We start from the raw sequence: 56,218 nt of genomic DNA on the forward strand, positions 1-56,218 counted from the left end.
GAGTTATCATTGATGCTAAAGATACTCATATTAATTCCTTGATTTAGATTTTTTTGCCTTCAACCTAAATATATTAAATAATATAAGCAAGATCTGTTCCTGTTTTGGAGTAGAGTTATTCCAAAGTCCTTACAATCAAACTTTTAGGCAAATTAAAATGCTCTATAAGTTCTTTCTCTTTTTCTCTCATTTCTCCATTATCATTTTCATGATCAAAGCCTAGTAAATGAAGCATAGCGTGGATAAAAAGCAAGCTTATTTCTTCTTCATAGCTATGCCCTAACTCTTTAGCCTTTTCTTTTGCCAAATCCACATTGATCACAACAGAACCCAAAGGCAAACTCTCATCGATATTTTCAAGCGGAAAAGAAAGTACATCAGTGGTTTTATCTTGTTTTCTTTGCTCTAAATTAATTTCTTGCATTTCTTTACTATCCACAAAGACAAGCTCCACATCTTTAGGACTTAAAAAACTTGCTATAGATTCCAAAAAATCACATTTTTCATCACTTAATATCATAAACCTTCCTTGATCAAATGGTATAAATTTTCTATTTCTTCATCATCAAAAATCGCACAATTTTTACTGCTATAAAATTGTTTTAGCTTTTTCTCTTCAAACTCAAATCCTAAAGCACATTGAGAATGCGAAGGTAAAAAAGCCCTTAGTAGTGTAATAGAATTTTGGATTTTCTCATCACAGGCAAAACAAAAAAAATCCTTATGCAATCTTCCTTCAAATTCCAAAATTTTTAAATAAGCATCAACAATAACACGCTTTGGATTTTGTTTTTCAAACCTTTTCACACACTCATCAAGTAAATCAAAATAAAAACTATCAAGCTCTTCCACATCTTTTAAGTGTCTATATAAAAGACGGATAAATTCTTGCCAAATAAGCATTTTATCCCTTTGCATAATCCATAAAAATCCCAAATGCAATACATCTTTAAGTCTTGGTAAAAAACTAGGATTTTCTTCTAAAGCAAAATCGATTTTATAACCGCTTAAAATACTAGAATGTCTAAGTCCATAAAAACGATAAACCTTAATAAGCATTTTAGGACTTAAAATATAAACGATCAAATCCTCATCTTTAACTTTTTGAGTATGAAGTATAAAGCCTTGCATTAAACAATTTCAATACCATAAGCCCTAAGTATATCAAAAGCGGATTTTTCTAAATTTTCATCAAAACTTGCACTTAAATTTTGGTGTAAAATTATCCTTGCATTAGGCTTAGCACCAAAAGCTAAAATGATATTACAAAACACACAAATATGAGAAACAAGTCCTGCAAAATGAAGTTCTTCATAATCACTTTTTTGTATGAAATTAGCTAATTCTAAGCTACCAAAAGTATTTTTATAAAAAATTTTATAAGCTTTTTGTAAAAAAGGTTCAAATTCCTTTGGCATTTGCCAACCTAAACTCTCTTTAATACAATGTTTTATAGGTAAATTTAAACCTTCTTTGCTTTGTAGATAATGTTCATCGTGCGTATCATAGGTTAAAAGTAAATGTGTGTTATTAAAATCAATTTGATTTAAGGCTTTAAAAATATTTTCTTTGATTTTTAAAGCCTTATCAAAACCCAAACTTCCATCAATAAAATCATTTTGATAATCCACTAAAACAAAAGCTTTTTTCATGCTTTTATGCCTTTTGAAGCCAAAAACTCTCCGTGTGTAAATTGGCAAAAGCAGTTTTTAAACTTGTAAAAAGCTTAGAATGATCTTTTTCTAAATTTGCTAAAAGCTGTTTAGCTTCTTCTCTAGCGTGTGGAAATTTTACATTTTTTTCGCTAAGTTTCATACCAGGACAAAATTCATTTCCTATCACACTAAGTTCATTTTGCGTAGCATTATCCCTAAGCTGTCTTTCACGCACAAAAATCAAAGGGCGTATTACAGTTACACCACGTTTGCTTTGATAAATAGGCGCTAAGGTTCTTAAAGCTCCATTATGAATAAAATTCATAAAAAAGCTTTCTGCTGCATCATCTAAATGATGAGCTATAGCAAGCTTGTTAAAACCTTTTTCAAGGGCGTAAGTATATAAAGCCCCGCGACGCATTCTCGAAAAATAACTACAAAAACTTGAATTTTCTCTTATGGTATCGCCTGAAACTTCATAAATATTTGAATCAAGTACACTATGTTTAATGCCATGTTCTTCACAATGTGCATGAAGATGAGAATAATCCTCGCCCATGCCATAACTCAAAGTCACCGCTTCAAGTTCAAATTTAAAAGGAGCGTGAGCTTGCATACGTTTTAAAAGATGGGCTAAAGCTAAAGAATCTTTCCCGCCACTAAGCCCTAAAAGAACCCTATCTCCATCTTTAATAAGCCCAAATTTAGCATTAGCTTGTGCAACTTGGCGTATGAGTTTTTTACTAAGATTTATCATAATTTCTCGCACATTTTAAGTACAAAATTAGCTGAAATTTTAGCTGAATTGATCACAAACTCATCAAAATCAAATTCAGCCTTTTCCCCTGCTTTATCACTCATAGCTCTTAAGATAAAACAAGGCACCTTTAAAGCATCACAAACCAAAGCCACACTTGCGCCCTCCATTTCACAAGCATCAGCATTGAAAATTTCTCTAATTTTTGCTTTTTTTGCTTCATCGCAGATAAACTCATCACCCGTTGCAATAATACCTGCACGAAGTTTGATATTTAATTCCTTAGCAACTTCTAAAGCAAGATTGTTTAATTTCTCATCTGTTTTGATAAAAATTTCATTACCTGGAACAAAGCCCAAAAGATGCCCAAAAGCGGTAATATCAAGATCATATTGGACTAATTTTGTTGCATAAAGCAAATCGCCAATTTCAAGCTCAGGATTAAAAGCACCTGCAACTCCTGTAAAAAGTAAAACCTCTGCACCAAATTTTTCTATCATCACACTAGCACTAAGAGTAGAATTTACCTTACCGATTTTAGAATACGCTAAAACAAGTTCATGGTTTTTATACTTTGCGAAATAATAAGTATTGTTAGCGTGTTCTATTTTCGTATAATCTTTAAGTGTTTCAAGTAAAGGAGTGATTTCTTCACTCATGGCTCCTAAAATTGCTATTTTCATCATACAACCTTTAAAAATTCATCAATATCATTCATATTTGTTAAAGCATAAGTTTCTTTTGAAGTGATTTTTTTATTCAAACCCTTAAGTACACTTGCGCCAAATTCTATGAAATAATCTACTTCATTTTCACATGCCTTAATGCTTTGTTTATAAAGCACAGGAGAGATAAGTTGTGCTTTTAAAAGCTCAAGTGCTTCTTCTTTGCTTGTATAAATTTTAGCATTTGCATTAGAAATTACGGCTTTAAAATTTGGTTTTAACACCTTTTCAAGCTCCACACAAAGCTTAGCTGAAGCATTTTCCAAAAGAGGACAATGACTTGCTACACTCATATTTAAAAGCATAGCTCTTTTAGCTCCTGCTTCTTTAAATACACTTTCATAACTTGCTAAATCAGGTTTTAAACCTGCTACAACGATTTGCCCTTCGCAGTTATAGTTTGCAGCAAAAATTTGCTTGTTTTCTTTTTGTGCTTTTTGGCAAAGCTCTTCAACTTTTTCATCATCAAGTCCTAAAACAACCATCATGCCTGCTTCAACTTTTGCACAATCTTCTTGCATAAAAAGCCCTCTTTTATTGACTAAAGAAAGAGCCTCTAAAAAATCAAAAGCACCATTTACAGCTAAAGCTGAAAATTCTCCTAAAGAATGTCCTAGAGCAAATTTCGAACTTAAATCAGGTTTTTTTTCAAGTAAAACACTATAAGCCATTAAGGAATTTAAAACGATGGCGGGTTGGGTAAATTCACTTTGATTAAGTTTTTCGTTTTCTTCAAAAAGCAAATGTTTAAAATCAATCTTACAAAAATCACTTGCGTTTTGAAGGAGTTCTTTGGCTTTTATAGAGTTTTCATAAAAATCTTTTCCCATGCCAAGACTTTGCGAGCCTTGACCTGGAAATATAAACGCAGTATTCATTAATGACAACCGCAACCACCGCCGCCACAGCAACCGCCGCCACCGTGTCCGTGATGATGATCGTGTCCATGTCCGCTTCCACAACCACAACTATGACTTCCTGCGATAATACCTGTAAGAATTTCATCTTCACTCGCAGCTCTAGCATCTACGATATTTAAAGAAAAAAGTAAATCGCGACCCGCATAAGGATGATTATAATCAATTGTCACATCATTTTCACCGATTTCCTTTACAGTTACACGAACGGTTTCGCCATTTTCACCTTCGCCAAAAAGTTCCATGCCTACTTTTAAATCAATACCTGCAAATTGCTCTTTTGGTAAAGTTTGAACTGCATTTTCATCATATTCGCCTAAACCTTTTTCTTTTTTAATTACCACATCGGCATTGCTAGGGCAATCAAGCTTCATCACTTCTTCTTCTAAGCTTTCTAAAATCTGACCTTTGCCTAAAATAAAAGAAATAGGTTGAGAATATAAATTTGATTCTAAAACTTCATTTGTATTTGCATCTTTTAACTCATAAAACATTGAAACTACACTATTTTTTTCTATAGCCATTTCTATCTCCTTAATTTATTTTCTATTAGGTGAAGCTTTTGCTTCGGGTGAATTTGGATAATTAGTTTTTAAAGCTTTGTAAAAACCATTTGCTGTTTTTGTATCACCTGTTTTATCCAATGAAATGGCAGTATGATATAAAAGTTTTGGGAAATAATCTCCTTTTGTGCTCAAAGAAGAACTTTTTTTATAATAAACAATAGCATTGTTATAATTTTTTTGTTTATACTCGATCTCCCCTAACCAAAAATTTGCTCTTGCAGGTTTATACTGCTTTGTTATGAGAAAATTTAATTTTGCTTTGGAATCTTCAAAAGCATTTTTATCAACATCTTTTATCGCTAATTCTAAAATTTCATTATTTTTTTTCTTTTTCCAAGATTCATCAATTTGTTTTGCTTTACCATCTTGAGTGTTTTGAGTATTATTGTTTTCAATGGTACTATTTGAATCTGTAGTTGAAACAACAACACTAGATGTAATAGTTCTAACGCTTAAATTTGCATCATTTAATTCGTTTTTAGAAACATAATTTGCATTAATAGCATCTACTAAAGAACTAAGTTCGGTTAAAACTTTTTTTACTTGCTTATTATTAGCTTCTTGAATTTTTCTACTTTCCTCAACATAAGCTTTTAATTTTTGAATTTCACTAGTAAAATTATTTTCAATATTTTGATTACTCTCTTCAACTTGACTTAATCTAGAATTTGATTTAGCATATTGAGAATTTATACCTTCTAAAGTGCTTTGTAAACCCTCGATTCTTTCATTAATTTCATTAATTCTAGCATTTGTTTGTATATTTTCATTACTTAAACTATCTAGCTTTTCTTTAAATAATTTTTCATTTGAAGTTAAACCATAAGAAGAATTACTTGTTATATCTCCTGCACCAAAAGCTGAGCTTTCTGCATAAAGTAAAGTAGCTCCAAGAAGAGCTACTATAAATATTTTTTTCATTAATTATCTTGATAATTTAAATTCAGCACGTCTATTTTGCGCATCGCAAGCTTTAGTTTTTTCAGTGCACACAGGATTTGTTTCTCCATAGCTTTTAACAGCAATTCTATCAGCATTTACACCTTTAGCGATTAAAGCTTCTTTTACAGCTTTTGCTCTTTTTAAACCTAGAGCTTGGTTATATTCATCGGTTCCCCACTCATCGCAGTTTCCTTCAACAGTAATACTTACACCGCTTACTTCAGTGTTAAAGATATTAGCATTTGTGCTTACAACATTTTGCATATCAGGACGAATGTTGAATTTATCAAAATCAAAATATACTTTATTTAAAGTATCATTAAGTTGAGAAATTTTTGAATCAATATCCCAACCATCACTTCCACCTGAACCACGATTTGAATCAACACTGCTATCACCGCTTACACTAGTGCTTTTTGTACTACAACCACTAATAACAACCGCAAGAGCTGCAATTGAAGTAAAAAGAATTTTTTTCATTTATGACCTTTCAAAGTTAATAAATTCTTATTATTATATCTAATTTTTAATTAATTTTAACCTAAAATTGAAATTTTTACCAATCAATTGATTGAATTTTTCCAACCCTAAGAGGAAAATAAAAAGTCTTATTTGCATTTACACGAATAACACCCAAAGCACTTTGCGCACCTAAATATTTGATAAATACTATACTTCCACCATCACTAGAAAATCTTGGAAATAAATTTTTTCCATTTGCTGTAAGCTGACGAATATAATCACTATTAATTGACATCAAATAAATATTAAAAACACCTACTTGATTTGGTTCACGACTTGAATAAACCAAAAAATCTTTATAAGTCGAAACAGCCGAATTGTTTCTACCATGAAAAACAACTTGTTCAACACTGTTACTATTTAAATCTTGCATAAAAATATTAGGATATCCTAAACGATCGCTTACAAATACCACTTTACTATCATCTGAGCCAATAAAATTTCCATTAACATCAATACCAGAATAATTAGTTAATTGTGTTAGATTTTTGGTATTTAAGTCATATAAATAAATATCAGGCTGATCTTTTGGAGCCATGGTAACAAGTAGTTTACTTCCATCTACACTCACATCACTTGCTACAACCATACCGCCACTTGATAAAATTTTACTAGCTTTATTGGTATTTAAATCATAACGGTATAAAGTTGGCTTATCATGATCATAAGCTGTATAATAAAATAGAGTTTGTTCTTTATTTCCCCATTTTGGAAATAAATTAAGCCCACCATCAACAATAACCTTTTGATAAGTTAAAGTATAATCAGCCATAATAATTTGACTTTTTTTAGAGCTAGAATTTCTTGCAATCAAAATTTTATGATCCATCCAATCAACAGGTGCAAGTCCTAACGCATTTACAGAAGCTTTAACGCTTTTATGTGCCAAAAATGGATATTGTTCCAAACCATTTAAAGTATAAGTTTGCTCTGACTTATCAGAACCACCAGCTTTTATTTTTACATTTAAACTCAATGTGTTACCATTTTTATTTAAAGCGTATTCAAAAGTATAATTACTTGTCTCAGTTGCATTAGCAACAACTTCAAAGTTTGAACTTACTTTCAAATCGTTCACAATAATATTATAAAAGCTTTTCTTTAAATTCTCATCACTTAAATTTGAATTGTCTTTAACGATAATCTTTGGTAAAACTACACCAGAATTAACAACATCAATCACTGGATCTTCTGCCCAAAGACTTCCTAAAAAGACTAAAAAAATTGCTAAAATTTTTTTCATTTTTTTCTCCTAATCATTTTTTACTTTTGCTTCATCTCTTAAATTCATGGTAATGCTTATATTTTTATTTTGCGGAGGATAAGTGATAAATTTACCTTTTTGACTTTCTAAAAATTCAGCCACTTTAGCATCATATAAAGGATTCCCACTTTTTTCAACTGAAGTATAGCCAAATTTTCCATTTTCATCAATAAAAATTTTTACCTTAACAGAAATTTTTTCACTATTTGGATAATACTGAATCCATCTTTGAGTGATAATACGCACAACTTTCCCTAAAAATTCATCATAAATTCCAATCTTTTGTGCCTTTGTGCTTTCGCCTTGCGTTGAATTTTCTTCTTGAAACAAACTATCATTAAGTTGTTTTACAAGTTCGGAAGCTTGAGGTTTTGGGGCACTAGAAATTCCTGATTTAGCACTTGATTGAATTTTTGTAGTCTTTTCTTCTTGTATTTCTTTGATATTTCCAAAAAGCTCATTAAAATTGCTTGCCTTTTGGTCAATATCTTCAGTTTTAACTGTTTTATTTGTAGTCTGAGCAAAAAGCTTTTCTATATCAATTTGCTCTGTTGGTTTTTGTATTTCTTTAGGAGTGTTGCTTTGAGTAATAACTTGTTTTGATGGTTCAGCAAGTTCAATATCCACAAAACTATCTTTTATATCGGTATATTGTATAGCAGGTTCAATCTCGCTTACAAGTCTAAAAAAAACAAGAATTACTATACTAATATATATTACTAAAGCAAGTAAAAACGAATTTAAATTACTCAAACCATAATTTTTCATGATTATTCAGTCTGTAAAGCAACTTTATTAAATCCTAAATTTTTTACACTTCTTAAGACTGAAATAACATCGTCATATTTTAAGCTTTTATCAGCGCGTATAAAAACCGGATCTTCGGTATTAAATTGTGCTTTTCTTTGAGCAAGATTGTCAGCAAAACTTATAAAATCGTATTTTTCTTGATTTAAAAAAATTTCTTTTTTTGCATTAATGCTAATAATTAAACTCTTAACAGTTGGAGCACTAGTATTTTTTTGACTACCTTGTGGAAGATTAATTTTTTCTTCATAAGTAATGCTTGGAGCTGTTACCATTAAAATCGCAAGCAATACAAGCATAATATCTACTAAAGGTGTGATATTAAGCTCAGGTTTTTCATCATCAAATGGCATTTTTAACCTTATTTACTCGAACTTATAACTTTAATCTCGCTATCAATAATGCTTAAAAGTTCGAAAACTTTTCTTTTAATGATGAGATGAAATGTATAAGCAGGAATTGCTACTAAAATACCGCAACCTGTAGCAACTAAAGCCTCGCTGATTTTAGGAGCTATGATACTTAAAGAATTTTGAGTTCCAAGCCCACCAAAAGTTTCAAGTATAGAAATAACTGTTCCAAAAAGTCCTATAAAAGGCGAAGTTGAAGCAATAATACTAAGCCAAGTAAGTCCAGTAGAAGCGCGGCGACTTGCTAAATTTTTATAGATTTCTAAATGATTTGAAGTTGTATCATTGCATTTTCTTAAAATCGAATCAGTACGACTTAAATCTTTTTCACCCAAGAGCAAAGTTTCTAAACTTTCTTTTTCCTTATTTCTCCATGTAGCCAAATAAGTCAATCTAGCAAACAAAATACTAAATGCTAAAATAAAATATAAAGAAAGCCATAATAAAACTATATAAGTAATAATACTTGAACTATTGAAAAAATGAAATATAGCTTCAAAATTCATTAATGCATCCTTGCATCATCAAGTTTTGAAAAAGTTGCTGCTAAAGCTGCATTATCAGAACTCATAGATTTAATCAAATCTTTTGCTTGAGCAAGATTTTTTTCAATCTCACTTTCATCACTTCCACAAATCCAAACCGCACCCTTTGCTAACACGCAAATCTTATCTTCATCTACCTTTGCATGTCCAGCATCAATAGCAATTAATTCATGATTTAAATCAGCCTTTTCAATATCAATTACTCCAGATTTTAAAGAAGAAACCAAAGCAGCATGTCCTTTAAGCACGCCAAATTCTCCTTCACTACCTGGTAAAGTAACAGATTTTACTTCTCCTTGATAAATTACACCCAAAGGTGTAACTATCTCGAAATTAATCAAATCGTTCATAAACTAACCTTTTAATTTATCCGCTTTTGCGATAGCTTCATCGATATTGCCAACCATATAGAAAGCATTTTCTGGTAAATGATCATATTTACCTTCTAAAATTCCTTTAAATCCTGCTATTGTATCTTCAAGGCTTATATATTTTCCTGGGCTACCTGTGAAAACTTCTGCAACGAAAAATGGTTGTGATAAGAATTTTTCAATCTTTCTTGCTCTTTCAACTACAAGTTTATCCTCTTCGCTAAGCTCATCCATACCTAAAATGGCAATGATATCTTGTAAATCTTTGTATTTTTGAAGCACTGATTGAACACCACGAGCAACTTTATAATGTTCTTCTCCAATGATATTTGGATCAAGCATTCTTGAAGTTGAATCAAGTGGGTCAACTGCAGGATAAATACCTTTTTCAGCAATAGCTCTATTTAAAACTGTTGTAGCATCTAAGTGAGCAAAAACAGTTGCTGGAGCTGGATCGGTTAAGTCATCAGCTGGAACATAAACAGCTTGAACTGAAGTGATTGAGCCTTTTTTAGTTGAAGTAATTCTTTCTTGGAATTTACCCATTTCACTTGCTAGGGTTGGCTGATAACCAACAGCTGATGGAATTCTTCCTAAAAGTGCTGACATTTCAGAACCTGATTGTGAAAATCTAAAGATATTATCAATAAACATAAGTACATCAAGACCCATTTCATCTCTAAAATACTCAGCCATTGTTAAACCTGTTAAAGCAATACGATTTCTTGCTCCTGGCGGTTCATTCATTTGTCCATAACATAGAGCAACTTTGTCTAAAACATTACTTTCTTTCATCTCATTATAAAGATCATTCCCTTCACGAGTTCTCTCACCTACACCTGCAAATACAGAATAGCCGCTATGCTTAAATGCAACATTATGAATAAGCTCCATAATAATAACAGTTTTACCTACACCTGCACCACCAAAAAGACCTACCTTACCACCTTTTGCATAAGGAGCAAGTAAATCTACAACTTTAATCCCTGTTTCAAAAATCTCACTTTTTGTGCTTTGATCTTCAAAAGCTGGTGGATCTCTATGAATTGCCCATTTTTTATCAAAAGGAATTTCTTCACCTTCATCAATTAAATCACCTGTAACATTAAAAATTCTTCCTAAAACTTTCTCACCGACAGGAACACTAATAGGAGCACCTAAAGCTTCAGCCTTTAATCCTCTTACTAAACCATCAGTCATATCCATAGCAATAGTTCTAACTCTATTATCTCCTAAATGAGCTGCTACTTCTAAAACAAGTTTATGTTTTTTTCCTTCGCTTTCAAAATTTACAACAATTGCTTCATTAATTTGAGGTAAATAGTCGTTAAAATCTACATCAACAACCGGACCTAATACCTGTGAAATAAATCCTTGCATTATTTATCTTCTCCTTAAAATTTACTATTTCATCGATTCAACACCACTGATAATTTCTATAAGCTCAGTGGTAATGGATTCTTGTCTTGCTTTATTATAAATTAAATTTAGTTGTTTCACTCTTGCCTTTGCGTTATTAGTTGCATTATCCATAGCTTGCATTCTTGCGCTATGCTCTGCCGCCAAAGAATCGATTAACGCATAATACATATTATACTCAAAATATGTTTTCATTAAATCTTCTAGAAGCTCAGTTCCTTCCGGTTCAAGCTCTAAAAGAGAATTATGAGTCTGTTCAATACTCTTTGGCTCAACTGGAATAAGATGATTAATTTTAAGTTCTTGAGTAATCATATTTTTATAACCATTATGAACTAAAATCACTTCATCTGTATTTCCATTTAAAAAATCATCTACAGCAGCATGAATTACTTCACATGCTTTCTCATAATCAGGACTAGAGCTAAGATGGAAATATTTCTCTAACAATTCTATTTTTTGAAAATTAAAATATTCAATCCCAGTTTTACCTATAGCTCTAAGACGAATATTAATATTTTTTACTTCATATTCTTTTAGCATTTCACTTACTGTTTTTAAAGTCTTAATATTAAAACCACCGCATAAGCCTTTATCTGCAGTGATAAATATTAAATCTACGGTTTTAATTTGTTCTTTTTTATGAAACAAAGATAAACGCACATCATCTTCATTGTGAACAATTTTATTGATCTGAAATGAAATTTCACTCAAAATTTCATCGATTTTTTGCGCATAAATTTTTGATCTTTTAGCTGCCTCTTCTGCTTTTTTTAACTTAGCAGTAGAAACTAGCTTCATAGCATTTGTAGTCTTTTGAGTGTTATGAACACTTTTAATTTTTCTTTTAATTTCTTTTAAATTAGACATAAAAGACCTTATAAATGATTTGCTTTAAACTCATTAATGGCTTTAGCTAGTTTTTCTTCCAAGTCAGAATCTAAAGCTTTTTTAGAGCGAATTTGCTCAAAAATATCTGGATGTTTTGCCTCAATAAAAGGATAAATTCCATCTTCAAATTCTTTAATTCTAGAAACAGCAATATCATCTAAGAAACCTTTGGTTCCTGCAAAAATTAAAACTACTTGTTTTTCAACACTAAGCGGAGAATAAGGTGGTTGTTTTAAGAGTTCAACCATTCTTTGTCCACGTTCAAGTTGTTTTCTACTTGCCTCATCTAAATCACTAGCAAATTGTGCAAAAGCTTGAAGCTCTCTATATTGAGCAAGGTCAAGTCTTAATGTGCCTGAAACTTGTTTTGTAGCTTTAATTTGAGCAGCCCCACCCACACGAGATACCGATAAACCAACGTTAATTGCAGGACGAATTCCTGAGTTAAATAAATCAGTTTCTAAGAAAATTTGCCCATCGGTAATTGAAATAACATTAGTTGGAATATAAGCAGAAACATCTCCTGCTTGTGTTTCTATTATCGGTAGTGCTGTCAAAGAACCAGCACCTAATTCATCATTTAGCTTGCTTGCTCTTTCAAGCAATCTTGAATGAAGATAAAAAACATCGCCTGGATAAGCTTCACGACCTGGGGGACGACATAAAATCAAAGACATTTCGCGATAAGCTACAGCATGCTTACTCAAATCATCATAAACAATTAAAGCATGTTTTGCATTGTCTCTAAAAAATTCACCCATGGTTACACCAGTATATGGAGCTAAGTATTGTAAAGCCGCAGGATCTGAAGCACCAGCATTTACAACAATAGTATATTCCATAGCACCATGTTCTTCTAGTCTTTTAACCACTTGTGCCACTGTACTTTGCTTTTGACCAATTGCAACATATATACAGATAACTCCTTGACCTCTTTGAGATATAATAGTATCAACAGCAACAGTAGTTTTACCTGTTTGTCTATCACCTATGATAAGCTCTCTTTGACCACGACCAATTGGCACAAGCGCATCAATAGCTTTAATTCCTGTATGCAAAGGCTCATGAACACTTTTTCTAGCCATAATACCTTTTGCTTTTTCTTCAACAAAACGATATTCATTAGCATTGATTGCACCCTTAGCATCAATTGGTTCACCTAAAGCATTTACAACACGACCGATTAAACCCTCACCTACTGGAACTTTAAGTAATTTCTTAAGTCTTCTTACAGAAGCACCTTCTTTTAAACCTTCTCCTTTTCCAAGTATAACAATACTTACACTTGCTTCTTCAAGGTTTAAGGCCATTCCTTTATCACCATTTTCAAATTCTACCATTTCTCCAGCCATAATATTCTTAAGTCCATATACCTTAGCAACACCATCAGCTACAGAAATAATCTTTCCTGTTTCTTCAATTTCAAGATTTAAATCAAAATTTTCAATTCTTTCTTTGATTATTGAACTGATCTCATCAGCTTTAAATTTCATTTACTTTTTCTCCTTAGATAATTTTCAATATATATTCATTTAGCTTATTTTGAAGAGCTTTCATAGAAAAAGAAAGTTCATAACCTAATTCTTCCAATTCTATTTTAATGCTATCATCTTGGCTGATTTTATTATTTAATTTAATATTTGCATTAAACTTTTTATTAAGTTTTATTTCAAGATTTTTAAGACTTTCTTGACTTAAATTCTCTTTAGAATAAACGATTCCAACAAAAATATTTTCTTTAAAAGCTTTTTGTCTTTCAAGTTCTTTAACTATTTGAGGAATGCATTCTAATCTTGAATTTTCAATCAAAAGTCTTAAAAAATTTTGAAAACTAAAATTTTTAATATCAAAAAAAGAATCAAGAAATTCCATTTTTCTTTCTTTTTTAATCTCATTAGATTCTATGATATTTTTAAATTTTGGCAAAACAAAAGCAGAATTTAAAATACACAAATTCTGATAAAAATCATTTATATCGGATCTTGAAGCTATCGCTTTTGCATATCTTCTTGCAATTATATTTTCCATATTTAAGATACCTTCTTCATCATAAGTTCTATTATTTCACTCTGTTTTAATGTCATATTTGGATCAGAAAAAATTTCATTTAAAGTATTTAATACCAATTCTTTTTCCATTTTTCTAAATTCATAATCTTTCTGCTCCTCAAAATGTTTTTGAAGTAAATCTAACTCATCTTGAGTCTCTTTTTTAATATTTTGAACTAAAATTTCAGCTTCTTTTTTTGCTGTAACTAAAGCGGCAGCAGCATTTGCTTTAGCTTCTTCAAGTTTTTTCATCGTATCTAATTTCTTAGCTTTACTTTCTAAAAGTTTTTTTTGAATTTCATCAAGTTTTGAAGAAATTTTTACAATACGGTTTTTGTAAAAATTCTTAAATGGAGTTGCAACAAAATAATACAATATAGCCACAAAAATTAGAAAATTAATAGTCCTTGGAATAATATCATATTCTCCACTACCATTTGATGCACCAAAAGCATACAAAGGTAGCAAAAATATAATAAAGAATAACTTACTCATTTCTCTCCTCTTAAATTTTCTTTATGTTATTTTGCAAAGCTTGCTTAAGCTCAGGTAAATGTATGTTTAAATGCTCTTGCAACTCTTTTTTTTGAATAGATAAATCTGCATAAAAGCTGGCCATTTTTCTTTCTAATTCTTCTTTCTTGCTCCTAAGAATTTGCTCTGCCTCTTCTTTAGCAGCAACTATAGCACTTTGTTTAATCTTTTGAATTTCTTCTCTAGTGTTAACATGAATAGATTCCAATTCATCATTCACATCTAAAACTTCTTGAGAATTTTCTTTTACTTTATTCTCATCATTTTTTATAGAATCATTTCTTTCATCCATAAATTTTAAAAGCGGCTTATACAGCATACTATTTAAAATAACTATCATAGCTAAAAAAATAGCCATAGTAGCAAGCATTATGGAAGGATGTATATCTTCAAACATAATTCTCCTTAGGCTTAGAATTTTCGAAGGACTATTTTACCATAAAAAAGTTAAGATTTCGGTTAAAGCTTTTCAAGCATTTTGATTAATTTTTTAATTTTATCAATATTTTCTAAATGAATTACAAAATCATTATTTTTACTTTTACAGTCAAATCCAAAGCGATTTAGTATTTGTTTTAATTTTTTTATTTCATCTTCAAATTCTTGATTAAGTAAGCTTTCATTATTTTTTATTTTTTTAACTATTTTTTCAGTATCTCTAACATTAAGTTTTTGACCTATTATGCTATCAACCAACATTTTTTCATCTTTTTGATCTAAACCAACCAAAACTTTAGCATGACCCTGAGAAATTTTTCCAGAAGCAATCAACTCTTGAGTTCTAATATCTAAATTCAGAAGTCTTAAAGTATTTGTTATTTGAGTACGAGACTTATGAATAAGTTCTGCTAAATTCTCTTGAGTAATTTTATGAACTTGCATCAAATCCTTATAAGAATTAGCAAGCTCAATAGGGTTTAAATTCTCTCTTTGTATATTTTCAATAAGAGCCAATTCTCTAAGCTTATTCTCATCAATATCAGCAATAAAAGCTAGAATTTCTTTTTTTCCTAATGCTTTCACTGCTCTTAAGCGACGTTCTCCAGCAATTAAAATAAATTTATTATTTTTTTTAAATACAATAATAGGCTGAATAAGTCCAAATTCTTTGATAGAATTAGCAAGCTCATCTAAAGCTTCTTGATCAAAATTCTTTCTTGGCTGAAATGGATTGGGTGAAATTTGATCAATTTCTATCATAGTGCTTTGATTTTTATCAAAACCCAATTCTTTACTGTAAACAGTATCCATATCACTGATTAAACTGCTTAAACCCCTATCCTTATTTAACCCCATTATAATTATCCTAATATAGAATACGCCAAATTTTGATAAGCAACAGAACCTGGCGATTTAATATCATAAAGAATTATAGGCTTTCCAAAACTTGGACTTTCTGCAAGTTTTACATTGCGAGGGATCACAATAAAATCATCTTCATTTCCATTAATAGTAAAAAGTTGTTTTTTAAAATTTTGTTTCAAATCATCTACAACATCTTTAGAAAGATTATTTTGGGAGCTATACATTGTCGGTAAAAATCCACGAACCCTGAGTTTAGAATTAATAGTTTTTTTAATAATTTTAATTGTATTTAAAACCATAGCTACACCCTCAAGTGCATAAAATTCACACTGTATAGGGATAATTACACTATCGCTTGCTGCAAAAGCATTTATAGTAATACTTCCAAGAGCGGGTGGAGAATCAATAATAATAAAATCATACTCATTAATCACTTCTTGAATTTGATTTTTAAGCAGCATTTTCTTCTCGTTATTTTCACCTTTGGCAAGCTCTTGTTCTATACCTACAAGACCTATATTTGAAGGAGCTAAATGAAGTTGTGGTAATTCTGTTTTTAAAATAATATCTGAAAGCTTTTTTCTTCCTATAAAAACATGGTAAATATTATACTCATAATTATTACGATTAAAACCAAGTCCTGTAGTCGCATTAGCTTGCGGATCAACATCAATCAAAAGTACTTTTTTTTCAGCCACAGCCAAAGAAGCGGCTAAATTTACTGCTGTTGTAGTCTTTCCTACTCCACCTTTTTGATTTGCTATTGTAATAATTTCGCTCATCTTAAACTATACACCCTTTTATCACCTAGTAAAATTGAACCATCTTCATACAAAAAAGAATTTTCAAGTGAAAAAACTTTGCCTTCGTGATGGACGCTAAATTTTCTTGATTTTTCAAATTCTAACATATACTTGCTAAAAATATTCTTCCATAAAATTTTTTTTTCTACTTTTTGTAAAAACTCATTCACCAAATCTTTAAGCGAAATTTCTATATCACATAAAGCTGTATTTTGAGGTGCAAATTTGAGATTTAAGCCTATACCTCCTATAATAAAATTTGAGATTTTAGCACTTATAACCCCTCCAGCTTTTTTATCATCTATATATAAATCGTTAGGCCATTTAAGCCAAATTTTAGAACCTTTTTCTTGTAAAACTTCTTTAAGTAAATAAGCAAAATAAATACTCACAGAAGCTAAAGGTAAATCTTTTGGCAAGTCTTCTTCTTTAATACAAAAAGAAAGATGCAAATTTCCTTTAGAGCTCTGCCAAGAATTTTCCCTACTTCCAACCCCATTTGTTTGTTCTAAAGCATAAATAGCAAAATTTCCATCAATCTTTCCATTGCGTATTTGCTTGCATAAAAAAAGATGAGTCGAGTCTATACTTTCAACACAAACTATCTTCACTTTTAAGCCTTTTTCCATTTAAATAAGTCCTACCATCAAGAGCTTTTTTTCCACTTTCTTGAAGTTTTTTAATACGCAAAACTCCTTGTTTGCAAGCAAGTAAAAAACTTTCTTTTTCTAATTCTAAAATTTCACCCATCTTAGCATTTTGTTTTAATTCGTCCACGAGTTCAAGTTCTAAGAATTTAAGTCCATTTTCCAAGAAAACTCCAGGCCAAGGGGTAAAAGCTAGATATTTTTGATAAAGTTCTCTTGCATTTTGAAAATTTACAAGCCCGTCTTCTTTTTTAATTTTTCTACAAAGTGTTGCTAAACTTTCCTCTTGTTTTTTAGGGATGATTTTATCGAAATTTAAAAGAGTAGAGAGGATGAGCTTAGCGGCCAAATTTGCTAAAAGTTCAAAAACTTCACTTGAATTTTTATCTTTTATATCACATTCTAAGCTTTCAAGCACAGCACCTGTGTCAAGCCCTTCTTCCATGAGCATGGTGCAAACTCCACTTTTTTCATCTTTATTTAAAATCGCACTTTGAATAGGGCTAGCACCACGATATTTTGGAAGTAAAGAAGCATGCAAATTCACACAAGGTGCTAAATCCAAAATGGCTTTAGGTAAAATTTTTCCATAGGCAGCAACTACAATAAAATCAGGCTTTAATTCTCGAATTTGTCCTATAATATTTTCATCTTTTAAAGAACTTGGAGTAAAAATAGGAATACTAGGATAATTTTGACTTAAAAAAGTTTTTGTATGGCTTGGAGTTAAAATTTGCTTTCTACCTACAGCTTTATCAGGCTGGGTAAAAAGTGCTACGAGTTTAAAATTTTCATTTTCTACTAGTGCTTTTAAAATACAAGTTGCGTAAGATGGAGTACCCATAAAAATAATTTTTTTCATTTTTTCGCTTTGTGTAAAATTAAAAGTTTTAATTATAACTTATTTGATTTTAAAAGAGAATTTAATAAATTATATCACTCAAACAAAGTTCCACCTATTTGTTTATTTTTAAGTAAAAAGGTTTCAACTACATTTAGATCAAACCCACTTGCTAAAAACATTTTTTTATTGTATTCAAGTAAAAATTTAGCTGCCTTAAGTTTGGTTACTATACCACCCGTTCCATGCTCGCTACCTGTTTTTATGGTTGCTTGCAGCCATTCTTCTTTAATATGAGTGATTTTTTCTAAACGCTTTGCATCACTAAATTCGCTAGGATTTTTATCGTAAAATCCATCAATATCACTTAAAATCACAAGCAAATCCGCATCAAAAAAATGCGTAACATAAGCACTTAAGCTATCATTATCACCAAAGACAATTTCTTCTATAGCTGTAGCGTCATTTTCATTGATGATAGGCAAAATTCCTAAATTTATCATCATATCGATAGCATTTTTTGCGTGTTTAGTAGCTTTTCTAGAGTCAAAATCTTTGCCTGTAAGTAAAATTTGTCCGCCTAGTTTACCAAATTTGGCTAAAAGCTCGTTATAAACACTAATTAAAAAAGGTTGTCCAATAGCAGCTAAAACTTGTTTATTAATGAGGTTTTTTCTATCAATATCTAGTTTGGTGTGTCCTACTGAAATCGCCGCTGAAGTTACTAAAATCACTTCATATTTTTCCATGAGTTTGGCTAAAAATATAACTAAATTTTTAAGACGCTCAAAACTTAAAGTGTTTTCTTCGCTAATCACATGAGATCCCACTTTGACAACTATTCTTTTCATGCTTATTCCTTGAAAAATTTTTATAATTTTAGCCAAAATTTCATATAAACAAGCTATTTAATTTTTGCTTTTTGAAAAAATAGGGAGTGTTTGAAATTTTTAATATAAAACACTTCCTAGATTGTTAAAATGTTTATTTATTATTTCTTAAAGTTTTAATTTCTTCTAAAAGCATGAATTTAAGTTCTTTAAGTCCTGTTTTTTCAAGGCTTGAGACTTTGATTAAAAAGCTTTGCGGGTTGTTTATTTCTTTGAGATAATTTTCTAACTCATTAATGTTTAAAGTAATTTGCTCAGCAAATTCTTCGCCTAAATTAACACTATCACTTTTTGAAATCATGATGCCAAATTTACGTCCAAAAAGTTCATTGGAAAATTTTTCAAGTTCTTTTCTTAGTACTATAAATTGTTCTTTTAAAGGCATTTCTCTCATAGGATCTAACACGAAAAGTAAAAAGCTCGTTCTTTCTATGTGCTTTAAAAAGGCAAGTCCTAAGCCCTTACCTCCACTTGCTCCTTCGATAATCCCTGGAATATCAGCCATAACAAAACAATTATACTCATCTACATCTACAAGTCCAAGTTTTGGAGTAAGAGTAGTAAATTCATAATTTGCAATTTCAGGTTTTGCATTTGAAACAACACTTATAAGAGTAGATTTTCCCACATTTGGAAAGCCTACAAGTCCTACATCGGCGATAAGTTTAAGTTCAAGTCTAACTAGACGACTTTCTCCTTTTATGCCAGATTGTGCGTAATCAGGACGTTGATTGGTGGCGTGTTTAAAATGAGTGTTTCCAAGTCCACCTTTTCCACCTTTTAAAAAAAGCTCTCTTTGTCCTTCTTTGGTAAGATCGAGTAAAATTTCATTAGTTTGTGCATCGATAACTTGCGTTCCTTCAGGCACTATAAGCTCTAAATTTTCGCCCTTTTTGCCATTTTTATTACGTCCCATACCACCAGCACCATTTTGTGCGCGTAATTCTCTTTTGCCTTTAAAATTTACAAGAGTGTGGGTATTATTATCGCAAATAAAGATAACATCACCTCCATTTCCACCATCTCCTCCATCAGGGCCACCAAGTGGAACATGTTTTTCACGGCGAAAACTTACAGCACCTTTGCCACCATCGCCTGAAGCTAAAGTAATTTTAACACTATCAATAAACATTTACAATTACCTTTGACTTTAAATTCATAAAGCTAAATTTGAGTAAATAAAAGAAGTTAAATTTATAAATTTAAAGTTTTCAAGACGCCAAAAAAAGCGTCTTAAAAACTTATGCAGGATATACAGAAACTTTTTTTCTATCTTTGTCTTTTCTTTCGAATTTTACAAAACCATCAATTAGAGCAAAGATAGTATGATCTTTTCCCATACCCACATTGTTACCTGCATGAGTTGCAGTTCCTCTTTGGCGGATGATGATATTTCCAGCTCTAACAAACTCGCCACCAAATTTTTTAACACCTAAACGACGACCTATAGAATCGCGGTTATTTTGAGTTGAACCTTGACCTTTCTTGTGTGCCATTCTTTACTCCTTAAGCTTTGATATCTTTTACTACAACGCGAGTAAATTGTCTTCTAAAACCGCGTTTGAGTTTAGAATCTTTTCTACGTCTTTTTTTGTAAATCACAACTTTTTTATCTTTTCCGTGATTGATCACTTCCAAAACAACCTTTGCACCTGCTACGAAAGGCGCACCTACCTTTAATTCTTTATCATTGATAGCAAGAACTTCACTTACTTCAATACTTGCTTTGCTTTCAGCTTCAAAGTGATCTAGTTTTAGCTCATCGCCAACACTTACTTTGTATTGCTTTCCGCTGTGTTTGATAATAGCATACATTGCTTTTCCTTATAAATTGGTAGTACCATAAAGCACCGCAATAACGGATTTAAAAGCTTTAGTGGTTTAATAAAATTTCGATTTTACAGAATTTTTCTTTAATTTTTGATGAATTTTAAGAAAGAGTTTAGAGTTTGGGAAAAATCAAACTCTAAAAATTTAAAAGCCTAGATTTACTCCACCACCTTCTTCGGTTTGGTAATTCGCATCACGACCTATAGTGTAACCATTTCCACTACCAGTATCGCTTAAATGTCTGCAAATATCGCCTACTTTTACACTACCTTCTGTGATTTTTGCATAAGAAAGTTTAGGGCTTGTGCGAGTGATTTCAATACTTCCTGTTTTGCTTTCTACTCTTCCTGTATTTTCTTTTGTATAAGTATCTTTTATAACCTTCCCAAGAGCAAAACATTCATAAACATCACCTTGATTTAGGGTTTGTGAAAATACTACCTCATTGTTTTCAACGCTCGCAACTTTCAAAGGATAAATTGCATTTAAAATATCTCCTGCAATACGATTTGCAATTTGTTTGAGTGCGGTTTCATTGGCACTAAGACTATTATCTTTAAGGTTTACTTTCATGCTTAAAGTATTAGAAAATTTAATTTGTCTTGTAGCAAATAAAAGCACACGATAATCTACGATAACTTCCACTTCTGTTTTAGTTTTTCCTGTTAAATTGCTTGTTTTTTGTTTGCCTTCAAGTCCTGAAATAGAAAACAATAAAATATAATCTGTTGCTAACACATTTTTAAGTTTATAAACTTCATTACTAGCTGCATCACCACTTTTGATTAAGGCTTTTTCCATTTCATAATAGCCACTAGAATCACGATCTAAAACATTAAATTTACGGCTTTGCAATAAATCAGAAATGATTTTTTGTTGCAAAGCTGAGCCTATGCCTCGTTTTGCAGGATCTGGAGTAGAATCAAAAACAGTGATACTTCTTCTATTATCTGCACTTAAACCTGGAGTTTTATACTTTTTTGTTGTTGTGGTTTTAAAAATCGTTACATTGGCTGTATATTTACCATTTGCATCTTGTTCAACGCTATTAATTTCATAAGTATCGGCTCTACCTTTGGTAGCTTTTGAAATTTGTTCGCTGTAATTATCTTGTATGTTTGAACCTGAATTATCAGTTGAAACACTAGTATTAGATTTCTTAAGAGAATTAATACTTACGCCGCTCATTTTTCCTATAGCTTCTATAATAGCATTGTTTATCGCATCTTCTCTAGTTAAGCCTGTGCCTTCGCCTGTACTTGATTTTGTTGAAGTTGTGGTTATAACTTTAGCATTAAGACTTAGGCTTAAAAATAAACCTAAAAAAAGAATTTTAATTATTTTCATCTTTTACCTTTAAAAATCATCCATGCTATTTACAACATTAGAGCTTCTTTGTATGTTAGAAGATTTTTTAGCTTTATTTTTTGTTGTATTTGACTTTGAATTTAAAGTCTCATTTGTGTTAGCTAAATTTTCATAAGAATAAAATCTTACAACCCCTACATGTTCAATACCATTTTCACTTGTATAGCTCCATTTTTTAAGAGTGCGAATACCACGAATTTTACCACTTGAACTTGCTTTTACTTTACTATTTACTTTGTCAATAATATTTGTTATGTTTTGAGTTTGCTCTTGAGTAGAATTATCATTAACATTGATACTTTGTTTGATGATTTCCTCATAAGTATCACCAGTTGTTCTTTCATCTTTAAGGCTTAAATTTGTGTTAATAAACTCTATAATAGCAGCATCAGCCATAGTAAGTGCTGTTTCTTTGGCCTTATCTTCTAAAATATTTGTTTTTTTAGCATTGCTAGGATCTGCTACATAACCCCAGTTTCCATAACTTAAAATAATAGGTGCGCCATTTTCATCATAAACTAAACGAATTCCATATTCATTTAAAAAACCTTTTGCATCTTTTGGCAGATACTCACTTATTGCCTTGCCTTTACCCTTAATAGCACTCTGTCTTGCTAGTGCCATATCTTTTGCTAATTGGCGAGTTTTATTGGAAATAACAGCAATAACACCTACATCATACTCACCTCTTCTTTGTGTAACTATAGTTTGCATAGGAACAAGTCCACTCATAGAACCTATGGCATTTGTCATAGTTTTATTAAGAAATTCTTGCTTTAATAAAGTCTTTTTTCTGTCTTCACTTAAAGAATTTGTGTCTACACCTAAATCTTTTAATGCCTTATCAAGCTGAGCACCAGCTAATTGTGTAAGTTTATTTAAAATTTGATCAACCTTATCACCTTTTGGCAATTCATCAAATTCCTTAGCATTGGTAGAATTATCTGCTTCATAATTTTGAATCCTGCTTGTAGCAATTCTTCCAAAAGCATCTCTTATAAATTCGCTTTGCAAATTTAACATTGCTTTTTGATAAGCATTTTATAAAGCTTGTGCAAATTGTGGATCAGTATCATTTACAGCAACAGTACTTTTTCCTGTATAAAAAGTTTTTCCATCCTTGGTTATACCATATTCTATACCGAAATTATCCGCAAATTCTTCAAAAAAATCTTCGATTGATTTTGGGGTAATATCCTTAGTACTTGCGTCAGACATTTCATTTTGAGTATTTATATCTTGTTGTGTAATTTCTACAGGCTGAGAACCCTGTCCATAAAGTAAACTCGCCATAACTAAAGAGCTGATAAATAATATTTTTTTCATTTCATATCCTTTTAAAAACCATAAAAAAACCCAAGCTAAACACTTGAGCTGAAATTTTATTTTTATTTTACCAAGTAACTGATTTACTAGAACCGGTTTTATCAATAGTTTGCTCATCTTCCCAATAAACTAAACCTGATGTTAAATCAGTAAGTCTTAGTAAGAAAAAGTATTCTACTTGAGTTTTACCATTGCTAAGTTTTACATTATCTTGTCTTATTTTACCCGCAAGAGAAAAATCAGGCGATACCAATGTACCCTTTTTTGCTATGGTTTTTTGATTAAATTCATCATTATCTCTTAATTCTCTTACATCTTCACTCATGCTATCAAGTGCTCCGCCTGCAGCAACTGCTGAAGTTAGAACAAATTTACCTGATTTTCTTAATGCAGAAGTGATTTTTGCGGTGAGTTTTTCAGTATCGATTCTTTGTGGGGTGTCATTTACAACTCTACCAATAGCAATAACCTTTCTTGTACCTGGTTTAATATTTGCAAAAGCAGGATCGCTTAACATACTATTTATCATAGTTTCAGCTGCACTTTCAAAATCTTGCCTATCAAGACCCAAGGTTAAAGCATCGCCTTTTTTTACCTGACTTGCCTTTCCATCTGTATAAGCTGTTTGCACACAACCACTAAAAAGCAAAGCTCCAATAAGAGCTGTTCCTAAAATTTTTGTTTTTTTCATGATTTACCTTTCCTAAAATGAGATTAATTTTTTGCTTTAATTTCTAATCTAAAATCCTTCGCTCTTATATCAGATGCAAGTTTACGAAGAATCACCTCTTGTCCTGCTGGAATTCTAAGGACTTGATAGTCCTCATTTAAAACATCTCTTAGCACAAAACCATCTTTATCTAACCAATCCACTTTATAAATTACATCTTTAGCAAAAGTACTGCGTAAAATCACTTCAAATTCTAAATAACCATTGCTATTTATACGCTTTTGAAATTGTTTTACTAAACTTTTTGGTAAATTTGAACCTAAAATTACAGTATTTTGATTTGAATTTATTTGATAACTTGGTGCACAAGCACTAAGTAAAAACATTAAAATAAATAAAATAATTTTTTTCATCTTTTAGCTTTATTTTTCCATGATAGCAACGCTTGTAGGTAAATACGGAGCAAAAGAACGCACTATTACAAGAGCATTTTTATTTTTATCTAATGATTTTTGAAACAAAATATTGCCTTGCGGATCTTTAATTTCTAAATTTCCGTCGTTTTCTATTGTTGCTATAGCAATACTTTTTGGTAAACCTCTCCAAGAACGCACATCAGCTTTGTTGGTTGCAGCAGTTGCTACTGCCGTTGCAAGACTTAGCCATCCACCTGTAGAGTCATTATTTGCAACAGCTACATTTAAACTGGTTTTAACTATAGTTTGAGCTAAGGCTTTAGCAATCATTGCAGGCATATTTATTTTAAATTCAGTAGCGACAATATTGTCTAAATCTACAAAATCATTTGTATTTTGACCATTTATATTTAAATTTGCAAAAGAAGCTTCCTTTTTTTTCAAGGTTTGTAAAGCAATATTTGTGCTAATAATTTTTTTATCGACTATAAAAGGTAAGGTTAAAGCAAATTCATCCTTAACTACGCCAAATCCATTTTCATAAACTACAAAAACATATTTTTTAGTTTTTTTGACTTTTATTTTTGTGGCATATTCTTTAAAAATTTTAGCCTCTTTTTTGATAGTTTTATTTTTTGGATAAATAATAGCTACTTCTCTAAATAAATCTGCAGCTTTTCTATAGTCTTTATCCATAAAGAAAAATATCGAAGCAAGATAAGTCGCATAAGGATTTATAAAATTTTTTGTTGTATCAAATTCTTTAAATAAGTTATCATATTGCGCTTCTATAAATTTTGAATTTTCATTCATATTTTTATCATAATTTTTATCTTCTTTTGCTTTATCTAAATCAGCACGATTTTTTTCAATTTCTTTAACAAAATATTCTTTTGCCTTATCTTGACGCATCAAAGCACGATTAAACTCAACTCTTGCATTTTCATAATCATCTTCTTCCATATAGTTTAGAGCTTTATATATATTAACCATAATTCTTTCATATAAAGAACCATCATAATCTACTATATTATCATTAAGCAAGGTTGTACCAACAAATTTAGCTGCTTTAGAGCCTACATTTTCTAAATCCACATCATATTTATAAGATTCTTCTGCAGCATCAAAAAATACATTACTTTTATTAAAATCACCACAATTTCTAGCAATCAAACCTGCATTCAATCCTGTATAAATGACATCATCATTTTTTTTAATTTTTTCTAAATTTTGATTGAAAAAATCATCACCACAATATTTTTGCGTTAAAGCATTTTCAAATGTTGTATTTTGTTTAACCTGATTAACACAAGCTGTTAAAAAAAAGCAAACAATACCTGAAAAAATCAACCCAACTTTTATCTTCATTAAATTCCTTTCTTAAAAAAAATTAAAAAATAGATATTATAGCGTAGTATATACTTAAAAACTAATGAAAAAACCCTAGGAGGGAAAACCTAGGGTTTGATTTAAATAAGCATAGGAGCTAATACAAAGCCTAATGCTACAGCAATTGCAATAGCTAAAACTCCTGGTATAAAGAAAGAGTGGTTAAATATAAATTTACCAATTCTAGTCGTTCCTGTATCATCCATTTGCACAGCACCAAGTAAGGTCGGGTAAGTTGGAAGCACAAAAAGTGCTGAAACTGCTGCAAAACAAGCCACAAGCATATAAGAATCATGCGGATTTGCTGCTGAAATTCCTAAAGCGGTGATAATTACAGGTACAATAGCCTTTGCGGTTGCTGCTTGAGAATACAAAAGCATACTTGCAAAGAAAAATGCAACTGCCAACATAGCAGGGGTTTGTTTAACCCAGTCACCTGCTACTTCTTTAATAGAAGCTTCGTGTCCTGCAACAAAAGTATTTCCAAGCCATGCTACACCAAAAACACAAACACAAGCAGTCATACCGCTTTTAAATACACTAGTATCAAGAATTTTACCTGGTTCAACTTTACAAAGCCAAGTGATCAAAGTTGCTGCAGTAAGTAAAAAGCTCATTATAGCTGCATCTCTTGGAACCACAACAGGATCAATCCATTTAATATTGCTTGAAATTGCGGTTGCATAAAGCACAACTGCCAAAACAGTGATCAAGAAAATTCCTACAGAAAGTTTAGCACCTGGTTTATCTTCTCCATTTAAAATAGCTCCTGCATCTTTTACAAGTCCTGCTTTTAAGCGTTCTTGATAAACGCTATCTTTGCTTAAATCCATAGGAGTGATTAAACTCACTATAAAAGCTGCAAGCATACAAGCTATAAAAGTTGTACTGATCCAAATTCCAATTAAAGTTGGATAATTCCATCCAAGTGGCTCTAAAATTCCACTCATATAAACCACAGCTGCACTCACAGGAGAAGCAGTGATTCCAATTTGCGAAGAAACAACCATTAACGAAAGTGGAACACTAGGTTTTATGTTTTGAGATTTTGCAACATCGACTACAACAGGCATTAAAGAAAATACTGCATTTCCTGTTCCTGCTAAGATTGTAAGCAACCACCCACAAGCTGGAGCTAAATAATTTATAAATTTTGGACTTGATCTTAAAATTTTTTCTGTTACTCTAACCATATAATCAAGCCCACCAGCTTGTTGCATAGCAGAAATTGCTGCAATAGCCGCAGCAATGATTAAAATGACATCCCAAGGAATATTACCAGGTTTCATACCTAAAACAAGTCCTAGTATAACTACACCTAATCCTCCAGTATAACCTATAGCAATACCGCCTAGGCGAATACCGATAAAAATCGCCCCAAGAAGGACGATTACTTGCAAAATTATCATTACATCCATATTAAATCCTAAAATGCTATTTTTTAGCTTCCATATGAGGATTTAGCATATTTGATGGAGTTAAAATTTCATCAATCTGTTCCTTGCTTAAAAGTCCTCTTTCAAGTACAATATCAGCTACTCTTTTTCCAGTGTTCATTGCCTCTTTAGCTATAGAAGCTGAATTTTCATAGCCAATATAAGGATTTAAAGCTGTTACTATACCTACTGAATTATAGACAAAGTCTGAACAAATTTTTTCATTTGCAGTAATACCATCTATACATTTATCAGCTAAAGTATACATTGCTTTTTCTAGCATTACAATAGAATTAAATAAACTATACGCTGCAACTGGTTCAAAAACATTAAGTTGCAATTGTCCACCCTCACAAGCAAAAGTTACAGTTACATCTGCTCCAATAACAAAATAACAAACTTGATTAACTACTTCAGGAATAACAGGGTTTACCTTACCCGGCATGATAGAACTACCTGGTTGCATTTTTGGAAGATTAATCTCATTAAGACCACATTTTGGACCACTGCTTAAAAGTCTTAAGTCATTACATACTTTAGAAAGTTTTGTTGCAACACGTTTTAAAACACCTGAAATTTGCACATAAGATCCTGTGTCTTGAGTCGCCTCGATCAAATCCTCAGCCACAGTGTATTCAAAACCTGTCACTTCTCTTATTTTTCTTTCTACAACCTTCGGATAATCAGGATGAGAATTAATTCCCGTTCCAATAGCAGTTCCGCCCAAATTGATCTCTAAAATCAATTTTCTAGCTTCTAATACTCGTTGTATATCTTCACCTATCATTACGGCAAAAGTTTTAAATTCACGACCTAAAGTCATAGGTACAGCATCTTGCAGTTGGGTTCTACCCATTTTGAGAACATCTTTAAATTCTTCAGCTTTTCTCTCATAAGCTTTTTTTAGATGTTCCATAGCTTTTGCTAAATCACTTAAATAATCATGCAAAGCAAGGTGTAAAGCTGTAGGATAAGCATCATTAGTACTTTGACTTAAATTAACATGATCATTTGGATGAAGATATTGGTATTCACCTTTTTTATGACCCATAAGTTCAAGTCCTATGTTTGCTATAACTTCATTGGCATTCATATTTGTACTTGTTCCAGCACCTCCTTGGATCATATCTACTACAAATTGATCATAATACCCGCCTTCTAAAATTTTATCACAAGCTTTAATGATTGCATCTTGGATATTTTTATCCAAAAGACCTAATTCATGATTTGCCATAGCTGCAGCTTTTTTTACTCTAACCAAAGCTCTAACAAAGCGAGGAAAATCTTTTAATCTATCATGAGAAATATCAAAATTTTCAACAGCTCTAAAAGTTTGCACTCCATAATAAACCTCATCAGAGATTTCTAATTCCCCAATAAAATCATGTTCTTTTCTTGTTCCCATTTTGAACCTTTCATAAAAGTATTTTAATTTAAAATCAAAAATTTTTGATTTAAATCATAAAATAATAATATTGCATTTTTAGTTAATAATTGGTTAATAAGCAAACTACTTTCAAATACAATAAATTAAGTATTTTTATATCCTATTATATTTTTATATTTAATTTTTATTAATATAAAAAAATTTTATTTACTTCAAAAAAATTAATATATTTTTGCAAGCTTTTTTGTTAGAATAAAATTTTTAATAACTTAAATAATTAGGGATAATATGGAAGAAATTACAATAAACATAGATAAGATTAAAATAAACAATGATTGGAAAGAATTTTTAAGAGATGAATTTCAAAAAGAATATTTTTTAGAACTTAAAAAACGATATATAAATGCAATCAATCAACATATTACCATTTATCCACCTGCAAATTTAACCTTTAATGCTTTTAACTTGTGTCCTTTAAAAGAAATTAAAATTATTATCCTAGGACAGGATCCTTACCATCAACCAAACCAAGCAATGGGACTTAGTTTCTCAGTTCCTAAAGGCATTAAAATCCCACCAAGTCTCAATAATATTTTTAAAGAACTGCAAGATGATTTAAATATTACACCATCAACAAGCGGGGATTTAAGCTCTTGGGCAAGACAAGGTATTTTACTTTTAAACTCTATTCTTAGCGTTGAAGCAAATAAAGCAGCTAGTCATAGTTCGTGGGGTTGGCAAGAATTTAGCGATGCTGTGATACATAAATTAAGCAATGAAAAGTCAGGGCTTGTCTTTATGCTTTGGGGAAATTACGCAAAAAGTAAGGAGATTTTGATTGATAATACCAAGCATTTGATTTTAAAAGCAGCCCACCCAAGCCCTTTAGCTAGAACAGGATTTTTAGGTTGTAAGCATTTTTCAAAGGCTAATGAATTTTTAAAAAAAGTTGGTAAAATTTCTATAGATTGGAAAATAGTTTAAAAAATTATTTTAAATTTTAAAAAATATTAAAATATATTTATTTAAAAATAAATCGTATTTCTATGAAATTAAAACAACTCAAAAATTAATTTTTAAGAAAAAAATGAAAACCATTGGTTATTGAGTTTTGAAAGCACTATTACTTATTTATAAAACAATAAATCAAGTTATAAATGATAAATTAAAATCTTTAAATTCTGCAAAAATTTTACTTTACAGTGTTAATTTTGAAGAAATAGAAAATTTACAAAGACAAGATAAATGGCGAGAAGCTATACAAATTTTAAGTTAGTATGCTAAAAAATTAGAACTTGTAGGGGCTAGTTTTATAATAATTGCAACTAATACTATGCATAAGGTTTTTGATGAAATTCAACAAAACATAAATATCCCTATTTGCATATTGCAAAAAGTTCTGCTAAGGCTTTAAAACAAGAAAACATTGGTTTATTGGGCACTAAATACACAATGACTCAGGATTTTTATAAAAAAATGCTGATTGAAGAAAATATTAGCGTTATTATTCCTAGGCGATGAAGATATAAAAATCGTTAATGATATTATTTTTAATGAGCTTTGCAAGGGTGAAATCAAGCAAAATTCTAAAGAAAAATATTTAAATATTATAAAAAACTACAAGAAAAAGGGGTAAAGGGAGTGCTTTTAGCTTGCACTGAAATTGGTTTATTAATATCCAAAAATTACAAATATCAAAATTTTTGACACAAGCCTTATTCACGCCCTTGATACTGCTAATGAAGCTAAAAGATTTATGATTAAAAGATGCCCAAAAATGGGCAAATTGCAATATTTTGAAAAGATTTATACTTATATCGGTTTAAATCTTATCTTGCTTTATAGTTTGCTATCTTTTTCTAATTGATTGATATTTAGCATGATAAATTTATAACTTAGATAAATTACTAAAGGCCAAGCCAATAAAAACAAAGCATGCAACATTTTTTCTCCTTAATATGCGTGATCATCGTTTGCGATTTCTTCGCGTGTGATTTTTACTTTATCCATTGCATTCCAAACATAGATAATATAAGCTAAAACAAAAGGTACAAGTAAAGATACATAAGCCATAACACTTAGAGTATAATAGCTTGAACTTGCATTTTTTAAAGTTAAAGAACTTTGTAAATCACTTAAAGATGGGTAAAAAGCACTTTGACCTAAACCAATACTTGATAATAAAGCAAAAACTGTTAAAACCGTTCCAAGTCCTAGAGTGAAAATAGCCTTAGAACAACCTTTTGATCCTTGAACCATACCTAAAAGCACTAAAATTACACCGATAACAAGCGAGATAGCAAAAATCGTTTGATTTAAAAAATTATATAAATACAAATTCGCACTCATGCTTACAACTCCATTGGCATCTACACTAAAACCATCTTTTAAGAAAATCCATGCTAAAAAACCTAAGAAAAAAGGTAAAAATAAAATACTATTAATCATAAGCTTTTTCATAGCTTTTATTTTGATATTCTCATCATTGATATTGTTCATAAAATACGCTGCACCTAAAAGTCTTGCTAAAAATACCAAAGAAAAAGCTAAAAGATAATTAAAAGGATTAAGTAAAAGTTCTAAGCCATGCAAAGGATTTTGCCAAGAAACAAAATTATGCTCATTCAAAACAAATTCTGAACCACTAAAAAAACTGCTTAGTGCAATACCGATTAAAAATACACCCAAATAACCATTAATTTTAAGAAAAATTTCATAAGTTTTAGAGCCATAAACATTATTTTCTTTTTTACGATATTCATAAGACACAGCTTGCAAAATAAAACAAAATAAAATACAAAGCCAAGCCCAATAAGCTCCACCAAAACTTGTACTATAAAAAAGCGGAAAAGCTGCAAAAGCTGCTCCGCCAAAAAGTACGAGAGTTGTGAAACCAAGCTCCCATTTACGCCCTAAAGAATTGACTAGCATGGTTTTTTCAAGCTTATCCTTGCTAAGCTCATCGATTAAAGTTTGTCCACCTTGTACAAAAAACATAAAAACCAAAAGTCCACCAAGCAAACTTAATACTAACCACCAATAAATTTGCAAACCTTCAAGCTCTAAACCAAAAAACATTATTTTTCTCCTTTACCCATAAGTGGGGCATGTCCTGCATGTGCGTCAAAGCCTTTTTTAATCTGTGTGAGTATGATTTTAATTTCTGCAATCAATAAAGCTGTAAAAAGTGCTGCAAAAATCCAGAACGAAATTTGAACATTGATTTTTCCAAGTTGTGTTGCGGCTATATGCACAGGAAGTAGATCTTGGATTACCCAAGGCTGTCTACCCACTTCAGCAACTATCCAACCTGCTTCAGCGGCGATATAACCCAATGGAATGGATAATAAACACACCCAAAGCACTTTTCTAAATTTCTCAATATCATTTGCCATAGTAAGATAAAGTGTAACGATAAAAAGTAAAAAGAAAAAACTTCCTAAAGCAACCATGATATGAAAGCTATAAAAAGTTAAGGCCACAGGCGGAATAGTATCGCTTGGTTTTTCTAGATATCCATAACCAAAATCTTTAAAATAAGTTTTTAAAATGGATTTGTGATTTGCCATAGCTATTCTATCATTGTTTTCTTTAGCAAGTTTATAGTCCTTTAGAGCTTGTATAGCGATTTTTCCTCTATCGATACGATTTTGCATAGGTTCTATACCTTTGCCTTCATTTCCATAGATTAAATCTTCAATTCCCGGAACAAAAGAATTTGGATCACGGTTTCCTAATATAGAAAGAGCGTAAGGTATAGTAATGTCAAATAAAAACACACTTTCGTTATTGTCTATGGTTTTTTTAGGGTTTAAAATTCCAAAAGGTACAAGTCCTGCACGATGTTCGCCTTGATAAACCCCTTCCATAGCTGCAAGTTTCATAGGTTGAGTTTGAGTTACACGGTAAGCACTTTCATCTCCGCTGAAAAACAAAAAGATTGAACAAACCAAACCAAAACTAGCTCCTACAACTAAGCTTTTTTTAGCCTCGATAATATGGCGTCTCTTTAACATAAACCAAGCTGAAATTCCCATTACAAATAAAGCTGAAATCACATAACCGCTACCTATGGTATGTAAAAATTTTGAAATAGCCACAGGAGAAAGCGCTACTTCAAAAAAGCCTTGCATTTCATTTCTTGCTGTATCAGGGTTAAAGCTCATTCCTACAGGATATTGCATCCAACTATTTGCCACTAAAATCCAAAAAGCAGAAAGATTGCTTCCTATAGCCACACACCAAGTTGAAAGTAAGTGAAAACCCTTGCTTACTTTATCCCAGCCAAAAAACATAACTGCAAAAAAAGTAGCCTCTAAGAAAAATGCCATAATACCTTCAACCGCCAAAGGTGCGCCAAAAATATCACCCACAAACCAGCTATAATTTGCCCAGTTTGTTCCAAATTCAAATTCCATTATAATACCTGTAGCTACACCGATAGCAAAATTTATAGCAAATAATGAAAGCCAAAATTTGGTGATTTTTTTCCATCTTTCATTTTTAGTTTTTACATAGATGGTTTCCATGATAGCAATCATAAAAGACAAGCCCAAGGTTAAAGGCACAAACAAAAAATGATAAAGTGCAGTTAAGGCAAACTGCGCTCTTGACCAATCAACGCTACTAAGTTCGTTCATTTATTTTCCTTCGAGTGTAAGATTTTTGAGTACAAAAGTGCTTTTTTCTTTGTCGCTTTTAAAAATAGAATTAAAATTTACATCAAAAACAAAAAGTTTTAAAATCACAAACATAACAAAAAGTTTGATAAAGATAATTTTCCAAAGGATCTTTCCAAGAGTTAAATTTTTAAAACCCTCTTTGTAAAAATTAAAAATTTGAGAGATGCTAAAATATAAGTGTTTAAGATACATGTAAATTCTACCTTTAAAAACAACAAAATAAAACATTTTTAAAAAGCGGAGAATTATAATGAAATTTTATGTTATTATTTTCTTAAAAATTTAACATACACAATCAAGGTTTTTAATGCAAAAATTATAGTTTTTATTTTATCATGATATTACTAAAAATATACAAAATAATTAATAATAATATAATTTAATTTACTCTATAATTTTTTTATTTTTGAATTTAATTTTTTGTTACAATAAATTTATACATAAATTATTAAGGAGAAAAAATTGGAGCAAATTTTAACATGGCAACAAGCATATGACCCATTTTCAAATATTTGGCTTAGTGCTTTAGTGGCATTTTTACCTATACTGTGTTTTTTAGTTTGTTTAGTTGTTTTAAAACTTAAAGGTTATCAAGCAGGATTTTTAACCGTCATACTTGCTACTTTAGTAGCTTTATTCGCTTATAAAATGCCTTGGAATTTGGTTGGCGCAAGTTTTATTCAAGGTTTTACAAATGGTATGTGGCCTATAGCTTGGATCATTATAGCAGCAATCTTTCTTTATAAACTTTCTATTAAATCAGGCTCTTTTGAAATCATTAAACAAAGTATGATAAGTATCACTCCTGATCATAGAATTCAAGTTATTTTAATAGGCTTTTGTTTTGGTTCTTTTTTAGAAGGAGCAATTGGCTTTGGTGGTCCTATTGCCATTACAGCTGCACTTTTGGTAGGTCTTGGTTTTAAACCTTTGCAAGCAGCTGGACTTTGTTTGATAGCAAATACTGCTCCGGTTGCTTTTGGAGCAGTAGGGATACCAGTAACTGCTATGTGTGATCTTTTAGGAATTCAAGGTGGGGCTGTTTCTGCTATGATAGGGCGTATGCTTGTGCCACTTTCTTTTATAGTTCCATTTTTTGTGGTTTTTTTAATGGATGGATTTAAAGGCATCAAGGAAACTTTTGCGCCAGTTTTTGTAGCATCAATTAGTTTTACTTTAACTCAATTTTTAAGTTCTAATTATTTAGGTGCTGAACTTCCAAGTATTATTTCAGCTGTTGTTTCTCTTGCCTTTACTATAGTTTTTCTAAAATTTTATAAGGTTAAAAATATTTATCGTGTAGATGGAAAAACAGAATTTAAAAATGAATTAAATTTAAATACTAGTTTAATACTTAAGGCTTGGACTCCTTTTATTCTTCTTATTGTGTGTATAATTTTTTGGACTCAGCCATTTTTTAAAGAACTTTTTGCAAAAGATGGAATTTTAGCTTTTACAAGTATTAGTTTAACTTTTAACAATATAAGCGAAAGTATTTTAAGTCCATCAATAGTAGATAACACAGTATTAAAACCTATAAGTCTAGGACTTAGAATAGACTTAATTAATGGAAAAAGTGTTGCTCAAGCTGGAACAGCTATACTTTTTGCAGCTTTTTTAACTATAGCTATACTAAAAATTAAAGCAAATGATGCTATTGAATGTTTTAGTGCAACTTTAAAAGAAATGGCTATACCTTGTCTTACTATAGGTCTTGTCGTGGCTTTTGCTTTTATTTCTAAAAATAGTGGTATGAGCTCAACCTTAGGGCTTGCTTTTGCACACACAGGCGATGCTTTTTCTTTCTTTTCTCCTATTATCGGATGGATAGGAGTTTTTCTAACAGGATCAGATACTAGTGCAAATTTGCTTTTTGGAGCTTTGCAGCAAATTAGCGCTCAAAAGCTAGGCATTAATGAAGCTTTATTTTTAGCAGCTAACTCAGTAGGCGGAGTTGTAGGAAAAATGATCAGTCCGCAAAGTATAGCTGTTGCTTGTGCTGCTGTAGGACTTGTGGGAAGAGAATCTGAACTTTTCAAATTTACTCTTAAGTATTCTATAGTTTTTGTTGTTTTGGTAGGAATTTGGACTTGCATTATAGCTTTTTATTTGCAAGGAATCATTCCTGAGGTTATAATGAAATAATTATTTTTAAGTTTTATATCAGCAAATATTCATTTTTAGAATATTTGCTGAAAATTTTACTTTGCTTTTATTTTTACAGGATTAGGATATTTATCCTAAATTATCCCAAAAGGAGAAATGATGAAAAAAGTGTATTTTTACGCCACATGTTTAGGAACTGCTGCTATACAACAAAGCGTTTTAAATGCAATAAAGCTTTTAAGACGTGAAGGTATTGAAGTGATTTTTAAAAAAAATCAAACTTGTTGTGCTCAACCTTCTTTTAACTCAGGTTATTTTGATGAAAGTCGTGAGATTGCTTTATATAATGTAGATTTATTTGATAAAGATTATCCTATCGTTGTGCCAAGCGGTTCTTGTGCGGGTATGATGAGTCATGACTATAAAGAACTTTTTAAAAACAGACCTGAATTTTCCAAAATAAAAGACTTTAGCTCTAGGGTAATAGAACTTTCACAATATCTTGATGAAGTTTTAAAAGTAGATTATAAAGATAAAGGCACACCTATAAAAGTAACTTGGCATTCTAATTGTCATGCTTTAAGGGTGCAAAAAAGCATACAAGCGAGTAAAAATCTTATCAAAAAACTAAAAAATGTAGAATTAGTAGAACTTCAATATGAAGAAGAATGCTGTGGTTTTGGAGGAACCTTTTCAGTAAAAGAGCCTGAAATTTCAAATGCTATGGTAAGAAGCAAAATCAAAGATATACAAAATAGCGGTGTAAAATACCTTATCAGTGGCGATGGAGGTTGTCTTTTAAATATAGATGGCACAATGAAAAGAATGGGTTTAGATATAAAAGGTATACATTTATATGACTTTTTACTTAAACGCTTAGAAGGAGAAAGACTATGAGTCAAAAAATTCCTCACGAACAAATCGTTCAAATTAAACTCAACGACAAACAAATGCAAGAAAACTTAATAAATGCTATGCATACTTTGCAAAAAAATAGACTCAATGTTATTGACGCAAAATTTAAAGACTGGCAAGGTTTAAGAGCTAAAGCAAAACAAGCTAAAAATAACGCCTTAATGAGTTTAGAAGAAAGACTTTTAGAATTTGAAAAAAATGCTACAAACAATGGAATTATAGTGCATTGGGCAAGTAGTGATGAAGATGCCTGTGAAATCGTCTATGAAATCATGAAAGAAAAAAATATTACCAAGCTTTTAAAAGGTAAATCTATGGCAAGCGAAGAAATAGGCCTAAATCACTACCTAGAAAAAAAAGGTTTAAAAGCTATAGAAACCGATCTTGGAGAGCTTATTTTACAACTTAACGAAGAGCCTCCTTTACATATAGTTGTACCTGCTATACATAGAAACCGTCATGAAATAGGACAAATTTTCAAAGAAAAATTAGGAGCAAATTTAGAAAACGATGAACCTGAAAGTTTAAATGCGGTAGCTAGAGAACATTTAAGAAAAGATTTTGAAGGGTTAAAACTTGGACTTAGTGGAGTAAATTTTGCTATGTCAAAAGAAGGAGCCTTTTGGCTCATAGAAAATGAAGGAAATGGTAGAATGTGTACTACAGCACCTGATATTCATATCGCACTTTGTGGTATAGAAAAAGTTATGGAAAGTTTTGAAGATGCAGCTACTATGGTTTCTTTACTCACTCCTTCAGCTACAGGACAATTTATCCCAACTTATAACAATATTATTACAGGTCCTAGAAAAAATGGGGATTTAGACGGCCCTAAAGAAGTACATGTGATTTTATTTGACCATAATCGCTCTAAAATATTGGCTCATGAGGATTACCATGAAGCTTTGCGTTGTATTCGATGTGGGGCTTGTATGAATTTTTGCCCTGTTTATGATCAAATCGGCGGGCATGCTTATCAGACCACTTATCCAGGACCTATAGGAGAAGTAATCAGTCCTAATATCTTTGGCATAGATCACACAGGAGATATTTTAAATTTCTGTTCACTTTGTGGACGTTGTTCTGAAGTTTGTCCAGTGCAAATTCCTTTGGCTGATCTGATTAGAAAATTAAGGTGCGATAAAATAGGACAAGGTACAAATCCGCCTTTAGGTATAAACAATGTTCATCACAATGCCTTGGAAGCCTTTACCTTTAAACAATTTAAAAATATCGCAACCAATGGTGATAAATGGCGTTTTTCACTTTCAAAAGTACATTATTTCAATTGGGTAGTACAAAATTTTGCGGGGGTTTTACCTGTAATTAAAAAATGGTACGCTTTTAAAGAATTACCTCAAATTAAAATGGATCTTTATAAAGAAATCCAAGATTTAGAAGGAGTAAGCTATGAGTAAAATCGATGAAATTTCAAGCAAAAGCAAAGCAAGTATTTTAGAATATCTCAAAAAAGCTTATAAAAAAACAGATTTTACACGCATTGAAAGTATAGATCCTGTAGAACATATTCAAACTACTGAAGATATGCTTACAGAAATGAAACAAAAAATGAGCGATAATAAATACATCGTTGAAAACGCTACTAAAGATACCTTGGAAGAAAAAATCAATGAAATTGTCGCAAAATATGGCTTTAAAAGTATGATTTATGGGGCGGATTTAAATTTAAATTTAGAACAAATCAAGGCAGAAAAGAAGATTTGCTTTGATAAAGAAATCGAAAATCTAAGATCTGAAGTTTTTCATAGTGATTTTTCCATCATTCACGCAAGAGCAGGGGTAAGTTCTCACGGAGTTGCACTTATACCTTCAAGTAAAGCCCAACCTAGAATGCTAAGCCTTGCACCTAAACTTTGTATAGTACTGCTTAAAAAAGAAAATATAGTCAAAAGTCTTAGCGAAGCTTTAAATTTAGTAAAAAAAGAAAATGAGATCTTACCAACCAATATCTTATTTATTGCAGGACCTTCAAGAACAGCAGATATAGAGCTTATAACTGTTTTTGGCGTTCATGGACCGCAAATTGCACATATTATCATATATTGATTCTCACTTTAATAGAATCAATATATTCTTAATCTTTTATGTATTCATAAAATAATAAAATAATTTCTAATTAATTCTTAATTAAAGTAATATTAGTTACAATAACATTATAATTTTAAATTATAATAATTGAGGATATATTTTGGATAAACTTATTCCACTTTGGAGTGAAAAATATAGCATCAATAACGAAATAGATATTCAGCATCAAAAACTTTTTGAACTTGGAATAAAAGTTGAAAATGCTGTTTTTAAATTTGTAAAACGAGAAGAACTAAAAGAAATCTTAATAGAACTCTTTTATTACATGAAAGAACATTTTCATGATGAAGAAAATTATATGAATGAGATAAAATATCCCTATTTAAATGAACATAAAACAATGCATAAAGTCATTATTCGCAATATGTCCCACTTAATAAAAAATATCAAAACAACCAATGACTTGAAAGAAAAACTCTATATTATAATATCAGAATGGCTTTTAGAACATATTTTACATCATGATATAATGATAAAACATTGGAAAGAAAATAATGATAATGCAGTTCAAAACTTAGAAAATAATGATAATGCAGTTCAAAACTTAGAAAATAATGATAATGCAGTTCAAAACTTAGAAAATAAAATAGAATTTATTTATTCTTGTCCATGCAAGACAACCCATATTTTATCCTATAATGAACATCTAAGTATTTTATATCGTAACAAAATTTTAAAATGTAAAAACTGCAAAAAAAATTTATTTTATTTAAAAAATCTAGTATAAAAGAGAGAGAAATGGTGCCAAAATGGAACAAAAGTTTTAGTGTTCATAATGCCAAAATAGATGCACAGCATAAAAAACTTTTTGATCTTGCAGGTAAAGTTGAATTTATGCTTGAAAAACCTATATATAAAGAAAATTTAAAACTTTTATTAAATGAGTTTTTTGATTATATGAAAGAACATTTTTACGATGAAGAAAAATATATGGAACTTATTGGATATCCAGAGCTAGAACAACATAAAAAAATTCATAAAGAAATCATAAAAGCTATGATAAAAATTATTAAAAATGCTAAAACAACTAACGACTTAAAAGAAAAACTTTATATAGTTTCAAGAAAATGGCTTTTAGAGCATATCTTATATGAAGATATGAAAGTAGAACGGTATAGAATGACTTCTTTAATAACTGAAGATAATAAAGAAGTAAGTTTTAAAACGATAGAGGAAGAAGAAATAAAAGAAATAAAAGAAGAAATAAAAGAAATAAAAGAAGAAATAAAAGAAATAAAAGAAGAAATAAAAGAAATAAAAGAAGAAAAAAAAGAAGAAAAAAAAGAAATGCATCTTTATAGTTGCGAATGCATAGGTCAAATACATGATGTGCCTTTTAACATACATACAAAAATCCAGCTTAAAGGAGTTAATTTTAAATGTAGAAAATGTAAAAAGAATTTAAAATTTTATAAAAATATTTTTTAATTCATAATTATTTATAAAATTAAAATAAAAATTAAAAACTCTAAGAAATTTCTTGTAATTTTAACCACAATAAAATAAAAATAATTCAAGCAAATATTTTCAAATAGCTATAATTTATTTTTTATTTTTCAAAATTTATAAAAACAAAATTTTAAAAGTATTATTTTCGCATTTAAATCATAGTTAAATACTTTGCCAAATATAATTGTTCAAGTCTTATATTAAAGTATAAATTTTAATTATTTTAAATCATAATCCATTATTTAACAATATAAAAAATATTGGCTAAATTTTTATTTATCATACTTGATATTTGCTCTCCTAAATGATTAAAAAATTTATCAATCTTATCTTCTTTTTTCCAAGAAGGATTTGAAACATTAGCAAGTTTTTCAAGTTCTTTTTTAGCATTTTCATAATTACTAAGCTCATCTATAAGACCAAGCTCCTTAGCCTTAGCAGATAAAAACACTCTTGCGTTTGCCCACTGATCTTTTTTATTAAGATCTAATGCTCTTTCCTTGGCAACAAAACCTGTAAAAAGATCATAGCTTTGATCAATTAAGCCCTGTAAAAAATTTCTCTCATCCTCACTCCAAGCTCTCGCAAAAGTCCCAGCACTTTTAAATTCACCCGCTTGTATAGTTTGTTCTTTAATGCCGAGTTTATTAGCCAATCCACTTAAATCAGCTCCTTGCATAATCACACCGATAGAGCCTATAAAACTTGCCGGATTAGCTAAAATTTTACTTGCTCCAACTCCTGCTAAATAACTTCCGCTTGCCATAGTTCCGCTTGCATAAACAAGCACAGGCTTTTTAATTTTTAAATCCTTTATAGCTAGAGCTAGTTCCATACTAGGAGCAAAAGCTCCACCAGGAGAGTCTATAACAAAAAGCACTCCTTTGATATTACTATCATTTTTAGCATTGATAATTTTTTCAAGTACTTGAGAACTATCAAAAATTTCACCTTTTAAATCAATGCGTTCTAGATTTGCAAGATTAGAACTTGAATTTGCGTTTGGAATGAAAATCCACATAATAATTAACAACAAAACAAAAGTTTTAAAATAAGTATTGATAAATTTTATACCATACCCTAAAATCTTAAAAAATAATTTTAAATTTTGCATTCTTTTCCTTTTATAAATAATTTATCTACCTCTTTGGCATTTAAAATAAATTGCAAAGGAGCTTGCTTTTTATCACATTCTCCCAATTCAAACACACTAAAATCAGCTATTTTTCCTTTTTTAAGCTCTCCTAATTCTAAATTTAAAGCCTTTGCAGGATAAAGTGTTGCCATTTGCAAAAGCTTAGGTGCTAATTTTAACAAATCAAAATCTGTATGCACAAGCAAATTTGCACGCATTTCATCAAGTAAAGATAAAGAAATATTAGAACTAAGTCCATCAGTTCCTAAATGGATATTCAAACCACTTTTTAAAGCTTCTTTTAAACCAAAACTTTTTTGACTTAATAGACGATTTGAAAAGGCACAATGTGTTATAGAATGTAAATTTTTATCCAAGCATTCATATTCTTTTAAATACACACAATGTGTAAAAAGAGTTCTTACCTCTTTAAAAAGCCTAATAAAATCCTTTGGAGTATAAAAAGGCTGATTTAACATAAAATTTCCAAGCCATTTTTTAAACCCCCCTTTGGCCTTTCTAAGCCAAACATTTTCAACTCTACTTTCTAAAAAATGAGTGCTTACTAATAAATTTTGCTTTTTAGCCAAATCAAGCACAAAAGAAGCCAAACTAGGATGGGTAGAATAAGGAGAATGAACAGAAATAGCTGGGATAAAAAAATCATTTTTAAATTTTAAAGAATTTTCAAATCTTTTTAAAAATTCTTGCTTTTTATCTTCGATTTGATTTTCATTTGTGCCTAAAATTTCATTAAAAAATACTACACGCATTCCATTTTGACTTGCTTTTAAACAAGGATTTAAATCACTCCCAAAACTTGAAATTTCACCTATAGTCCCTATACCACTTTTTTGCATTTTTTTAATATTTTGAAGTATTAGTTCTTCTTTAGCCTGCAAATTTAATATAGAACGAGAATTTATAACACTCTTAAGCCAAATTAAAAATTCTCCAAAATGCAAAGTTGTAGAATTCGCACTAAATTCCAAATGCGTATGAGGGTTTATAAAAGCAGGCAAAATGACTGAATTTTTAGGTATTTTTATGAGCTTAGCTTTGGGATATTTTTTTTTTAAAAAATCAAAATCACCTAGTTCTAAAATTTTATCTTCAAAAACAAGAGCTTGATTTTCTAATATTGTAAAATCTTTATCACATAAAAAAAGATATCTTGCAAAAACTATAAACACAATTTTCCTTTCAAAAATTACATTGTAGCAAAAATTTATTTTTAAAATGTTATAATAAAAGGTTAAAAATAAATTTTTAAGGCTAAATCCATGAAAATAATGATTATTCAAGGCCCAAATGTCAATATGCTTGGCGTAAGAGAAGTGGGAATTTATGGTGCAATGAAAATGGAAGAAATTCATGAACAAATGAAACTTGCAGCATCACAGAATAATGTAGAACTTGACTTTTTTCAAAGTAATTTTGAAGGCGAAATTGTAGATAAAATTCAAGAATGTCTTGGAACAGTCGATGGAATCATTATCAATGCAGCAGGTTATACTCATACTTCAATAGCTATTCGAGATGCTATTGCAGCAGTAGCTTTGCCTACAATTGAAGTACACATTAGCAATATTTATCGCAGAGAAGAATTTCGCCAAAAAAGTCTTATAGCTCCTGTATGCTCTGGGTCTATTGTAGGTTTTGGTCCTTTTGGCTATCACTTGGCTTTAATGGGTGTAATTCAAATTTGCGAGCAAATAAAAAATTTGCGCGCAATGCAACAAGCACAACAAGCAAGCAAATAATGCTAAAAATAAAAGGAACAAAACGCTTTGAAAAAAGTCGTTTTTTTCCTTTTTTTAGTCAAAATATACGTTCTTTTAAATATTTAGCCCTTATAGGCTTAGGAAGCAATATAGAGTCTGAAAAAAAAAGATTTGATATGCTTTTTAGGGTCATGATGGATGATAAAAGATTTAAAATTTTATCAACATCTCCTATGTTGATCAATGAAGCCTTTGGTTTTAAAGAACAAAAAGATTTTACTAATGCAGTTATGCTTATACAAACTAATTTGCATGCACGAGCACTTTTGAAAGTTTTACTTTATTATGAAGTAAAATTTAAACGCAAGAGAATTTTCAAAAACGCTCCTAGAACGCTTGATTTAGATCTTTTATACTTTTCACAAAAAGTCAAGCGTGATAAGTGGTGTGAGGTGCCTCATAAAGGGGCTAAAGAAAGAGTGAGTGTAATTTTGCCTTTAGGCATGATATAAGGAATATAAATGGGACAACTTATACATACTTTTACTGTTGAAGATACGGAACAAATTATACCCAAAGTAAAAGAAGATTACGGAGATAAAGCTTTAATTATAACAAATAAACAAATTCGTCCTAAAACCTTAAATCGCAGTGCACTTTATGAGGTTATGGTAGCCATAGAAGAAAGCGACTATGAAGAGCACTTAAAAAAACAAGGAAAATCTTTACCTGCAAAAAAAAGCTCGCCAAAACCATCTTCTACCTCTCTTGCAGAAGAAAAAATCAGATCTCAAATCCCTCAAGAAGATGACGATGTAGTCTTGGATTTCTCAAACACTCGCTTAAATACAAATTTAAACACTGTAAAAAACAATGACTTAACTAAAAGAACCTATCAAGATTTTCCACAAAACAAAATCAACCCTCATCAAAATAAGACTCTAGGCTTTGATGATTTTAAAGAAAAACTAAGTGAAGTTAGTAATGAAATTTCTAAAGTTACAAACACACCTTTAGAAAATTACACCCCTAATCCAAATTATAATAAAAAAATAGAAAATTTTGAAAAGCAATTTGAAAAACAAATCAACAAGCTTAACGATAAAATAGATCTTCTTGCAGATATGATGTGGGATGATAAAGCTGAAGCTAGAAAAAATCTTATGATACCTCCTGAATTTGCAAGCATTTATAAACAAGCCAAAGAAAGTGGAATGCTTGAAAATCATTTAGAAGCGATTATGAAAGCAACTATAGAAAATATGCCAGCTGCTATGAAAACCAATAAAGATGCAGTTCAAAGATATTTTCACTCACTTTTAAGAAATATCTTGCCTTGTCGTGTTGAAAATGAAATTAAAAAGCAAAAAATTATGATGCTAGTGGGCCCAACTGGAGTTGGAAAAACAACAACCTTAGCCAAGTTAGCTTTTCGCTATGCTTATGGAGATAAGCGTTATAAAACAGGTATTATTACGCTTGATACTTATAGAATCGGTGCGGTTGAGCAGCTTTTTCAGTATGCAAAAATGATGAAACTTCCTATTATTGATAGCATAGAACCAAAGGATTTAGATGAAGCGATAAAAAGCTTAAATAATTGCGAAGTAATTTTAGTTGATACTATAGGAAATTCACAATACGATCAAAGTAAACTTGCTAAAACTAAAGAATTTTTAATGCACTCAAATGCAGAAATTGATGTAAATTTAGTGGTTTCTGCAAACACCAAGCATGAAGATTTAATGGAAATTTATAAAAATTTTTCATTCTTAAATATTGATACTTTGATTATTACTAAATTTGATGAAACAAAGGTTTTTGGAAATATCTTCTCTCTTATTTATGAAACAAATATTCCTCTAAGCTTTTTCTCTACAGGACAAGAAGTGCCAGATGATTTAGAAGTAGCCAATAGTGATTTTCTAGTTCATTGTATTTTAGAAGGGTTTAACAAAGGAAAAAATAATGAATAATCAAGCAAATAAACTTCGCAATCTCATGAGTCAAAATGGAACCAAAAAATCCCAAAACACTCATTTTATAGCTATTACAAGTGGAAAAGGTGGCGTTGGAAAAAGTACTATTAGCGCAAATCTAGCCAATGTTTTAGCAAATAATGGCTATAAAGTTGGGCTTTTTGATGCTGATATTGGCTTGGCAAATTTGGATGTCATTTTAAATGTACGCATACAAAAAAACCTCTTGCATGTTTTACGCGGAGAATGCTCCTTGGAAGATATTTTAATAGAAGTTAAGCCAAATTTATGGCTTATTCCAGGCGAAAGCGGAGACGAGATTTTAAAATATAATGATAAAAATATTTATGAAAGATTTTTAAACCAAGCAAGTATTTTAGATGAACTTGATTTTCTTATTATTGATACAGGTGCAGGTATTGGTGGAAATATTTTAAATTTTTTAGAAATAGCTGATGAAGTTATAGTTGTAACCGTTCCAGATCCTGCAGCAATCACTGATGCATATGCAACTATAAAAACAACTTCTAAGACAAAAGAAAATTTACTAATGCTCTTTAATGTTGTAAAAAATGAAAATGAAGCTTTAAAAGTGTTTGAAAATATTAAAAAAGTTGCAGATGCAAACATTAAAAATCCTTTAAATTTGGAATTTTTAGGACATTTAAGTGCTTCTAAAGATGTAAGTAGTAGTATTAAAAAAAGAACTTTATTTAGCGATGAAAACACAACCTCAAGCGATGAGATTAAAGCTCTAGCTTCCAAACTTTTATATAGATTGGAACGGAAAGTGCTTGATAATGTTTCAAATCGTAGTTTTTCAAGTTTTTTTAGAAAAATTATTGAAAGATTTTAGCAATAAAGAGAAGAGATTATGAGGCCAGAAAATTACGTAGCATTTTTTACTGTTTGTGGATTTTTTATAGGACTTGCATTTAGCATTATTAGTATAGATGAAGCCTTTGATATACTGATTTTTACTTGTTTTATTACTTTTATGTTTTATGTTTTTGTTCATATTGCTATTATGAATTTTATAGATGTAAAGAAAATTAGTGGTAGAATCTTTAATAAACATGATTATGAAAAAACTAGCAATAATATTATCAATGATTTAGTTATTCGTGAAAAGAAAATGGATATAATTTTAGAAAAGCTCAATGAAGAAAGAGAAGAGCTAAAGAAAAATGAATCCAAAGAAAGACGAAGAAATGCTAAAAGAGCCGCCTAAAGCTTATGCGCAAATGCTAAAGAAAGAGCAAGATGAGCTTGTGCTTTCTTATATGCCAGCTCTGCGTGCTATGGCTTTTAGACTAAAAGAACGCTTGCCTTCAAGCATAGATGTTAATGATCTTATTAGCATAGGCGTTGAAGAAATGATAAAGCTTTCACGCCGTTATGACAAAGAGCAAAATGATAATTTTTGGGGTTTTGCAAGAAAAAGAGTTAATGGTTCTATGCTTGATTATCTTAGAAGTCTTGATGTAATGAGTCGCAATAATCGCAAAATTATTAAAGATATTGATGCAATCATGGATGAATATTTCCTTGAACATGAATGCGAACCTGATGATGAATACCTAGCCAAAAAACTTGATTTAGACATAGAAAAAATCAAAGAAGTAAGAACAGCTCATGCTATTAGCTATACCCTGCCCATCGATGAGCAAATCGAACTTTATAATGAAGACAATACTTTAGAAAAAATTGAAAAAGAAGAACTTTTAGAAAAAATTCACGAAGTGCTAGATGATCTTAAAGAGCGCGATCAGTTAATCATTCAGCTTTATTATTATGAAGAATTAAGCCTAAAAGAAATCAGTGAAATTTTACAAATCAGTGAAAGCAGAATTTCACAAATTCACAAAAAACTTCTTAAAAAACTTAGAGAAAGGCTAGTGTAATGGCTGAGATACTTTCCCAAGAAGAAATTGATGCTTTACTTGAAGTTGTTGATGATAATACCGACACGCCTATAACCTCAAATTCAAAAGATGAAAAAGATGAAAGAAATATCGTTGTATACGATTTTAAGCGTCCAAACAGAGTTTCAAAAGAACAACTTAGGACGATTAAAGGCATACATGATAAATTGGCAAGAAATTTAGCCTCTCAAATTTCATCGATGATGAGAAGTATTGTTGAAACTAAACTTCATTCAGTCGATCAGATGACTTATGGAGAGTTTTTAATGTCTTTACCAAGCCCAACAAGTTTTAACGTTTTTTCTATCAAACCTTTAGATGGAAACTGTGTTTTAGAAATCAATCCAAGCATAGCTTTTCCTATGATAGACAGGCTTTTAGGTGGTCAAGGCGATAGCTATGAAGCTTCACGTGAGCTTACGGATATTGAGCTTAATTTACTTGATTCTATCTTGCGTATTATTATGCAAAGACTTAAAGAAAGCTGGGCTACTGTAACTGAAATTTATCCTAGTATAGAAGCTAAAGAATCAAGTCCAAATGTTGTACAAATTGTATCTCAAAACGAAATTGTTATCATGGTGGTAATGGAAATCATCATAGGAAATTCAAGCGGCATGGTAAATATCTGCTATCCTGTAGTGCATTTAGAAAGTATATTAAGCCGTTTGGCAAACCGCGACATTATGATGGGTGAAACCTCAGCCAAAAAATCACGTAACAAAGAACTTAAAACTTTAATCGGTCGTGCTGAAGTAGTATATGAGGCAATTTTAGGAAAAACATTAATTAATGTTCATGAATTTTTAGAACTTAAACAAGGCGATATCTTAAGACTTGATAGAGAAGCAGATGATAAAGCCATAGTAAGTATTGATAAAAAAGATGTTTTCTTAGCACAAATTGGATTGCATCGTTTTAGAAAATCTATTAAAATTTTAGAACTCATACGCACAGATAAAGATGAAATCAAAGAAATTTTGGAAAAATACGAAGAAGAACGTAAAGCTAAAGCTAGCGTTTATGATGAGCCTGAAGAGGAGGATGAAGAAATATGATCAATGATTTTTTAAAAATGTTTACAAATGAATGCATCAGCACCATTGAAGGTTTAACAGGAAAAAGTGCTGAATTTAGCGAATATAAAGAATTTGATGTCAATGCAAGCGATACTTTAAAAGCACCTTTAGTGTATGCTATATTTGATATAGCAAATAGTGGAAAAATAGGAATTTTAGCCGGTGCTGTTTTAATGAGCGCTATTGGCGAATGGATGATGGGTGAAGAAGAAATATCTAAAAACGATAACCTAGGTCCTGATGAAATGGATGCAGCCAAAGAAGCCATCCAAAACATCATTTCAGCATTTTCTACAACCTTAGGAGCTCAAAAAGACATTCCAAAAATGGATTTTAGTATAGAATCTTGTGAATTTGTGTCTGAAAGTGTAGATTTTAAAGATTTTAAAAAATTATTTTTATATGATGTTAAAATAAGCGATCTAGAAGAACAAGTTTCTTTAGCTATGGATCAAACACTCCATAACATCCTAAGCGGGAAACCTGCTGAAACAGGAAATGTAAGCACTGATTCTAATCACAATACCGAAGAAAAAGCAATCGTACTTAACGAAGAACTTAAAAACATTAATCTTATCATGGATGTACGTTTACCTGTACGTGTACGTATAGGAAATAAAAAAATGCTTTTAAAAGATGTTTTAACCATGGATATAGGTTCGGTTGTCGAACTTAATCAACTGGCAAACGATCCACTTGAAATTTTAATTGGAGATAAAAGAATTGCTTATGGTGAAGTGGTAATTGTCGATGGAAATTTTGGCGTCCAAATCACAGAAATCGGTTCTAAAAAAGAGAGATTGGAACAATTAAGATAAAATTATAAAAAATTAGCTATAATGAAAATTTATAGTTTTGCTAAAAAAGGTATTTAATGAATACAAAAATCATAAAAGATGTTGAAAAATTTGAAAATATACCCGAGCTAGAAAAAGCTATTACTTTTTTTGGTTCAGCAAGACTTAAAGAAGATAACTTTTATTATCAGCAAGCTAAAATTTTAGCACAAAAATGTGTTAAAAATGGTTTTTGTGTTATAAGCGGTGGAGGTGGTGGCATTATGCGTGCAGCCAACGAAGGTGCTTTTTCACAAAAAAACAATACAAATTCAATGAGTTCTATAGGGTTTAATATATTTTTACCTCACGAGCAAAAACTTAATGATTTTGTAGAATACAACATTACTTTTGAGAGCTTAGCCATACGCAAAATGGCTCTTATTGAAAAGAGCCTAGCTTTTGTGATCTTCCCAGGCGGCTTTGGAACACTTGATGAATTATGTGAAATTCTAACACTAAAACAACTAGAATTTAAAAAAGATGTTCCTATTATATTGTTTGGGAATGAATTTTGGCGAGGTTTTGATGAGTTCGTCAGAAATTCTTTACTCAAACTTGAAGTGATTTCTAAAGGAGATGAGTTAAAGTATAAAATCACTGACGACTTGGATTTTATAATTAATACTTTAAAGGAAATTTAATGAAAATTCTAGTCGCTATGAGCGGTGGAGTTGATAGTACAGTCACTGCTTATAAACTTAAAAATTTAGGTCATGAAGTTATAGGTTGTTATATGAAGCTTCATGGCAAACCAAATTACCACGAAGAAAATATCAAAAAAGTAGAAAAAGTTGCAAATTTTTTACAAATTCCTTATCATATTTTAGACTTACAAGAAGATTTTAAAAACAAAGTTTATATGCCTTTTGTGGATACTTATAAAGAGGGTAAAACACCAAATCCTTGTGCTTTATGCAACCGTTTTATCAAACTTGGAAAACTTTTAGAATTTGCTAAAAGTTTAGGTTGTGAAAAACTTGCCACAGGGCATTATGCAAGACTTGAAAACAACTTAATAAAAATCGCAGTAGATGAAAACAAGGATCAAAGCTATTTTTTAGCTAGTGCAGATAAAGAAGCTTTAAAATATCTTATTTTTCCGCTAGGTGAAATGAAAAAAGAAGATGTGAAAAAATTTGCTTCAACTATAGAGGTTTTAAAATCTTTTGCCACTCAAAAGGAAAGTTCTGAAATTTGCTTTGTTGAAGATACTTATGTGCAAGTTTTAGATCAGTTTATGGATACAAAAATTCCTGGAGAAGTATTAGATAGTAGCGGAAAAGTAGTAGGCAAACATGAGGGCTATATGCACTATACCATAGGCAAAAGAAGAGGCTTTGAAGTGCGTGGGGCACATGAGCCACATTTTGTTTTAAAAATCAATCCTAAGCAAAATCAAATCATCGTAGGAACCAAAGAAGAACTTAAAATCAGTGAATTTAATCTAAAAAATATCAATCTTTTTATAGACGCTAAAGAATTTGATTGCGAAGTAAAAATCCGCTATCGTTCAAAATCCACACCTTGCAAGGTAGAAATTTATGAAGATAAAAGCGCAAAAATCACTCTAAAAGATCCTGTTTATGGACTTGCTAGCGGACAAATGGCAGTCTTTTATGATCATGATAAAGTCATAGCAAGCGGTTTTATAGAATAATTTCTAGGAATTAATTCCTAGAAATTATTAATAAAATCCTAAAATTTTCCACCAAATAAGTCCAACAGCTATCATCACTACTATATCAACTATGAAAATCACAAAACCTATACTCCACCATTTTTTAAGAGTTACATAGTGAGTTAATGCCATCATTACAAGAGCTGAAAACCATACTAAAGTATTCCAAGCAGCTTTTTCAGCCAAAACTTCTCCAAAAGTTAAAACTCCGCTAATCGATACTAAAGACAATCCAAGCAAAGCTACGCTAGTTGCATCAAGAGAAATTCCAAAAAAACAAGCCCAAAGCTCCAGCCCATAAACGTAAAAGCGAGACAAAAACACTGAGCATGACTTGTTCACTATTTTTCATTTTTCCAAGTTCTTTTAATTTATCTTTAGCAAAAATGGAAGCATTAGGCGTGGATTTAATTTCTGGCGGTGAGAGAAAATAAAGCACCAAAGGCATCAAAAGCATAGCAGCTATACCAGGTAAAAACATCCCTAAAGCCCATTGCCCCCAAGTTAAATGCACTTCTAAATTGTAGCTTGTGCTAAAGATCAACCACTAAAGGATTTGGAGCTGTAGCTGTAATGAACATAGCTGATGAAATAGGATTGGCTTGATAATTTACCAAAGAAAGATAAGTGCCTATTTTATTTTGCGTTCCATCTTCAGGAGTGGATTTAAAACTTCTTGCAATAGCTTGAACTATAGGATTTATGATAGCCCCTGCTCTTGCAGTATTTGAAGGAGTAACTGGAGCTAAAATGGTTTCACAAAAAGCTATAGAATAAGCAATACCTAAGGTTTTTTACCAAAAATACTGATAAAATGATAAGCCAAACGCTCTCCAAGTCCTGTTTTAATAACTCCACGAGCCACAATAATAGAAATCACTATAAGCCAAATAGGAGAATTTGAAAAACCACTTAAAGCGTCTTTTATACCCGTTTTAGATTTTCAATTTGATAATTTACATCTGTGCTTGATTTTAAAATTTCATCAACTTTTGCTTTTAAATTTCTACTTATATTAGCATTGATTAAAGCTTGTAAGATAGCGTCTTCAACTGCCTCATCCATAGTTGTTTTTATAAATATTAGAATTATCTCTTAAAAAATTCCCTCAAGAGTTTTTATATGTGTAGCGCGCACAGAACTTTGAGTAGTGGTAATGCCGCTAAGAGCTACTATGGCAATAGTTATCATACAAACAGCCCCCAAAGGCATTACTTGTAAAATCACCGCCATAATCACAGCAATAAAAAGCCCAAGAAAATGCCAAGAATTATCTTCCAAACCTACAGGAGTAGGCATAATCCAAAACACAGCTGCAATTAAAACACACAGCACCAACAAGGGAATTTTCTTTCTATCCATTGTTTATCCTTTGATATTGGTAATGTAATTTACAATGCTTAAATTCTAAATTAACTAATATTTTAATAAATATTAAAATTATAATTTTTAAATAAATTTTTAATTTATAAAAAAGCTAGCCTAAATTTGAAAAATAAATAGGGAATTTTAAAATGAAGAAAACCCTTTCCCAGATAACTGCGGCACACACTAAAATCAAGTGCTCTGCTGTGTTCCCACCCTGAAGCGGTGCTTAAAAATAGCATTGCACAGGTCTAAGAAAAGGCTCAGTAATTATATCACAATATACTTAAAAAGCCTTGATCTATAAAAACTAAATATAAAAATGCATAAATATGCAACAAATTAGTTATATTTTATATAAATTTTTAAAATTCATTTGTAAAATTATTACTTTATTTTCCAAAAAAACGATTATAAAGGGTAACTATTACAGTAAAGGAAAAAAATATGGAAGTTAAATGGAGTAAAGATTTTAGCATCAAAAACATACAATTGGATAAACAACACGAACTTATTTTTGAAATTGCTGAAATTGCAAACAATTTAGCTTTAAAAACTCAAGATAATGATGTGCAACACAAAAATGATTTAAAACAAGTTCTTACAAAATTATTCCAATATGTTAAAATTCATTTCAAAGATGAAGAAAAATTTATGGAAAGCATTGATTTTCCTTTGATTGAAGAACATAGAAAATCTCATCAAATATTATTAAAAAAGACTAAAGAACTTTTAGAACATTCAAATGATATTGTTAAAATGTCACAAGAACTTTCTATATTAACCAAAGATTGGATTTTAGATCATTTTGCTATCGAAGATTTATGGATAGCCAACTTCACAAAAAAAGCTCTACATCTTCAAGAGATTCACTATAATCTAGAGCAATACATAAAATTAAAATCGATTAGGCAAGATTTAAAGACTGAAAAAACCTATGATTATATTTGCAACTGTTATTTACGTACTCATGCAGTTCCACAAACCATACACGAAGAACTTGTTAGCAAAGAAAATACTTTAAAATGTGAAAAATGTGGGCAAATTTTAGTGCATTTAGATCATATTGATTTAAATCAAAATTATGAGATGTTAAATCATATCCTCGAAAACATAGGAGTGTAATGATGAGCTATGAAATAAAAACTTTAGAAACTTTCAATCCTTTTGAAAGTTTAAATCATGAACAAGCAAGCACAGAACAAATTCTTGATTTTAGGGTTATAGATTTTAAACTTCTATGCTCTAGCGTAAAACCAGCGAAAACAAAAACTTACGAAAGAAAGGATTTTGACTTATTTTATGCAGATGATTTTTTTGTAAAAAACTACAATACCATAATACAAAAATTTCTTATAGAAATTTATCCAAAAACCCAAAGTTTTCCTTTTACAATCAAACTTAGATCCAACTCCAACCTAACCTATCTAAAAGCCAGTATCAACCTTACAGAAAATTTTAAATATTACCCTAATTTAAAATTTGATATTTTGCAAAATATCTACAAAATAATGATCAAGCAAAAATTTTTAATCTTAAGACTTGATAAAAATTTATTTGACAAGATTGATGATTTTATCTTATCAATACAAAAAAATCCGTCTATTAAAGAAATAGAGCTTGAAATTGCCAAAGGTGTAGATAAGATTGAACATAAAAGTGATGAAATTATTTATCATAGAGATGTTAACGAAAAATGTTTTGATGAAAATATTAACTATGATGAAGGAAATTACTGCAAACCTATTGAAAAAAATGAGCTACTTTTTGAATACATTTATAGAATTCTTGGAAAAGAAGGACGAAATTTAAGAGGAGAAATCCTTCATTTAAATCCAATAGCTTTTTTTGATAATCCTTTTATCATAAAAGATGAAAGCATTTACACAGAAAAATTAGAAGATAGAATTAAATATTTTAGCGCCAATTATGGATTTTTAAATAAAGGCCGATCAGGATATAGCGTTACAAACAATTTAAAATTATCACAAGTAGGGCTTAAAACAACCGGTTCAATCAAAACAAATACTGATGAAAATATAAACTTAGAAATCACTAATTTTGATATAAGCGATGATGCTATTAAATCAGGTATTGTAAATGTCCAAGCCTCAGATATAAAAGTAAATGGAAGCATTGGAGCGACAAAACTTTATGGAAGAAATATCAGCATCAAAGGTTTAACTCATGCAAAAAGCGAAATTTTTGCACAAGATATTTTTATTACGACACACAAAGGAACTTTGCAAGCTGATACTGTGTATATAAAAAATTTAGAAAACGGGATAGTTATAGCTAAAAATGTATTTGTTGAAAACTGCATGGGTGGAAAAATAGAAGCAGAAAATATTTATATTTGCAATTTACTAACAGATAATACTTTATATCCAAGAAAAAATCTAATCATAACAAACAATATAAAATTTAAAAACAATATCGTAGTTTCGTCACTAGTTTCTATTGAAAACAACTCAGATACAGAATGTGAAAATCTTAAAAATCTAAGCCTTAAAATAAAAAGTAAGCTTGATGACACCATAAGCAAAATGCAAAATTATTATGATTATCTAATCAAAAATCAAATCAAAATCATCAAACTTCAAAAGACTAAAAATCCTAGCGCCATAGAAATGAAATTTTCAAATCTTTATCACGATATCATAAAAAAATACAATCATCTTAGCGTCTTGTACAAAAAACTTATAAAATTAAAATATCAAATTGATGCGAAATTAAATTTCTTAAATGAAATGGTTTATAATGTAAAAATATACATAAAAGCCGAAAATATCGGAGAGGATAATTTTTTAAAATTTTATCCTAAAACAAACACCGACCTTGAACTAAAACATCAAATAAATATAAAAGATTATGAAAAAGTTTTATATCTTGAAAAAGGACAACAAGCAAGCTATATTAAATCAAGTCATGATTACAGTGAAAGCGATATAGAAGAAATTAAAATTATTTTTGAAAAATTAAAAAAAGATAATTTCTAAAAATTATCTTTTCATATTAATAGCTTTTTGTATCATCTGATCGCTTGTGGTAATGCTTTTTGAGCTTGCATCAAAGGCTTTTTGAGTTACTATAAGATTTGAAAGCTCTACGCTTAAATCAACATTAGATTGTTCTAAAAAACCACCTTTAAATTTAGCTGTATTGACAACTTGACCATCTTTCATAATAAAACTTGGATCACCACTATTTGCCGTTGCTGCAAAGATATTATCACCCATAGCAGCCAATCCCTGCTCATTGATAAAATTATATAAAGCAAGCTTTCCAACTATAGCATTTTTACCATTGCTAAATTGTGCTACAATGCTTCCATCATCAGATATATCATATTGTTTAAAAAATCCTTCGGCTACACCATCTTGCTGTGTAACTACATTTTTTTCAACACCTTCTTTAATATAAATCCCACTATAACCCGAACCAGGTTTATTAGCATCATAAGGAGAACCTAAATCAATATTAATTGTTCCGCCATTTGGATTTGCAACGCTTGTAATATTGTTTTGAAGCAAAGCACCATTTTTATCAAAAACCATATTTCCTTCAGTCGGATTGCCTACGGCATTGCCATTAGAATCATAAATTTGTGCAATGGCTTTATATTGTATATTATCGCCTTCTTGCGGCAAAACTCTTTCAAGTGTAACCCTTAAAGTGCTTTTACTTCCATCTGCATTATAAATAGGGGATTCTAAAATATCTTTATTAGCTTTTTGTTGCTCTGTTGAAATTTGAGCTGTATCAAGCTTGATACTATTTTCATCCAAACCCTTTAAATCAAGCTCATTACTTTTAAAATTCAGATTTTCATCTAAAGTTGCTTCAAAGCTTTTTTTTACGCCATTATCGTCAGTGAAATTTAAAATGATTCTATCACCCGCTTTAGCACTAAACACATCTTCTTTGCTAACACTACCGCTAACTACATATTTTCCATCTTCGGTTTTTGTAATATTAAATTTACTAGGATCAAGATCCACTTTAACCACTTCTGTTGTTGTGTTAGTATTTAAACTTCCGCTCCATTTTACATTTTGAGTTACTTGAGGAGGTAAATACATATTCACAGGTACCTTAATAGCTCCTTGTGAAGCGGTTGTGCCTATACTGAAAGAATTATTTGAATTTACGGTAAAACCATTATTTACTGGAGTTCCTGTGTTAAGATAATCCCCCATAAGCCCAGCAACCCTATCGCTATAATTGATACCAGTAAAAGCAGGATTCATTGTTCCTAAAACAAAATTTCCATAAGAATCTACCAAATATCCATTTGCATCTCTTCTAAATGATCCATTTCTAGTATAGTAAGCATTGCCATCAGCCCCAAAAACCCCAAAAAATCCTTTTCCTTGCAAAGCCACATCAAATTCACTATCACTTGCCACAAGAGAACCTTGTTCAAAAACCACATTAGAAGAAGCTGATCCTGAGCCATATCCACCTTGAGCAGGATTAGTTGATTGAGTGGTTATGGTGCTATAAAAAACATCTTTAAATTGAGCATCAGAATACTTAAAACCTGTAGTAT

Annotated in this window: 65 protein-coding genes, 1 other RNA gene and 3 pseudogenes (1 of these 69 cut by a window edge); 20 read left to right on the top strand and 49 right to left on the bottom strand. The window is 30.5% G+C overall.

The genetic code is table 11. The features are described from left to right. Positions 1-115: 115 nt before the first annotated feature. The 35 genes and pseudogenes from ybeY to aspA form a co-directional block, all read right to left on the bottom strand. Positions 116-520, bottom strand: a complete 405-nt coding sequence (gene ybeY / locus ACOTU8_RS06845; protein ID WP_422342287.1) for an rRNA maturation RNase YbeY — start codon at positions 518-520, stop codon at positions 116-118. After that, the gene (gene recO / locus ACOTU8_RS06850; RefSeq protein ID WP_002868757.1) at positions 517-1,131 is read right to left on the bottom strand and encodes a recombination protein RecO; all 615 of its coding nucleotides are present in this window, start codon (positions 1,129-1,131) and stop codon (positions 517-519) included. The genes ybeY and recO overlap by 4 nt, the downstream gene beginning before the upstream one ends. Continuing rightward, the gene (locus ACOTU8_RS06855) at positions 1,131-1,652 is read right to left on the bottom strand and encodes a cysteine hydrolase family protein (RefSeq protein ID WP_422342288.1); all 522 of its coding nucleotides are present in this window, start codon (positions 1,650-1,652) and stop codon (positions 1,131-1,133) included. The genes recO and ACOTU8_RS06855 overlap by 1 nt, the downstream gene beginning before the upstream one ends. A 4-nt stretch (positions 1,653-1,656) precedes the next feature. Continuing rightward, entirely contained in the window at positions 1,657-2,412 is a 756-nt protein-coding gene (locus ACOTU8_RS06860; RefSeq protein ID WP_422342289.1) for a tRNA 2-thiocytidine biosynthesis TtcA family protein, read from the bottom strand. Continuing rightward, the gene (pfs, locus tag ACOTU8_RS06865; protein ID WP_422342290.1) at positions 2,409-3,098 is read right to left on the bottom strand and encodes an aminodeoxyfutalosine nucleosidase; all 690 of its coding nucleotides are present in this window, start codon (positions 3,096-3,098) and stop codon (positions 2,409-2,411) included. Before pfs ends, ACOTU8_RS06860 begins: the two co-directional genes overlap by 4 nt. Then, positions 3,095-3,967, bottom strand: coding sequence for an ACP S-malonyltransferase (gene fabD / locus ACOTU8_RS06870; protein WP_422342291.1), 873 nt, complete (start codon positions 3,965-3,967; stop codon positions 3,095-3,097). The genes pfs and fabD overlap by 4 nt, the downstream gene beginning before the upstream one ends. Before the next feature lie 47 nt (positions 3,968-4,014). Then, positions 4,015-4,578: an FKBP-type peptidyl-prolyl cis-trans isomerase gene (slyD, locus tag ACOTU8_RS06875; protein ID WP_070240486.1), complete on the bottom strand. Its 564-nt coding sequence runs from the start codon at positions 4,576-4,578 to the stop codon at positions 4,015-4,017. Between the two features lie 15 nt (positions 4,579-4,593). Continuing rightward, complete coding sequence (locus ACOTU8_RS06880) at positions 4,594-5,541, bottom strand: tetratricopeptide repeat protein (RefSeq protein ID WP_422342292.1); 948 nt, start codon at positions 5,539-5,541, stop codon at positions 4,594-4,596. Positions 5,542-5,544: 3 nt separating this feature from the next. Next, complete coding sequence (pal, locus tag ACOTU8_RS06885; RefSeq protein WP_002851617.1) at positions 5,545-6,042, bottom strand: peptidoglycan-associated lipoprotein Pal; 498 nt, start codon at positions 6,040-6,042, stop codon at positions 5,545-5,547. A gap of 76 nt (positions 6,043-6,118) precedes the next feature. Further along, on the bottom strand, positions 6,119-7,327 hold the full coding sequence (gene tolB, locus ACOTU8_RS06890; RefSeq protein WP_422342293.1) for a Tol-Pal system protein TolB: 1,209 nt from the start codon (positions 7,325-7,327) through the stop codon (positions 6,119-6,121). Positions 7,328-7,336: 9 nt separating this feature from the next. After that, positions 7,337-8,116 (bottom strand): TonB C-terminal domain-containing protein, encoded by a 780-nt coding sequence (locus tag ACOTU8_RS06895; protein ID WP_422342294.1) that lies wholly within the window; start codon positions 8,114-8,116, stop codon positions 7,337-7,339. Positions 8,117-8,118: 2 nt separating this feature from the next. After that, positions 8,119-8,508 (bottom strand): ExbD/TolR family protein, encoded by a 390-nt coding sequence (locus ACOTU8_RS06900; protein ID WP_002866730.1) that lies wholly within the window; start codon positions 8,506-8,508, stop codon positions 8,119-8,121. Positions 8,509-8,516: 8 nt separating this feature from the next. After that, positions 8,517-9,071: a MotA/TolQ/ExbB proton channel family protein gene (locus tag ACOTU8_RS06905; protein ID WP_422342295.1), complete on the bottom strand. Its 555-nt coding sequence runs from the start codon at positions 9,069-9,071 to the stop codon at positions 8,517-8,519. After that, positions 9,071-9,460 (bottom strand): ATP synthase F1 subunit epsilon, encoded by a 390-nt coding sequence (gene atpC, locus ACOTU8_RS06910; RefSeq protein ID WP_422342296.1) that lies wholly within the window; start codon positions 9,458-9,460, stop codon positions 9,071-9,073. The genes ACOTU8_RS06905 and atpC overlap by 1 nt, the downstream gene beginning before the upstream one ends. Before the next feature lie 3 nt (positions 9,461-9,463). Further along, complete coding sequence (gene atpD / locus ACOTU8_RS06915; protein WP_002860940.1) at positions 9,464-10,861, bottom strand: F0F1 ATP synthase subunit beta; 1,398 nt, start codon at positions 10,859-10,861, stop codon at positions 9,464-9,466. A gap of 24 nt (positions 10,862-10,885) precedes the next feature. Next, complete coding sequence (gene atpG / locus ACOTU8_RS06920; RefSeq protein WP_422342297.1) at positions 10,886-11,770, bottom strand: ATP synthase F1 subunit gamma; 885 nt, start codon at positions 11,768-11,770, stop codon at positions 10,886-10,888. A gap of 8 nt (positions 11,771-11,778) precedes the next feature. Next, on the bottom strand, positions 11,779-13,284 hold the full coding sequence (atpA, locus tag ACOTU8_RS06925; protein WP_422342298.1) for a F0F1 ATP synthase subunit alpha: 1,506 nt from the start codon (positions 13,282-13,284) through the stop codon (positions 11,779-11,781). A 13-nt stretch (positions 13,285-13,297) separates the two neighbouring features. Continuing rightward, complete coding sequence (atpH, locus tag ACOTU8_RS06930) at positions 13,298-13,819, bottom strand: F0F1 ATP synthase subunit delta (RefSeq protein WP_422342299.1); 522 nt, start codon at positions 13,817-13,819, stop codon at positions 13,298-13,300. A gap of 2 nt (positions 13,820-13,821) precedes the next feature. After that, positions 13,822-14,334, bottom strand: a complete 513-nt coding sequence (atpF, locus tag ACOTU8_RS06935; protein WP_422342300.1) for a F0F1 ATP synthase subunit B — start codon at positions 14,332-14,334, stop codon at positions 13,822-13,824. 10 nt (positions 14,335-14,344) lie between these two features. Further along, positions 14,345-14,770 (bottom strand): FoF1 ATP synthase subunit B', encoded by a 426-nt coding sequence (locus ACOTU8_RS06940; RefSeq protein WP_422342301.1) that lies wholly within the window; start codon positions 14,768-14,770, stop codon positions 14,345-14,347. A gap of 62 nt (positions 14,771-14,832) precedes the next feature. Then, on the bottom strand, positions 14,833-15,669 hold the full coding sequence (locus tag ACOTU8_RS06945) for a ParB/RepB/Spo0J family partition protein (protein ID WP_422342302.1): 837 nt from the start codon (positions 15,667-15,669) through the stop codon (positions 14,833-14,835). A gap of 5 nt (positions 15,670-15,674) precedes the next feature. After that, positions 15,675-16,460 carry a ParA family protein gene (locus tag ACOTU8_RS06950; RefSeq protein WP_422342303.1) on the bottom strand — a complete coding sequence of 262 codons (786 nt, stop codon included), beginning with the start codon at positions 16,458-16,460 and terminating at the stop codon, positions 15,675-15,677. Further along, positions 16,457-17,110, bottom strand: a complete 654-nt coding sequence (gene birA, locus ACOTU8_RS06955) for a biotin--[acetyl-CoA-carboxylase] ligase (protein ID WP_422342304.1) — start codon at positions 17,108-17,110, stop codon at positions 16,457-16,459. Before birA ends, ACOTU8_RS06950 begins: the two co-directional genes overlap by 4 nt. Continuing rightward, positions 17,073-17,990, bottom strand: a complete 918-nt coding sequence (fmt, locus tag ACOTU8_RS06960; protein ID WP_422342305.1) for a methionyl-tRNA formyltransferase — start codon at positions 17,988-17,990, stop codon at positions 17,073-17,075. Before fmt ends, birA begins: the two co-directional genes overlap by 38 nt. Positions 17,991-18,064: 74 nt before the next feature. Beyond that, positions 18,065-18,820 (bottom strand): glutamate 5-kinase, encoded by a 756-nt coding sequence (proB, locus tag ACOTU8_RS06965; RefSeq protein WP_422342306.1) that lies wholly within the window; start codon positions 18,818-18,820, stop codon positions 18,065-18,067. A 133-nt stretch (positions 18,821-18,953) separates the two neighbouring features. Continuing rightward, on the bottom strand, positions 18,954-19,991 hold the full coding sequence (gene obgE, locus ACOTU8_RS06970; protein WP_422342307.1) for a GTPase ObgE: 1,038 nt from the start codon (positions 19,989-19,991) through the stop codon (positions 18,954-18,956). A 109-nt stretch (positions 19,992-20,100) separates the two neighbouring features. Further along, positions 20,101-20,355 carry a 50S ribosomal protein L27 gene (rpmA, locus tag ACOTU8_RS06975; RefSeq protein WP_002800974.1) on the bottom strand — a complete coding sequence of 85 codons (255 nt, stop codon included), beginning with the start codon at positions 20,353-20,355 and terminating at the stop codon, positions 20,101-20,103. Between the two features lie 10 nt (positions 20,356-20,365). Further along, positions 20,366-20,674 carry a 50S ribosomal protein L21 gene (rplU, locus tag ACOTU8_RS06980; protein WP_002778820.1) on the bottom strand — a complete coding sequence of 103 codons (309 nt, stop codon included), beginning with the start codon at positions 20,672-20,674 and terminating at the stop codon, positions 20,366-20,368. 159 nt (positions 20,675-20,833) lie between these two features. Further along, positions 20,834-22,036, bottom strand: a complete 1,203-nt coding sequence (locus ACOTU8_RS06985; RefSeq protein WP_422342308.1) for a hypothetical protein — start codon at positions 22,034-22,036, stop codon at positions 20,834-20,836. A gap of 9 nt (positions 22,037-22,045) precedes the next feature. Beyond that, positions 22,046-23,383 (bottom strand): annotated as a pseudogene (locus ACOTU8_RS06990) (DUF6844 domain-containing protein). A gap of 67 nt (positions 23,384-23,450) precedes the next feature. Beyond that, complete coding sequence (gene lpoB, locus ACOTU8_RS06995; protein ID WP_100611832.1) at positions 23,451-24,074, bottom strand: penicillin-binding protein activator LpoB; 624 nt, start codon at positions 24,072-24,074, stop codon at positions 23,451-23,453. Positions 24,075-24,097: 23 nt separating this feature from the next. After that, on the bottom strand, positions 24,098-24,466 hold the full coding sequence (locus ACOTU8_RS07000) for a YcfL family protein (protein ID WP_422342309.1): 369 nt from the start codon (positions 24,464-24,466) through the stop codon (positions 24,098-24,100). A 9-nt stretch (positions 24,467-24,475) separates the two neighbouring features. Next, a complete protein-coding gene (locus ACOTU8_RS07005) occupies positions 24,476-25,837 on the bottom strand; it encodes a hypothetical protein (RefSeq protein WP_422342310.1) in 1,362 nt (453 codons plus the stop codon). Positions 25,838-25,938: 101 nt separating this feature from the next. After that, positions 25,939-27,276, bottom strand: coding sequence for an anaerobic C4-dicarboxylate transporter (dcuA, locus tag ACOTU8_RS07010; RefSeq protein ID WP_422342311.1), 1,338 nt, complete (start codon positions 27,274-27,276; stop codon positions 25,939-25,941). A gap of 16 nt (positions 27,277-27,292) precedes the next feature. After that, positions 27,293-28,699, bottom strand: coding sequence for an aspartate ammonia-lyase (gene aspA / locus ACOTU8_RS07015; protein WP_422342312.1), 1,407 nt, complete (start codon positions 28,697-28,699; stop codon positions 27,293-27,295). Positions 28,700-28,969: 270 nt separating this feature from the next. Here aspA and ung point away from each other — a divergent pair, with 270 nt between their 5' ends. Both ung and ACOTU8_RS07025 read left to right on the top strand, forming a co-directional pair. After that, a complete protein-coding gene (gene ung, locus ACOTU8_RS07020; protein ID WP_422342313.1) occupies positions 28,970-29,665 on the top strand; it encodes a uracil-DNA glycosylase in 696 nt (231 codons plus the stop codon). A 120-nt stretch (positions 29,666-29,785) separates the two neighbouring features. After that, positions 29,786-30,428: pseudogene (locus tag ACOTU8_RS07025) on the top strand (aspartate/glutamate racemase family protein); the annotation flags it as partial. A gap of 206 nt (positions 30,429-30,634) precedes the next feature. Here the strand turns inward: ACOTU8_RS07025 and cydB are convergent. The 3 genes from cydB to ACOTU8_RS07040 are packed head-to-tail and all read right to left on the bottom strand — an operon-like array spanning position 30,635 to position 33,555. Next, positions 30,635-31,759 (bottom strand): cytochrome d ubiquinol oxidase subunit II, encoded by a 1,125-nt coding sequence (cydB, locus tag ACOTU8_RS07030; RefSeq protein WP_422342314.1) that lies wholly within the window; start codon positions 31,757-31,759, stop codon positions 30,635-30,637. Beyond that, the gene (gene cydA / locus ACOTU8_RS07035; RefSeq protein ID WP_422342315.1) at positions 31,759-33,321 is read right to left on the bottom strand and encodes a cytochrome ubiquinol oxidase subunit I; all 1,563 of its coding nucleotides are present in this window, start codon (positions 33,319-33,321) and stop codon (positions 31,759-31,761) included. Before cydA ends, cydB begins: the two co-directional genes overlap by 1 nt. Beyond that, positions 33,322-33,555: a DUF4492 domain-containing protein gene (locus ACOTU8_RS07040; protein ID WP_422342316.1), complete on the bottom strand. Its 234-nt coding sequence runs from the start codon at positions 33,553-33,555 to the stop codon at positions 33,322-33,324. A 270-nt stretch (positions 33,556-33,825) separates the two neighbouring features. On the opposite strand from ACOTU8_RS07040, the gene ACOTU8_RS07045 reads away from it, so the two are divergent. The 6 genes from ACOTU8_RS07045 (at position 33,826) to ACOTU8_RS07070 (ending at position 39,921) form a co-directional block, all read left to right on the top strand. Then, on the top strand, positions 33,826-35,508 hold the full coding sequence (locus tag ACOTU8_RS07045; protein ID WP_422342317.1) for an L-lactate permease: 1,683 nt from the start codon (positions 33,826-33,828) through the stop codon (positions 35,506-35,508). Positions 35,509-35,625: 117 nt separating this feature from the next. After that, positions 35,626-36,366, top strand: coding sequence for a (Fe-S)-binding protein (locus tag ACOTU8_RS07050; protein ID WP_422342318.1), 741 nt, complete (start codon positions 35,626-35,628; stop codon positions 36,364-36,366). Further along, on the top strand, positions 36,363-37,802 hold the full coding sequence (locus tag ACOTU8_RS07055) for a LutB/LldF family L-lactate oxidation iron-sulfur protein (RefSeq protein WP_422342319.1): 1,440 nt from the start codon (positions 36,363-36,365) through the stop codon (positions 37,800-37,802). Before ACOTU8_RS07050 ends, ACOTU8_RS07055 begins: the two co-directional genes overlap by 4 nt. Further along, positions 37,795-38,451: a LutC/YkgG family protein gene (locus ACOTU8_RS07060; RefSeq protein WP_422342320.1), complete on the top strand. Its 657-nt coding sequence runs from the start codon at positions 37,795-37,797 to the stop codon at positions 38,449-38,451. The genes ACOTU8_RS07055 and ACOTU8_RS07060 overlap by 8 nt, the downstream gene beginning before the upstream one ends. Before the next feature lie 142 nt (positions 38,452-38,593). Beyond that, positions 38,594-39,220, top strand: coding sequence for a bacteriohemerythrin (locus ACOTU8_RS07065; protein ID WP_422342321.1), 627 nt, complete (start codon positions 38,594-38,596; stop codon positions 39,218-39,220). Between the two features lie 11 nt (positions 39,221-39,231). After that, positions 39,232-39,921: a bacteriohemerythrin gene (locus tag ACOTU8_RS07070; protein ID WP_422342322.1), complete on the top strand. Its 690-nt coding sequence runs from the start codon at positions 39,232-39,234 to the stop codon at positions 39,919-39,921. A 259-nt stretch (positions 39,922-40,180) separates the two neighbouring features. Here the strand turns inward: ACOTU8_RS07070 and sppA are convergent, their stop codons facing one another. Further along, complete coding sequence (gene sppA / locus ACOTU8_RS07075; RefSeq protein WP_422342323.1) at positions 40,181-41,056, bottom strand: signal peptide peptidase SppA; 876 nt, start codon at positions 41,054-41,056, stop codon at positions 40,181-40,183. Continuing rightward, positions 41,044-42,270 carry an aminofutalosine deaminase family hydrolase gene (gene mqnF, locus ACOTU8_RS07080; RefSeq protein ID WP_422342324.1) on the bottom strand — a complete coding sequence of 409 codons (1,227 nt, stop codon included), beginning with the start codon at positions 42,268-42,270 and terminating at the stop codon, positions 41,044-41,046. The genes sppA and mqnF overlap by 13 nt, the downstream gene beginning before the upstream one ends. Positions 42,271-42,360: 90 nt before the next feature. On the opposite strand from mqnF, the gene aroQ reads away from it, so the two are divergent. From aroQ to mnmA, 10 genes are read left to right on the top strand one after another with little or no spacing between them, the layout of a single operon-like run. Beyond that, positions 42,361-42,840: a type II 3-dehydroquinate dehydratase gene (gene aroQ, locus ACOTU8_RS07085; RefSeq protein ID WP_422342325.1), complete on the top strand. Its 480-nt coding sequence runs from the start codon at positions 42,361-42,363 to the stop codon at positions 42,838-42,840. Next, positions 42,840-43,313: a 2-amino-4-hydroxy-6-hydroxymethyldihydropteridine diphosphokinase gene (gene folK, locus ACOTU8_RS07090; RefSeq protein WP_422342326.1), complete on the top strand. Its 474-nt coding sequence runs from the start codon at positions 42,840-42,842 to the stop codon at positions 43,311-43,313. The genes aroQ and folK overlap by 1 nt, the downstream gene beginning before the upstream one ends. 9 nt (positions 43,314-43,322) lie before the next feature. Next, entirely contained in the window at positions 43,323-44,777 is a 1,455-nt protein-coding gene (gene flhF, locus ACOTU8_RS07095; protein WP_422342327.1) for a flagellar biosynthesis protein FlhF, read from the top strand. After that, the gene (gene flhG, locus ACOTU8_RS07100; RefSeq protein WP_422342328.1) at positions 44,770-45,636 is read left to right on the top strand and encodes a flagella biosynthesis ATPase FlhG; all 867 of its coding nucleotides are present in this window, start codon (positions 44,770-44,772) and stop codon (positions 45,634-45,636) included. Before flhF ends, flhG begins: the two co-directional genes overlap by 8 nt. Positions 45,637-45,654: 18 nt before the next feature. After that, positions 45,655-46,011: a hypothetical protein gene (locus ACOTU8_RS07105; protein ID WP_002854547.1), complete on the top strand. Its 357-nt coding sequence runs from the start codon at positions 45,655-45,657 to the stop codon at positions 46,009-46,011. Further along, the gene (fliA, locus tag ACOTU8_RS07110) at positions 45,992-46,684 is read left to right on the top strand and encodes an RNA polymerase sigma factor FliA (protein ID WP_422342347.1); all 693 of its coding nucleotides are present in this window, start codon (positions 45,992-45,994) and stop codon (positions 46,682-46,684) included. Before ACOTU8_RS07105 ends, fliA begins: the two co-directional genes overlap by 20 nt. Next, complete coding sequence (gene fliM / locus ACOTU8_RS07115) at positions 46,684-47,763, top strand: flagellar motor switch protein FliM (RefSeq protein WP_376798500.1); 1,080 nt, start codon at positions 46,684-46,686, stop codon at positions 47,761-47,763. Before fliA ends, fliM begins: the two co-directional genes overlap by 1 nt. Continuing rightward, positions 47,760-48,602, top strand: a complete 843-nt coding sequence (gene fliY, locus ACOTU8_RS07120) for a flagellar motor switch protein FliY (RefSeq protein ID WP_422342329.1) — start codon at positions 47,760-47,762, stop codon at positions 48,600-48,602. Before fliM ends, fliY begins: the two co-directional genes overlap by 4 nt. Positions 48,603-48,658: 56 nt before the next feature. Beyond that, positions 48,659-49,264 carry a TIGR00730 family Rossman fold protein gene (locus ACOTU8_RS07125; RefSeq protein WP_422342330.1) on the top strand — a complete coding sequence of 202 codons (606 nt, stop codon included), beginning with the start codon at positions 48,659-48,661 and terminating at the stop codon, positions 49,262-49,264. Then, entirely contained in the window at positions 49,264-50,280 is a 1,017-nt protein-coding gene (gene mnmA, locus ACOTU8_RS07130; RefSeq protein ID WP_422342331.1) for a tRNA 2-thiouridine(34) synthase MnmA, read from the top strand. Before ACOTU8_RS07125 ends, mnmA begins: the two co-directional genes overlap by 1 nt. A gap of 27 nt (positions 50,281-50,307) precedes the next feature. Here the strand turns inward: mnmA and ACOTU8_RS07135 are convergent, their stop codons facing one another. The 8 genes and pseudogenes from ACOTU8_RS07135 to ffs form a co-directional block, all read right to left on the bottom strand. Then, the gene (locus tag ACOTU8_RS07135; protein ID WP_422342348.1) at positions 50,308-50,487 is read right to left on the bottom strand and encodes a hypothetical protein; all 180 of its coding nucleotides are present in this window, start codon (positions 50,485-50,487) and stop codon (positions 50,308-50,310) included. Next, positions 50,485-50,625, bottom strand: a pseudogene (locus ACOTU8_RS07140) (hypothetical protein); the annotation flags it as partial. The pseudogene ACOTU8_RS07140 and the gene ACOTU8_RS07135, both read right to left, overlap by 3 nt. After that, the gene (locus ACOTU8_RS07145; protein ID WP_422342349.1) at positions 50,558-50,782 is read right to left on the bottom strand and encodes an anion permease; all 225 of its coding nucleotides are present in this window, start codon (positions 50,780-50,782) and stop codon (positions 50,558-50,560) included. The gene ACOTU8_RS07145 and the pseudogene ACOTU8_RS07140, both read right to left, overlap by 68 nt. Positions 50,783-50,834: 52 nt before the next feature. Next, positions 50,835-51,083, bottom strand: coding sequence for an anion permease (locus tag ACOTU8_RS07150; protein ID WP_422342350.1), 249 nt, complete (start codon positions 51,081-51,083; stop codon positions 50,835-50,837). 2 nt (positions 51,084-51,085) lie between these two features. Continuing rightward, positions 51,086-51,181 (bottom strand): anion permease, encoded by a 96-nt coding sequence (locus ACOTU8_RS07155; protein WP_422342332.1) that lies wholly within the window; start codon positions 51,179-51,181, stop codon positions 51,086-51,088. A gap of 44 nt (positions 51,182-51,225) precedes the next feature. Next, complete coding sequence (locus tag ACOTU8_RS07160) at positions 51,226-51,366, bottom strand: hypothetical protein (protein WP_422342333.1); 141 nt, start codon at positions 51,364-51,366, stop codon at positions 51,226-51,228. Positions 51,367-51,396: 30 nt separating this feature from the next. Beyond that, positions 51,397-51,663: an anion permease gene (locus ACOTU8_RS07165; RefSeq protein ID WP_422342334.1), complete on the bottom strand. Its 267-nt coding sequence runs from the start codon at positions 51,661-51,663 to the stop codon at positions 51,397-51,399. 163 nt (positions 51,664-51,826) lie between these two features. Continuing rightward, an RNA gene (gene ffs, locus ACOTU8_RS07170) (signal recognition particle sRNA small type) lies at positions 51,827-51,924 on the bottom strand. Between the two features lie 189 nt (positions 51,925-52,113). On the opposite strand from ffs, the gene ACOTU8_RS07175 reads away from it, so the two are divergent. Beyond that, positions 52,114-52,791, top strand: coding sequence for a hemerythrin family protein (locus ACOTU8_RS07175; RefSeq protein WP_422342335.1), 678 nt, complete (start codon positions 52,114-52,116; stop codon positions 52,789-52,791). A gap of 2 nt (positions 52,792-52,793) precedes the next feature. Continuing rightward, positions 52,794-54,665 carry a flagellar assembly protein A gene (locus tag ACOTU8_RS07180; RefSeq protein WP_422342351.1) on the top strand — a complete coding sequence of 624 codons (1,872 nt, stop codon included), beginning with the start codon at positions 52,794-52,796 and terminating at the stop codon, positions 54,663-54,665. 3 nt (positions 54,666-54,668) lie between these two features. Here the strand turns inward: ACOTU8_RS07180 and flgE are convergent, their stop codons facing one another. Then, on the bottom strand, positions 54,669-56,218 hold the 3' portion of the coding sequence (gene flgE, locus ACOTU8_RS07185) for a flagellar hook-basal body complex protein (protein ID WP_422342336.1). 88 nt of this gene lie beyond the right edge of the window; only the last 1,550 of its 1,638 coding nucleotides appear in the window; its start codon lies beyond the right edge, outside the window; it ends in the stop codon at positions 54,669-54,671.

The organism is Campylobacter jejuni (assembly GCF_049221745.1).
In the GTDB taxonomy this organism is placed as follows: Bacteria; Campylobacterota; Campylobacteria; order Campylobacterales; family Campylobacteraceae; genus Campylobacter_D; species Campylobacter_D jejuni_E.

Excerpts from the sequence above, each read along its gene's own strand:
- ybeY (WP_422342287.1), bottom strand. The coding sequence starts at position 520 with ATGATATTAAGTGATGAAAAATGTGATTTTTTGGAATCTATAGCAAGT.
- pal (WP_002851617.1), bottom strand. The coding sequence starts at position 6,042 with ATGAAAAAAATTCTTTTTACTTCAATTGCAGCTCTTGCGGTTGTTATT.
- ACOTU8_RS06900 (WP_002866730.1), bottom strand. The coding sequence starts at position 8,508 with ATGCCATTTGATGATGAAAAACCTGAGCTTAATATCACACCTTTAGTA.
- ACOTU8_RS07050 (WP_422342318.1), top strand. The coding sequence starts at position 35,626 with ATGATGAAAAAAGTGTATTTTTACGCCACATGTTTAGGAACTGCTGCT.
- atpD (WP_002860940.1), bottom strand. The coding sequence starts at position 10,861 with ATGCAAGGATTTATTTCACAGGTATTAGGTCCGGTTGTTGATGTAGAT.
- ACOTU8_RS07000 (WP_422342309.1), bottom strand. The coding sequence starts at position 24,466 with ATGAAAAAAATTATTTTATTTATTTTAATGTTTTTACTTAGTGCTTGT.
- fabD (WP_422342291.1), bottom strand. The coding sequence starts at position 3,967 with ATGGGAAAAGATTTTTATGAAAACTCTATAAAAGCCAAAGAACTCCTT.
- dcuA (WP_422342311.1), bottom strand. The coding sequence starts at position 27,276 with ATGGATGTAATGATAATTTTGCAAGTAATCGTCCTTCTTGGGGCGATT.
- aspA (WP_422342312.1), bottom strand. The coding sequence starts at position 28,699 with ATGGGAACAAGAAAAGAACATGATTTTATTGGGGAATTAGAAATCTCT.
- flhF (WP_422342327.1), top strand. The coding sequence starts at position 43,323 with ATGGGACAACTTATACATACTTTTACTGTTGAAGATACGGAACAAATT.
- atpF (WP_422342300.1), bottom strand. The coding sequence starts at position 14,334 with ATGAGTAAGTTATTCTTTATTATATTTTTGCTACCTTTGTATGCTTTT.
- pfs (WP_422342290.1), bottom strand. The coding sequence starts at position 3,098 with ATGATGAAAATAGCAATTTTAGGAGCCATGAGTGAAGAAATCACTCCT.
- flhG (WP_422342328.1), top strand. The coding sequence starts at position 44,770 with ATGAATAATCAAGCAAATAAACTTCGCAATCTCATGAGTCAAAATGGA.
- birA (WP_422342304.1), bottom strand. The coding sequence starts at position 17,110 with ATGGAAAAAGGCTTAAAAGTGAAGATAGTTTGTGTTGAAAGTATAGAC.
- lpoB (WP_100611832.1), bottom strand. The coding sequence starts at position 24,074 with ATGAAAAAAACAAAAATTTTAGGAACAGCTCTTATTGGAGCTTTGCTT.
- recO (WP_002868757.1), bottom strand. The coding sequence starts at position 1,131 with ATGCAAGGCTTTATACTTCATACTCAAAAAGTTAAAGATGAGGATTTG.
- ACOTU8_RS06895 (WP_422342294.1), bottom strand. The coding sequence starts at position 8,116 with ATGAAAAATTATGGTTTGAGTAATTTAAATTCGTTTTTACTTGCTTTA.
- cydB (WP_422342314.1), bottom strand. The coding sequence starts at position 31,759 with ATGTTTTTTGGTTTAGAGCTTGAAGGTTTGCAAATTTATTGGTGGTTA.
- ACOTU8_RS06855 (WP_422342288.1), bottom strand. The coding sequence starts at position 1,652 with ATGAAAAAAGCTTTTGTTTTAGTGGATTATCAAAATGATTTTATTGAT.
- ACOTU8_RS07105 (WP_002854547.1), top strand. The coding sequence starts at position 45,655 with ATGAGGCCAGAAAATTACGTAGCATTTTTTACTGTTTGTGGATTTTTT.
- ACOTU8_RS07060 (WP_422342320.1), top strand. The coding sequence starts at position 37,795 with ATGAGTAAAATCGATGAAATTTCAAGCAAAAGCAAAGCAAGTATTTTA.
- folK (WP_422342326.1), top strand. The coding sequence starts at position 42,840 with ATGCTAAAAATAAAAGGAACAAAACGCTTTGAAAAAAGTCGTTTTTTT.
- ACOTU8_RS06860 (WP_422342289.1), bottom strand. The coding sequence starts at position 2,412 with ATGATAAATCTTAGTAAAAAACTCATACGCCAAGTTGCACAAGCTAAT.
- atpH (WP_422342299.1), bottom strand. The coding sequence starts at position 13,819 with ATGGAAAATATAATTGCAAGAAGATATGCAAAAGCGATAGCTTCAAGA.
- ACOTU8_RS07070 (WP_422342322.1), top strand. The coding sequence starts at position 39,232 with ATGGTGCCAAAATGGAACAAAAGTTTTAGTGTTCATAATGCCAAAATA.
- ACOTU8_RS06905 (WP_422342295.1), bottom strand. The coding sequence starts at position 9,071 with ATGAATTTTGAAGCTATATTTCATTTTTTCAATAGTTCAAGTATTATT.
- ACOTU8_RS07165 (WP_422342334.1), bottom strand. The coding sequence starts at position 51,663 with ATGGATAGAAAGAAAATTCCCTTGTTGGTGCTGTGTGTTTTAATTGCA.
- ACOTU8_RS06940 (WP_422342301.1), bottom strand. The coding sequence starts at position 14,770 with ATGTTTGAAGATATACATCCTTCCATAATGCTTGCTACTATGGCTATT.
- rpmA (WP_002800974.1), bottom strand. The coding sequence starts at position 20,355 with ATGGCACACAAGAAAGGTCAAGGTTCAACTCAAAATAACCGCGATTCT.
- slyD (WP_070240486.1), bottom strand. The coding sequence starts at position 4,578 with ATGGCTATAGAAAAAAATAGTGTAGTTTCAATGTTTTATGAGTTAAAA.
- ung (WP_422342313.1), top strand. The coding sequence starts at position 28,970 with ATGGAAGAAATTACAATAAACATAGATAAGATTAAAATAAACAATGAT.
- ACOTU8_RS07175 (WP_422342335.1), top strand. The coding sequence starts at position 52,114 with ATGGAAGTTAAATGGAGTAAAGATTTTAGCATCAAAAACATACAATTG.
- sppA (WP_422342323.1), bottom strand. The coding sequence starts at position 41,056 with ATGCAAAATTTAAAATTATTTTTTAAGATTTTAGGGTATGGTATAAAA.
- tolB (WP_422342293.1), bottom strand. The coding sequence starts at position 7,327 with ATGAAAAAAATTTTAGCAATTTTTTTAGTCTTTTTAGGAAGTCTTTGG.
- atpC (WP_422342296.1), bottom strand. The coding sequence starts at position 9,460 with ATGAACGATTTGATTAATTTCGAGATAGTTACACCTTTGGGTGTAATT.
- ACOTU8_RS07160 (WP_422342333.1), bottom strand. The coding sequence starts at position 51,366 with ATGGATGAGGCAGTTGAAGACGCTATCTTACAAGCTTTAATCAATGCT.
- ACOTU8_RS07040 (WP_422342316.1), bottom strand. The coding sequence starts at position 33,555 with ATGTATCTTAAACACTTATATTTTAGCATCTCTCAAATTTTTAATTTT.
- atpG (WP_422342297.1), bottom strand. The coding sequence starts at position 11,770 with ATGTCTAATTTAAAAGAAATTAAAAGAAAAATTAAAAGTGTTCATAAC.
- ACOTU8_RS07180 (WP_422342351.1), top strand. The coding sequence starts at position 52,794 with ATGAGCTATGAAATAAAAACTTTAGAAACTTTCAATCCTTTTGAAAGT.
- ACOTU8_RS07055 (WP_422342319.1), top strand. The coding sequence starts at position 36,363 with ATGAGTCAAAAAATTCCTCACGAACAAATCGTTCAAATTAAACTCAAC.
- aroQ (WP_422342325.1), top strand. The coding sequence starts at position 42,361 with ATGAAAATAATGATTATTCAAGGCCCAAATGTCAATATGCTTGGCGTA.
- ACOTU8_RS06985 (WP_422342308.1), bottom strand. The coding sequence starts at position 22,036 with ATGAAAATAATTAAAATTCTTTTTTTAGGTTTATTTTTAAGCCTAAGT.
- ACOTU8_RS06880 (WP_422342292.1), bottom strand. The coding sequence starts at position 5,541 with ATGAAAAAAATATTTATAGTAGCTCTTCTTGGAGCTACTTTACTTTAT.
- ACOTU8_RS06945 (WP_422342302.1), bottom strand. The coding sequence starts at position 15,669 with ATGGGGTTAAATAAGGATAGGGGTTTAAGCAGTTTAATCAGTGATATG.
- fliY (WP_422342329.1), top strand. The coding sequence starts at position 47,760 with ATGATCAATGATTTTTTAAAAATGTTTACAAATGAATGCATCAGCACC.
- obgE (WP_422342307.1), bottom strand. The coding sequence starts at position 19,991 with ATGTTTATTGATAGTGTTAAAATTACTTTAGCTTCAGGCGATGGTGGC.
- fmt (WP_422342305.1), bottom strand. The coding sequence starts at position 17,990 with ATGAAAAAAATTATTTTTATGGGTACTCCATCTTACGCAACTTGTATT.
- rplU (WP_002778820.1), bottom strand. The coding sequence starts at position 20,674 with ATGTATGCTATTATCAAACACAGCGGAAAGCAATACAAAGTAAGTGTT.
- ACOTU8_RS06950 (WP_422342303.1), bottom strand. The coding sequence starts at position 16,460 with ATGAGCGAAATTATTACAATAGCAAATCAAAAAGGTGGAGTAGGAAAG.
- fliM (WP_376798500.1), top strand. The coding sequence starts at position 46,684 with ATGGCTGAGATACTTTCCCAAGAAGAAATTGATGCTTTACTTGAAGTT.
- ACOTU8_RS07145 (WP_422342349.1), bottom strand. The coding sequence starts at position 50,782 with ATGTTTTTACCTGGTATAGCTGCTATGCTTTTGATGCCTTTGGTGCTT.
- ACOTU8_RS07005 (WP_422342310.1), bottom strand. The coding sequence starts at position 25,837 with ATGAAGATAAAAGTTGGGTTGATTTTTTCAGGTATTGTTTGCTTTTTT.
- fliA (WP_422342347.1), top strand. The coding sequence starts at position 45,992 with ATGCTAAAAGAGCCGCCTAAAGCTTATGCGCAAATGCTAAAGAAAGAG.
- mnmA (WP_422342331.1), top strand. The coding sequence starts at position 49,264 with ATGAAAATTCTAGTCGCTATGAGCGGTGGAGTTGATAGTACAGTCACT.
- proB (WP_422342306.1), bottom strand. The coding sequence starts at position 18,820 with ATGAAAAGAATAGTTGTCAAAGTGGGATCTCATGTGATTAGCGAAGAA.
- atpA (WP_422342298.1), bottom strand. The coding sequence starts at position 13,284 with ATGAAATTTAAAGCTGATGAGATCAGTTCAATAATCAAAGAAAGAATT.
- ACOTU8_RS07125 (WP_422342330.1), top strand. The coding sequence starts at position 48,659 with ATGAATACAAAAATCATAAAAGATGTTGAAAAATTTGAAAATATACCC.
- cydA (WP_422342315.1), bottom strand. The coding sequence starts at position 33,321 with ATGAACGAACTTAGTAGCGTTGATTGGTCAAGAGCGCAGTTTGCCTTA.